Source organism: Ensifer sp. B1-9, assembly GCF_050474445.1.
GTDB lineage: Bacteria > Pseudomonadota > Alphaproteobacteria > Rhizobiales > Rhizobiaceae > Ensifer.
Window position 1 is genome coordinate 57672 of sequence record NZ_JBCHVG010000004.1, and the last position, 55673, is coordinate 113344.

Here is a 55673-nt window from a genome sequence, read left to right on the forward strand (position 1 = left end):
GTTTCAGACTGCTACTGTCTTCCCACGGCCACATGGCGCGATTAAGCGGGCGGCGCGAATAGCCGTCGCATTTCGGGAGCGGATACGTCAGCGATGCACAGCCGCTTAAGGCGGCGACCATGCAGAGCAGCGGAAATGTTCTGATCATTCCTGAAGAGCCTTTTTCTTGTTCGTGCGAAAAGCGTCACGATCCCGAGCCTTTCGGGTTGAAGGTTCGACCAATGGTGCGGACACCGCGTCCGGCAGCCCGGGTAGTATGGGTCGCCGCCCAGGCGAGCGTGCTTTCGTGAGCGTCGCGTGCAGCGCCGTAGCCGTAGGTCAACGACGCGCCGCCGGCGGCAAGCGCTGAAGCGATGTTCGGAAGCTGATAGAAGACATAGAGAGCAGCGAGGCAGATGGCGCAGAGCGCGGTCGGACGCATCAGCACGTCGCTGTACCCTTCGATCGCCGTGAAGGTGGTGTCGATGCACGTGATCAGCAGGGAGCCGACGGCGACGACGAGGACCTGGAGGATCACGAAGTTCGCAAGCTGTCCGATCCAGGCCTCGGTGAAGCGTCGCGTCGCCTGAAACATCGCGAGTGCCACGAAGATCGGTCCGATTGCGAGCACGATGGCGAGCGCCAGCCGGGCATAGAGCGAGACGATATAGCCAATCGCCGCGACGATGAAGCTCGCGCCAATGACCATCATGCCGCCGATGCCCGTCACCACATCGACCGGCCAAGAGGCGCGAGCCCAGATCTCCTTGGCAGACGCGTGTCCCTTGTCGAGCAGGCTGTCGAAGGTCGATGCACTTGGTGCTGTGCCGGCGTTCAACGCCTGAGAAATCTCACGCGGCAATCCCTCGAAGAAGATGTCGGTGACATAGGTCTGATATTCGTCGGCGTCCCTCACCAGCATTACGATGATGGCGAGCTTGATCGCCCGAAATGCGAAGTCGAGGATCGGTTCCTGGACCGAGCCGCGGAGCACGAGATAGCCGTAAAGCACGACATAGAGCGTGATCGCTGCCGTCAGGGGGCCCGAAATCCACTCTGAGATGTTCGAGGTCCCGTCGGAGACGAAGGTCTCCAGCGGAGCCTTGAACTGCTCGTCGACGAAGGCAAAGACCTGATACATGCCTCAACCTCCAAGTACCTTTCACATCCGTTTAAGACGGGCCTTGAAGTCTGCGGCCGCTGCGTTTTGGCAATTCGGGGTATTGCCTAATTCACCAGGGTTGTTGCGACACGTCGCCAAGATTTCGGCTAGCAGGGCCTCGTCGGCGATGAGTTCATCGACAGTGTAGGTTCGCTCGGCTTGCTCGGAGCAACTGACCAATAGGACAGCGAGAAGAACGACATGCCTCTTCATTGCAGTGCCTCCCCCATCGCGTCCAGGCGCCGGCGCCAGTCTTCCGCCTTTCGCTGCTCGTCAACCTGGGCCTGTGCCTGCTGGACCATTCGGAGGGCCTCCATGCGCAGTATATCGGTCTGGAGGAACGCTGTTTCCGCCTGAAGTCGCGCCTGAAGGTCGGCGATGTCCTTGGCGTCACCCGCCGTCGAAATCTTCTCGCGTAGTTGATCAATGCCATCGACGCGCTTGGCCGCGGCATCGTAGATATGCTGCGCTAGGCTCATCTGCCCGGCATTCTTGTTCTGAATGCGCGAAAGCTCCTGCGCGTAAAAGTCATCTGCGCTGGTCCGATAGGTCGAATTCCCCTCAAGGAACTTTGAGGCCGTATCGCCGAACACGCCCGTGCCGCTTCCCTTGAACAGCCCTGCGATGACGTTAAAGTCCCCGGGGAGCGCCTTGCGAACGACGGGATCGTTCAAGACGCCGGCAACATCCGCCATGTCGGTGATCTTGTTGAGCGAGCCGTAGAGCTGCTGCGCCTGCTCGATCTGCTGGTTGAGCGCATCGAGCTGGGCCTTCAGTTGGGCGATACTCTCGAGGTGCTTGGCGATCGCGGTCCGGTCGATCACCGGGATTCCCTGCCCGGCTGCCGTGCCGGCGAAGAGAATGAGCGCGGCGGCAATTGCCGCGCCGTGATTTCGATAGGAAGCCATTAGCTCAAACTCCTTCTTTGCTGAAAAATCGGAAGCCAATCCGCGAGCCGGTCGCCGACTTCTGTGCGGATGGCATCGGCGAGTTCGACATTCGCGGTGCGGCCGGAGAGGATGGCAAGTTCGTCGTCGAAACCGCCGAGGTTCAGTTCGGCGACGACGCTATTGTGCCCTTGCTTCAGTATGAATCGGCGGCTCTCGACGGAGAGCTCACGTGCAATGAGTTCATACTCCCGCTCGGTGAGCTTGAAGCCGTCGACATAGTCGGCGTGGTTACCGCGGGCATTCGGTAGGAATATCTGCGTCGGGCATTGCTCGATGATCGTATGAGCGATCGGCGATACGATCGCATCGCGCGGGCTTTGCGTAGCAAAGAGCATAAGGCCGTTCTGTTTGCGGATCGTCTTGAGCTTGTTCTGTGCGAGATCGCGAAACCCTTCGTCCTGGAGCGCCTTCCAGAACTCATCGATAACGATGATGATGCGCCTGCCATCGATCAGTTGTTCGACCCGGTGGAAGAGGTAGGCCATCAGGGGCGTGCGGATTTCCTCGTTGTCGAGGAAGTCGGTCATGTCATAGCCGACGAACTTGCCGCCGAAACTGATGTCCTCGATGATGTTATCGAAGACCCAACCGAGCGGGCCTCCGCTCTCCCACCGCCGCAGCCGCGCGGCAATGCCTTCGGGATCGGTGTTGTTGAGGAAAGTCCTGAGCGCGCCAATCGTCCGGCGCTCCACCGGCAAGTCGGCAAGGCCATCGACGGCGGAGGCGATGTCTCGGAGTTCGGTCACAGTCAGCTCCCGTGTTGCCGAGCCGACAAGCCTGCCGACCCAGCGCGTGAGAAACACCTTGTTATCCGGCGTCAGTTCAAGTGCCTTCAAGGGAGCGCACCCGGTCGGGACACCATTCTTGAGCGGTAGATAGGTGCCACCGGCAGCGCGCACGTAGAGATCAGCTCCCCTGTCCTTGTCGAAGAACACCACATGCGGGTCATGTTTCTCGAGCTGTGACAGCAAGAAGTTCAACAGCACGGTCTTGCCGGCACCGGACGGTCCGCAGACGAAGGTGTTACCGAGATCGCCGTAATGAAAATTGAAGTAGTACGGTGACCCCGACGCCGTCTTGAAAAGGGCGACGGCAGGTCCCCATTCGTTGCCGTCCTTCCGACCGATCGGGTAGGAATGGAATGGCGCGAGCGCCGCGAAGTTGCGGGACGTGATCGCCCCGGACCGAGCGCGATAGCGGAAATTGCCCGGCAACTGGGCCCACCAGGCAGCCTCAAGGCCGAGATCCTCACGCGCAACAACCGCACCACCACCGGTCAGACCTGCGCGTGCCTTGCCTAGATTGTCGATCAGTTCCTTCACCGACCGCGCAAAGACGGCCAGCGTCAGATGGTGTTCGCCAAGTACGAACCGATTGGACTCCAGATCGTCCAGCGCTTCATCGATCTCCTCGATCTGCGAGAACGCCTTGTCGCCGCTGCTGACCATCTGGTTCTGCTTGCGGCCCATGATGACGCGGGCATCCGCCTTCGATACGAAGGAGAAGGATTGCGCCAGGATAACTTCGAAAGGACTGGTGAGCACACTGTCGAGCATCCCGGTCCGAGTTCTGGCCGGATATTCCTTGAAACTCAGCATGCCGGCATACCGACTTTCGGCCTCGTGGCGAATCTCGATCGTCTCGCGGCCGAAGATGACCCGGTCGGAGTAGATCACGGAGGCGATGCGACCCTCTGTCAGCGGAACCGGTTCCCGCCGGCCGCCGACGAGCTGGTGCAGTACCTCGCTCGGCTCCGAGAAGATCAGGCCCCTGTGCTCGTAAAGCGACAGCACGCGGGGATCGAAACGTTTCAACGCCGCCGTAACGTCGACGACCTTGTTTCTAAGATGCTTGAGATCCTCCTCATCCAATTCGACGCCCGTCCGACGGGACTGCAACAGACGCGACAAGAACGTCGCTGCCTTGTCGGCCGGGTGGCGTGCCGGAGACCAGTGGATCGTCAGATAAAGATCATTGCGGAACAGATCTTCGCCCACCATGCGCTCGCGGTATTTGTCGTTGAGCGCGGCCGAAAATGCGGTCGCGAAAGTACCCACCGGAAAGTCGCCGTCCCGGCGGCGAATGAGATGGGTCCACAACGCGAGCCGCTCGTCGGCGATGTTCCGATAGAGGGTATTGAGGTCGCGATGGAGAGCGTTCAGGTCGAAGGCGTCTGCGGTCTCGAAAGAGACGCCCTCTAATGCGATCATCACCATCAGTGCCCGGGAATCGAGTGCGATTGTCGACTCGTCGACGTGGCGGACGTAGGGGATGAAGGTCTCAGGACCGAGTTCGCGAGATCTGAGTGTGGCGAGCTTAGGCAAATCCGAGATCCCTTTCGTCGTAATTGCGTGCGAGCTTTAGGGGGCTAAGCGTCGCTCCGCCCCAATAGCCGCTGTTGCGGGACCGGCCGCGTGTCTCCACCCAAACCAGCAAGATGCGAAACTTGTTGTGGTCGTGTTTGACGAGTGCGCGGAACAGCAGATGGAAGACGACGCCGACGAGCACGTAGGCAACCGAGCCTGCAATGATGTAGAGGATGGTCGTCAGCATGATATTCATGCCCATGGCTTCCATCGTCACGCCGGCAATCATCGCCGGCCGGGTGCAGGCGATGAACAGCATGTCTTCCTCAAGGATTGGCCGCGAACTCGCCATGGTGTCAGCTTCCGACGATGGTGTTCACGAGCTCGGTAGCGCCGAAGATGCCGCCAATGCCAATGATCCAGAACCCTGCGCGCCTCAGATCCATGTAGCCAAACATCCAGGCTATGCAGATCACGATGACCGCGATGACGGCCAGAAGCTTGGCGATGTTGCCGGTCAGCATATCAACGATGTTCTGCAGCACGGTCTCGATGCCGGCCGCCTGCGCGAAGGCAGGTTCGACCATGGATGCCACGATAGCCGCTGCCATGGCGGCGGATGCGGCGATCGGGCGGATACGGGCACTGAAAGTCATTCACTCTTCTCCATTTGACTGTTCTGGAACACGAGGACGGAGGACCTCCGTCTCGAACTGAAAACATCCCAGGACGGCACCGATACCGTTTGATCAGTCTGGGCCTCGGCCTTGCCGGCATCTCCGATCGCCTCGACAAGAGGCGCTTCGTTGAGCTCCCTCTCTCGGCCACCATCTTCGATCGTGAGAGTCGTGATAGTTCTGGCGAGCCGGCTTTTTTCCTGACGGACCTGCTCATCGTACCTGACCATCGCGCCGACAGAGGGATCGTTCCGTCCGTAGTAGGAGTGCAGCATCACCTGTTCGGCCCGGCTCGGATCCGCGCCGGCTTTCACCGCCAGCCGGTAATATCGGTCGAGAATGGTCGCCGTGGCCCGAAGGTTGAGGCATGGGTCGAAGGCATCTGAAATGGAAAGGTTGAGCTTGCGGAGTTCTTCCATGCCGATGCCGCCGAGACCGAGCTGGATGTCCTGCCGGCCGGCTGCCATTGACGTGGCGATTGCGATCGCCTCCACCTTGGTCGTGGGTTGCTGCGAGAGTGATGCGCCGCTGTTGACCCGGATGGCGAAGGGTTCGAATTGGCTTTCAAGGCTGACGATAGCGGCGAGCGTCTCGGCTGCAATTGTGGGTGCGCACGTTTGCGCCAAATCGAGGAAAGCACCAGGCATGCTCAGTACCACACGCGTTGCTTGCCAACACCGTCGATGGTCACGTCGATGTAGTGGGGTTGCGGGCGGATGTTCGGTCGCGTCGTCACGTAGCGCTGGCACTGCGTACGGCCGTCTCTCCGCCGCCACGCTGACGACGAGGTCATCCGATCATCGTTGGAGTAGCATTCAGCATTTGTGACAGTCTGTGGCGTGGTCGAGATACAACTCGCTTCTATCCCGCGGTCTCCATACCGCGTTATCAGGCGATAACCGTCATTGCAGTAATAGGGGTCGTATCGAGGGCGCGAGGTCTGGAACCCAACGCCGCTGCACGCGGGAAAGGAGTGTCCTTTTGCAAGCGCGCGCCAGAGCTTGTGGATTGGCGGCCGGCACTCTGCATATTGTGTCGGACCGCTCGGATTGGAAAGGCACAGGATAACCTGGCAACCCCATTCAGCCGCTCGCGCTTTACTGTCGAAAACAAGATAGAATGGCGCTAGACTGGCTGCAGCGACAAATGCCCGTGCAAGAGACTTGTTCATGACCACCACCTTCACTGACGCGATTGTGTGCAATCCTAACAAGCGGCGCAATTTCGCGACGCGTTTTACAATCATATATCTGACAGTATAAAAAATGACAAGCGCACTCAATGCCCATTGGCAGAGCCAACTGTTTTCGGCTTACGCTCTGCAAGAAGTTTTCGACAAACCGGTTGAGGGAGAGACGCCGCAATCGCGTTTGAAGCAGGTTGGGATGATGACGGTGCTCTATATGATGCATCAAAACCACGAAAAGCTAACGCTTTCGAATATAAGCCAAATTACCGGTCTGACGCGCAACGCTGTGGCGGAATCGATTGATCCTCTCATTGAGCGGGGCATATTGACCGAAACGATTGTGAAGAACTCGATGGGACGAGGAACTGCGAGGCAATTTGAGTTCTGCCCGGACGTTTTCGAGCGCCTAAGGTTAAGCCCGGAGCAGCAAAAACCTGGAACTTAGTGACTTTTTTACGACACTAACAACGGCACACGACGGCGGCGTTGAGCCAGCCTGCGCGGGACTTGGACTTCTGACCACTCGAAAGGCGCGACAACTTCGAGCAGCTTCGTGACCTTCCAAGAAGGCGTTAGTTTGGGGGCCTAAAACTTCAAATCGGCCATCCAGATCTGCTTTTCGACGGCCGTCGGGCGAATGCCTGCATCGCGATATTCACTTACAGGACAGTTTCCATAGAGGTACGCTTTCACTTGGCCGTGCGCCGCAGCCCTTCCAGTAGCGGTCGCAGCTTGTGCTTGCGCCGGTGCTGCTCGATGAGCCCATCAAGGTGCGCAAGCCACTGGCCAAACCGTCCGCAAACCTTATGCGCGCGTCCGGCAATCCCGAGCCATAGTGCGGCCGTCTCATAGCGGCTTGATCTTCCTTCAGACATAATCGGATCGGCCATGCGGCATGCAAGGACAATCACCCAATCGGGGTGATCCGCCAATGCCCGTTCAGCAAGCCGACCCAGCGCAGGGTCACGTGGACTGAAGAAGCGTGTTTCCTGCAGGTTGATGCAAGCAACGGCTTCGGCGACCAAGTCCTCATCGAGCAGGATTTCGATCCGCTCATGCGCGTAAGGTGCCGCCATCAGCGCCGCAAGCAGCAATTCGCGCAATTTCGGCCAATCCGACGGAGCGACGAGTGTCTTGGCCACGCGGAAATCTTCACGTGCGAGGCTTTCTTCGAAGGCTATCTGCGTTGCCTTGAACATCATATCCCGGTTGCCCGCCTCATGCGCCTTTTCGCGCAGCCAGCGGGCCAGCATTGACCTGCCTGTTCTGTGACGCCAATTTTCTTCATCTTCGCCGCGCCCGTCTCGCGACAACCCCCAGGCGGCAATGTCGATCGCAGTTTCCAGTTGGCCGACAGCAGCGACGGCCTCGGCCAGCCGTAAGAGATCACCATGTGTGGTCAGGCGCGTATGGGCGAGCGCGACCGCCTCATCGACCCGGCCCGTCTGCGCCAGTTTCACAGCATGGTCGCAATGGAACCCCGCCGCACGGGAAAGGTTGAGGAAATGCTCGCTACGCCCCATGGCTTCGAGCGCGGCAAGTCGCGCCCGCGTCAGATCGTCATCGAGCGGATCACTACCTCCCCCAGGCGGCCAGCTCTGCCCAAGCCCTGAGAGCGTCGCCTGAAGGCCCGGCTCGTCCCAGCCCTGCATGCAAGCTGCAATAGCAGTAGCAAAGGCATCGTCGGCGCCAATTTTTGCGAGTTCGCCCTGCCAGTCGGCCAGTTCGCCGGCGAGGTCATCGCGCGCCTCCTGTGAGACACCATCCATGAGGGCGGCTTGAGCGATCAATTGATCAAGCCGCGGAAAGAACTCGTGCAGGGTTTCATCCCAATCGGCGTTTTCGGGCCAATATGCGGCCAGCCCCGAGGCGACGGGTATCAAGATCGTCAATGCATGGGCGCCGCGCCCTGCGGCAAGAAGGGTTTCAGCCTCGTCAATCAGTTGTTCGAGCGCCGCTTCATCGATACCCGCAGACCGTTCGCCCCAACTGAGCCGATGCCGCCCCGAACCGGTCGAAGAGAAAAGCGCTTCGGCGCGACGACGAAACGGCACCGGATCGAGCAGCGCGCTGGCCTCGTCAGCCACCGAAGCCGCGAATCTGGCATCGAGCCAAAGGGCAAAGCCCTCGTCTCTCTCGGCACGTTCGAGCACAAGCGCCTCAAGCCGATCACGCGAAATCGCCCGTAAATGCTCCGCGCGCTTGTTCTCCGCCTGTTTCACCTGTACTCCTCAAACTTCGACTTCAGATGCTTGGTGGCGATGCGCTTGGCTTCAAATCAGCTTTAGCTTCGTCGCCAGAGCCGTCGCCTGCGGAAGCGAGTAGGCATTGAGCTTCCTACGCGCATTATTCATGTGGAAGTTGACGTTCCAGTAGCTCATGTTCTCGATGGCGGCGATTTCTCTCATGGATTTGCCCTCAGACGCCCATTTGAGCATAAGCGCCTGTCTAGCGGTTAGGCCGATGCTCGGTTTTGCTGTGGGTTCAATGTTCGCTTGCTCGATCCGCACATGAAGCTGGGCGACCGCCATGGCGGCCGCTACCGGATCGATATCCCTTTTCAGCGAGAGGGAAGGCTTGTGCGAGGCCATTGTCAGCATCGCCATGCGTCTGAACGCAGTCGCGACCGGAATGGTGATGCCCGACCGAATGCCGAAACCGGCGGCATCCAGATAAAACTGCCGAACGCGCCTCGATCTGACAGTCCTTGAATTTTCGGAAGACGACCAGGTGAACGCTTTCATCGTGGCCCTGGCAATCTGGATTATCGGATCGATCTCGTTGAAGCGCTTGGAGAAATACCAATCCTGCCATTCTGGATGATAATTCGAAACGGCGAATGTTCCGATCGGTTGAAGATTAAGGTAAGCATAATACTCGAAGCCGAGTTCTTCAGCGAGCTCGGTGAGCGCTTCGTTGAACATCTCCTTCGTGCGAGCCACGGTGGAAACATCCGTTAGCTTCTGAAACCAGCTCTTCACCTTCTCCTCCTTTTGCTCTCGTCTTACTGAAGCAATGCTCGGCCCGGCAACATTCTGGACCTTTTGAAGAGCCATCGGCGAGTTATGCTCCTGCCTCGACTCCCGTTCAATATGAACGGCCCAAGGACAGTCATCGCCAACCTCCGACGGCCTACGTTGCCACTTACCTAGCTACTCGCCATGCGCCGGAAGACCGCGCTTGATATTGTTCCTTCCGGAATGGTTGCCCACAGCTTTAAGCGATCTTGATGCCGCTGCCAGCGTGCGGGCAATATCTACGATCTCTTCACGGTTTGCGGTAGGATCCTCCTTGTTCCAGGCAAGCCCCATGCCGATCGTGAAATCCACCCCCTTCACTTCTCGAAGTCGAAACGACTGGTGGGGCAAATCCCTGGTCCATTCCGGCACGAAACCCACCCCCATCCCGGCAGCGACCAGCGAAACCAAGGAGAGCGTGTCATCGCAACTACAGGCGACCTGATCGAGAAGGCCAAATTTTCTGAATTGCTCGAAGAAGTACTTTTCCGTGTAAGACAGATTTGAGCGGGAAAAGGAGATAATCCGCTCGCGTTTCAGATCGCCCATTGTAACGGTTTCCGCCGTCTCGAGCCGGCTGCCAAGTGGCACCGCCAGAAGATATCGTTCGTTGGCGATGCTCTGCCAACGGAGCGATCCGATGTTTTCGACCGGCCGGATGAAGCCAAGGTTGATACGGCCCTTCTCCAAGTCGCGGATGATTGCATCCGTGGAACCGCTGCTCACGTGAATCTGAATATCGGGAAACCGCTTGCCGAGCTTGTTAAGAAAAAGCGGCAAGACACCGAAGGTGGCGGGATATATGGTTCCGATGGTGATCCGATCGACATTCTTGCCCGCAACGGCGCGGACGACAGCGGAACTGTTTTCAATCTCCCGCAGAACATTGATGCACCGCTCGTAAAAAACTTCGCCGGCTTTGGTCAGTTGAACACGACGCGTAGAGCGGATGAGAAGCTGCACGCCGAGCTCCTTTTCCAACGTTTGTATCTGCACGCTAAGGGCGGGCTGAGCCATGGAGAGCGTCGCCGCGGCGCGACCGAAATGCAACTCTTCGGCCAAGGTTGCAAAACATCTCATCTGACGGAATTCCATTCGCCTGTCCTCTGCATCCGCGCAAGCCAATCTACAAGGACATAGATCATCCATTAATCGCCAGATTAGATCAATCTGTTATTTTTTAATAATATGAAACCCATGAATTCCTGCAGTAGACGGCGAATCGTCTTTATCCTATCGGTTGAGTATGAAAACGAGCCTCGAACATCTTCCCGAGAAGAAGCAGCGCGAGCTTGCCCGCGTCGTGGAGATCATCCACGAGGAGTTTGCCGATGCGCTCGAGGGTGGCTCGGCCGACTTCAAGAAGCGCGGGCGGATTTTGAAGATCATCCTCTTCGGCTCCTACGCCCGCGGCACCTTTGTCGACGAACCGCATACGATGAAGGGCTATCGCTCCGATTACGATATCCTCGTCATCGTCAATTCGAAGAAGCTCGCAGAACCGGAATATTGGGACAAGGCGACCGACCGGTTGATGTGGGACAAAGGAGTCTCAACGCCGGTTGGGCTGATCGTCCATGGTGCCCGGGAGGTGAACAACTTCCTTGCGGACGGACAGTATTTCTTCGTCGACATTCTGCGCGAAGGCATCGTGCTCTACGAACTCGACGACCGGCCTCTGGCGGAGCCGAAACGGCTCTTGCCTGCTGACGCGCTCCGGGTGGCTAGGGAGCATTCCGAAAGACAGGATGAAAATGCGAAGCGCTTCCTCGACTTGGCGCGCGTCGCGATATCCAATCGTTGGGCAAATCATGCCGCCTTTTTGCTACACCAGGCAGTCGAGACCGCCTATTCTCGCCTTCTTCTGACGCTCACCAATTACAGCCCTCCTTCGCACAACCTCAAGTTTCTCCGCGGTCTCGCCGAGGATCGGGATCAGCGGCTCGTCGAGGCTTGGCCGCGTGACCAACATCGCTATGCCGCCTGGTACAACATTCTCAACGAAGCCTATGTGAAGGCACGCTATTCGAAGCACTTCGAGATCACCGAGGAAGGACTCGGATGGCTTCTCGAGCGGACAGAGCATCTTTTTCGACTCGTTGAGATGGTCTGTCAGGAGCGACTGGCGGAATTGGAGCGAGGCTCGGGACAGCCCTGAGTTGACGCGAGCCACCACTTGAAGCCAGCCTCGACCATGCTGAGACGTCGTTGACATCGCCGATACCGTCGAGCGTCCCCCGTTGCGCATCGTCCATACTGTCGCGCTTCAGCACTCCGTCAGCGCTGAGCTCCTGATAGACATCCTGTTTGCAGGATGCATCAATTAGCCACCCGCCTGGTGCACTGGGTCTCCCGCTTGATGCAGGCGATCTCGGCCGTCGAGCATTCGGCAACACCGTTGACGACCGCGCAATGCGAGCACTGATCGGTGAATTCCACGCAATCCGGATTGGCCTTGATGAAGGCCTGCAGGCTCCTATCCTGGGCCTGTTGCGGTTGGGCCGTAGCGTCATCGCCGGTTGTATCCGCCGCCTGAGCGGACGCCATCTCCGCGATGGTAAGTGCCAGGCAAAGCGCGACACGAAAGCTGGACTGCCTCATCCCCCTGCTCCTCCCGAGCATAGATCCGAACGCGGCGTGAAACGGCTCTCAATCCGGAACTGCACAATTTCGAAGAGTGCCGTCACAACAGCCGCCGTGCAAGCGACCGCCCGCCCCCTCACCCCAGTTCGTTGCGGATCGCCCGCATGAACACCTTGGCGCCGATGCCGATCAGATCGTCTGGAAAGTCATAGTCCGGATTGTGCAGCCGCGCATGGTTCTCGCCGGCGCCAAGGAAGAACATCGCCGCTGGCGCCGCGCGCCCGAAAAGCCCGAAATCCTCCGACCCCTTCATCGGCAGCACGCCCTCGCCCTTGTCATGGCTGACGCCCTCCTCGTCCATCGCGCGTTCGAGCGCGGTCACAGCCGCTTTCGCGTTGCTGCACTGGTGGAACACGTCCTCGTAGCCGATCGTCACCTTCAGCCCGGCAGCCTCCGCCTCCCTGGCGACCAGCGCCTCGGCGCGGACCACGAGATCGGCCATGCGCGCGTCGGTCAGTGTCCGCAGCGTCGCCCAGATCTCGGCATAGCCGGGGCTGATGCCGAAGGCCGCCTCGCCGAGCCGCGCATGCGTCACCGTGACCAGCGTATAGGTCTCGTCGAGCGGCCCGTTGTTGCCAAGCGCCGTCAGACCGGAAAGCAGCGCGGCAACGGCAAAGGTCGGCGCAATGCCATCCTCCGGCGTCGAGGCATGCGCCGTCTTGCCGGACAGCGAAATCCGCATGCCGCGCGAAGCGCAATTGACCGGCCCTGTACGAAGGGCCGCGTGGCCAAAGCTTAATCCCGGAAAATTGTGCAGCGAGAAGACCAGATCCGGCTTGATGTCAGCAAATTTCGGGTCGGCAAGCACGGCCGCAGCACCCGCGCCGTTTTCCTCCGCCGGCTGGAACATCAGGATCGCGCGGCCTCTCATCGGGCGCTCGCGTCCAAGCCCTTTGGCCAGCGCCATCAGGATCGCCATGTGCCCGTCATGGCCGCAAAGATGCCCCTTGCCCCTGATCTCCGAGCGATGGCCGATCTCCGAGATCTCCTCGATCGGCAACCCGTCGAGCTCGGCCCGCACCATCACCGTCGGCCCCGGCTCTCGGCCCTCATAGATCGCCGCCACCCCGTGCCCGCCAAGACCTGTCATCACCGCATCCGGCTTCGTCTCGGCCAGAGCCTTGACGATCGTATCCGCCGTCTCCCGCTCCTCGCCCGACACCTCCGGCCGGCGGTGCAGCTCGCGCCGAAAGGCGGTGAGTGCCTCAAGTTCACGGTCGATCAGAAACATTCATGCCCCTCAGGTTCTTTATCCGGATAGAAGCTCCAGTTTCCGGGTCCACTGCTCACGCGTCTGGACAACGCATGACCTTCCCCTTCAAAAGTCTCCCAGACACGACCTTAGACCATCTCCGCTATTGAAAGAGAAGAGTGAAAGACTTCCTTGGACACAGCGACAGCGGATCGACTTCAGCACCATCTCGCACTTGCTTTGCCGACTGGAACTTGTTCGCCGCAGTTGCAGTCAGAAAACTGGTTGCTCGAAACCGCGCTCAAAGTCGGTCTTCAAGTGAAGCCTCTAACTTGTTGTGGCGTTGAATGACCTGTTAGGCAGTTTCGAACGCGATATGTCTCCCGCCAAACTGCATAGAACTTGTCGCGGAAGTTGCGTGATATCCGGTTGAATGGCGTACCACACCCAATTGCTGCAACCTCCAACTTCCCCTACATTGACCAAGTGGTAAAAAAGACGCACGCAAAACGCGCAATCAAATCAGAGGGGAACTTAATGCAAAGCGATTCCTTCAATTTTGCCATTTCCAGAAGAACCCTGATCAAAGCTGCCGGCGCCTCTGCCGTGGTGGCAGCGGCAGGTCTGCCGAACCGTCTGCTTGCTGCGGACCCGATAAAGGTCGCGGCCATCTACACCGTTCCCGTCGAGCAGCAGTGGGTCAGCCGTATCCACAAGGCGGCGAATGCAGCGAAGGAGCGCGGTGACATCGAATATGTCTATTCGGAAAACACCGCGAATAACGATTACGAGCGCGTCATGCGTGAGTATTGCGAGGCGGGTCACAAGTTGATCCTGGGCGAGGTCTTCGGCGTCGAGGATGCTGCCCGCGCGGTTGCCAAAGACTATCAGGATGTCGCCTTCCTGATGGGCTCGAGCTTCAAGCCCGATGCCGCCGTTCCGAACTTCTCGGTTTTCGACAACTATATCCAGGACGCATCCTATCTGTCCGGCCTCGTCGCCGGCGCAATGACGAAGTCCAAGAACATCGGCATGGTGGGAGGCTATCCGATCCCAGAGGTCAACCGGCTGATGAACGCATTCATGGCCGGCGTGAAGGAGGTAGCCCCGGACACCAAATTCCAGGTCGCCTTCATCGGCTCATGGTTCGATCCGCCGAAGGCCAAGGAGACCGCATTCGCCCAGATCGATGGGGGTGCGGACTTGCTCTATGCCGAACGTTTCGGTGTGTCCGACGCCGCCAAGGAGAAGAAGGTTTTGGCCATCGGCAATGTTATCGATACCCAAACGGACTACCCGGACACCGTTGTCGCCTCCGCACTGTGGCATTTCGAGCCGACGCTCGACAAAGCGATCAGTGAAGTGAAGGCAGGCGCGTTCAAGGCTGACGACTACGGCATCTATTCCTTCATGAAGAACGGCGGCTGTTCGCTGGCGCCTCTCGGCACCTTCGACACCAAGGTTCCGGATGCCATCAAGGCCAAGGTCGCGGAGAAGCAAAAAATGATCAAGGACGGTTCGTTCGCCGTCGAAATCAACGACGCCGAGCCGAAGTCGACCTAACCACTTCCTCGCGTTCATCGGAGATGATGGTCGGCAGTGCCGGACGAGGAATTACCACTCGCCGACAGCGACCATTCTCTCCCTGGACGGGAAAGGAAGCCCCCAACAATTCGTCTTCCGGTCGCCGACGTGTCTAGCAAACCCGCCCTTCGTCTTTCCCGCATTAGCAAGCGTTTCGGCCCGCTCCGGGCGAACGACGCGATTTCCTTCGACCTCAAGCAGAGCGAAGTCATCGCACTTCTCGGGGAGAACGGTGCTGGGAAGACGACTCTGATGAACATTCTCTTTGGCCACTATGTCGCCGATGAGGGAGCCGTCGAGGCCTTTGGCAAGTCGCTTCCGCCGGGAGATCCGCGCGCTGCCATTGATGCCGGCATCGGCATGGTCCACCAGCACTTCACCCTAGCAGACAACATGACGGTGCAGGAAAACATCACGCTTGGCACGCAGAGCCTTTGGCGCCTGCGGCTTGACCGGGCCGCAGCGCGACGGCGCATTGAGCAATTGTCCGCTGATTTCGGCCTCTACGTCGATCCCGCGGCTACCATCTCCAGCCTCTCGGTCGGCGAGCGTCAGCGCGTCGAGATCCTAAAAGCCCTTTATCGCGAGGCCCGCATCCTGATCCTGGACGAACCGACGGCCGTTTTAACCCCCGCCGAGACCGAGGCGCTGTTCCGGACGCTGAAGCTGCTCGTCGCGAAAGGCCTGTCGATCATCTTTATCTCTCATAAATTACACGAAGTGATGGCTGTTAGCGATCGTGTGCTGGTTCTGCGTTCCGGCCAGCTCGTCGGCGAGCGCGAAACAAGGTCGACCGATCGCAAAGAATTGGCAGCACTCATGGTTGGCCGGGAGCTCAAGCCAACGACGGTCAGCCCGCTAAGACTGGGAGGGCCGCTGCTGGCACTCGAACAGGTCTCCGCAACGCCTTACAATGGGGCGGGCCTCGACCAAGTATCGCTAACGCTTACAGCTGGAGAAATCACCGGCGTTGCCGGTGTTGCCGGTAATGGTCAGGCTGTCCTTGCTGCCCTCATCGCCGGCATACGGCGTCCAACCAGCGGCAGCATTTCCATCGCGGGGCAGGAAGTCTCCGACTGGTCGCCACGCGCGGCGCTCGCCCATGGCGTGGCCCGCATTCCGGAAGATCGCCACGCTGTCGGCAGCATCGGCGACATGAGCGTGACGGAGAACGTCATCGCCGAACGCTACCGAAGCCCTCGGTTCAGCCACATGGGCTTCCTGAACTGGAAGGCCGCCGGGCGCTTTGCCGAGAAACTCATTGCCGACTACGACGTCAAATGCCCTTCGCCCGAAGCACGCATACGCCTACTCTCAGGCGGCAACATGCAGAAGCTCATCCTCGGACGGGCCCTTGATGGCGACCCGGCGGTCATCCTGGCAAGCCAGCCAACACGCGGCCTCGATGTCGGCGCCGTCGCCTATGTTCACCGCATGCTGCTCTCAGCGCGAGATCGGGGCGCCGCGATCTTGCTCATTTCGGAAGACCTCGAGGAAGTCCTGGCATTGTCCGACCGCATCTTCGTTATGTTCAAGGGGCGCCTTTCCACGCCCTCTGCAAGGGGCGAACGCAGCATTCGGGAACTGGGGGAACTGATGGCAGGCCACAGCGGGGAGCGCGGTGATCATGCGGCTTGAACCGAAACCCGCGCCGTCCTTGGCGATCACCTTGCTGTTTCCGCTGGCGGCCATAGGCACCACGCTGGTGCTGACGTCGATACTGGTTCTCGCCGCCGGCGCTTCCCCACTGTCCGTCTTCTATCTTGTGGCGAAGGGGGCGGCCGGCTCACAGTTCGCCTTCTTGGAGACCTTGACCCGGGCGACGCCACTCATCTTCACGGGTTTGGCGATCGCCGTCGCCTTTCGGGCAAAGCTCTGGAACATCGGCGCCGAAGCCCAACTCTACATCGGTGGCGTCGTCACCGTAGCGCTGGGAACCGGCGCACTACCCCTGCCTTCGGTCGTTCTCATCCCGGTAATCATGGTCGCCGTCATGGCCGCAGGCGCGTTGCTTCTGCTCGGCCCAGCCGTGCTGAAGACGCGTTTCGGCGTCGACGAGGTGGTCACTACGTTGCTCCTCAACTTCATCGTCCTGCTGTTCGTATCCATGCTACTCGAAGGTATACTCAAGGATCCGATGGGGCTCGGCTGGCCGCAATCGCAGAAGGTCATAGCCGAAGCACAACTGCCCCGCCTTATCCAGGGCAAGCGCCTGCACTATGGCTTCGTCATCGCCCTTGCTTCGGCCGTCCTCATCTGGGTCGTTATGAAAAAGACGGTTCTCGGCTACGAGATGCGCGCCGTCGGCCTCAATCCCGAGGGCGCTCGTTTTGTTGGCATTCTGGTCGACCGCACTCTGATGAAGACGGCGTTGCTTTCGGGGGGATTGGCCGCTCTTGCGGGTTTTTCCGAAGTCTCTGGGCTCAAGGGCAACCTGACGCTCGACCTGTCGCCGGGCTACGGCTACACCGGCATCGTCGTCGCCATGCTGGCCATGCTGAATCCGCTCGGTGTCATCGCCTCGGCCATCTTCGTCGCCGGCATCTTCGTCGGCGCCGATGCCATGAGCCGAGCGGCCAAGGTGCCGAGTTACATAGCCGACGTCATGGTCGCCACCTCGCTACTGACCATGGTTGTCGCGATCCTTCTGACGCGATTCCGGATCAGGTGGAGGTGACATGGACGCGCTCGAAATCCTCTTCACCGCCTCTTTTTGGGTTGCCGCAATCCGCATAGCATCCCCGCTGATCTTCGCGACCATGGGCGAGTTGATCTGCGAGCGCGCCGGCGTCCTTAACCTCGGCATCGAGGGGATCATGACGGCAGGCGCTTTCGCCGGCTGGTTTACCGTATATTCTGGCGGCGATCTTTGGGCCGGCTTGCTGGTCGCTGCCCTTTTCGGCGCCATGTTCGGCCTGCTGCATGCCACGCTCACGGTACCACTCGGCCTGTCGCAACACGTCGTCGGCATCGGTGTTACGCTGCTTGCCACGAGTCTTACTTACTTCATCTATCGTCTTGCGCTGCCCGAGGTGACGTCGCCGCCCAAAATCGAGCCGTTCCAGCCCCTGCCGATCCCGGGCTTGTCCAGCATTCCGGTCGTTGGCGAGGCACTGTTTACTCAGACACCACTGACCTATCTCGCATTCATGTCGGTCGCCGCCGTTGCCTGGATCCTCTATCGCACGCCCATCGGTCTCGCCGTTCGTGCCGCAGGCGAAAATCCGTCAGCGGTCGAAGCGCAGGGCATTTCGGTCACTGGCATTCGCATGGGCGCCGTCGTCATTGGTAGCGCGCTGATGGCGGTCGGCGGCGCCTTTCTCACCACCTCGGCTTTCAACTCGTTCTTCTTCCAGATGATCAATGGACGCGGTTGGATTTGTATCGCACTGGTCGTCTTCGGCTCCTGGCGGCCAGGTAAGGCGCTGATCGGCGCCATCCTCTTCGCAGCCTTCGATGCCTATCAGGTTCGTCTGCAGCAGATATCGGGCGGCATCGTGCCCTATCAGGTTTTCCTGATGATGCCCTATGCGCTGTCGATCCTGGCGCTGATCCTGGTCGCACGTCGTGCTGCATATCCCAGAGCTTTGATGATCCCGTACCAGAAAGGCGAAAGATGAGCTTCGACCTGATCATAAAAGGGGGCACGCTGCCCGATGGAAACGTCGCCGACATCGGCATCAAGGGCGATAGGATCGCGGCGATCGAGCCACGCATCGACGCGCAGGCTGGTCGTGTCGTCGATGCCTCGGGCGACCTCGTCAGTCAGCCCTTTGTCGATCCGCATTTCCATATGGATGCAACGCTGTCCTACGGCCTGCCACGTATCAATGCCTCGGGTACGCTGCTCGAAGGCATCGCGCTGTGGGGCGAACTCAAGCCGCTCCTGACCCACGAAGCGGTCAAGGAGCGGGCGTTGGCTTATTGCGACTGGGCGGTCTCGATGGGCCTCCTCGCCATCCGCACGCATGTCGATACCTGCGACGACCGCCTTCTTGCGGTGGAAGCGCTGCTAGAGGTCAAGAAGGAGATCGCGCCCTACATCGACCTCCAGCTTGTCGCCTTCCCGCAGGACGGGTTCTATCGCTCGCCGAATGCGCGCGAAAACACCATCCGCGCCCTCGACATGGGCGTCGATATCGTTGGTGGTATTCCGCATTTCGAGCGGACCATGTCCGACGGCACGCGTTCCGTTACCGAACTTTGCGAGATCGCGGTCAAGCGCGGCTTGATGGTCGACTTGCACTGTGACGAGACCGACGACCCGTTGTCGCGCCATATCGAGCAGCTTGCCTATGAGACCCAGAGGCTCGGCCTGCAAGGCCGGGTGGCTGCCTCGCACCTTACCTCGATGCATTCGATGGACAACTACTACGTCTCGAAGCTGCTGCCGCTGATTGCGGAAGCCGACATCTCAGTGATCCCCAATCCACTCATAAACATCATGCTGCAGGGACGCCACGACACCTACCCTAAGCGCCGTGGCCTCACGCGAGTGCCGGAGATGCTAAAGGCCGGCATCCGCACCGGCTGGGGTCAGGATTGCGTGCTCGATCCCTGGTATTCCCTCGGTACAGCCGATATGCTCGACGTCGCCTTCATGGGATTGCACGTCGCCCAGATGTCCTCGCCCGCAGACATGCGCACCTGCTTCGACATGGTCACCAAGATCAATGCCGAGATCATGGGCCTCGATCATCTCGGTCTAGCCGTGGGCAAATCCGCAAGCCTCGTCGTGCTCGATGCGGGCACCCCCATCGAGGCGGTGCGCCTGCGCGCCGATCGGGTTTGTGTCGTCGCGAAGGGCAAGGTCGTGGCCGAACGCGAAAAGCGCGATACAGCCCTGTCCATCAAGGGCCGCCCCGCGACCATCAACCGCCGCCACATCGTGCCACGGCAATCGTGAGTTACGAATAGTTCGTCAGGCGAGCGGTCAAAGTAGCTCCGCCAGGATTCCTTCCGTGTTGGCCCCACAAGGCGTCCAAGAAGTCGAACAACGATGTCGGAGAAGAATTGGCTTCATCTAAAGCGGGAAATGAGTTAAGATTCAACCTGCTCGATATGAGTGGCACCCATGTGTTTCCGGACGACGCGATCTTCGCTGTGAGACCGTCCGGCCACATTTCCCCGCCGGACTCTCAAAGGAGAGTCGCCATGTCGAAGCCATTGAAGAATGTACTGGAACCGTCAAACGAGGCGGATGCGCAACATGACGTCGCGGTCGCGGCGGCTGTGGAACTTGCAATGGAGTTTTACGGCTGCGACGCCGTGACCGCTGCGGCCAAGCGCGCATTCGAGGCCAGGGACCTCAATCGCGAAAGCCATTACCGGTTCTGGCTTCATATCTTCAAATCGCTGAAATCCGATCCACACCTGATCAACGAAATCTGCCAGCCGGGGTGACGAAGCGGCTGCCTGAGGCAGCGCGCATAAACCCGAGCGCGGATTCATAGAGCTTGAGGCCCTCAAGACCGAATCCGATGCAAGCCGTCCGCCAGTTCAGCGAATGCAACACGATTGATATGGTTTCCGTATCAATACCGGGAATTCAATATTGGAGATCGCAAGACTGGCGGGCGCAATGTCACCGAACCGACAACACCAACAAAGGGGATCGTCATGAGGTACACTGCGCTGTGCGCACCTGCGATCGTATCAATGGTTTTGGCCGCGAACGGCCACGCCGAAACGCTCATCGTCAACAGCTATGGCGGGCCGTACGAAACCATCATCCGGGAGCGGATCATTGAGCCTTTCGAGGCCAAATTCGGGATCGAGGTTATCTATGACGCCGTCGGTTCGGCCTCCCAGGATTATGCCAAGATCAAGGCCACCAACGGCCGCCCCGGCTTCGATGTCGTCGTAATGACCGCTTCTCAATCGCTCGAAGGATGCAAGGAGGGCCTGCTTGAGGAATTCTCGCCAGAGGAGGTTCCCAATCTTCAGCATCTGTCATCGGTGATCGCCGGGGTTGCTGGCCCCTGCGGCGCGGTTCACGAAGTGCAATATCTCTCGCTTCTTTACCGGACGGACAAGCTGGCAGAGCGTCCGAATTCCTGGAACGCGCTTTTGGATGGTAGCCTCAAGGGCAAGATCATCCTGCCGACATTCCAAAACGTGATGGCGGCCTACCTGATGGAGATCTTCTCGGTCGCCCATGGTGGCGATCTGCTCGAGAACGTCGATCCTGGCTTTGCCGCCATGGCCAAGCTCGCGGGGCAGTCGATCGGCTTTGAGCAATCATCCTCGGTCATGGAAACGTACCTCAAAGGAGGCGACGTCTGGGCGATGCCCTTCTGGAACGGGCGCGCGCAACTTCTCGTCGATAGTGGCTTGCCGGTCGACTATGTCCTGCCGAAGGAAGGCTCGATCCCCTTGGTCGCAACCCTGAACGTGCCGAAGCACGCGGCGAACCGAGACGCAGCTCTCAAGTTCGTCAACTTCTTTCTTGAGAAGACCAGCCAGGAGGCATGGGTCACCGGCTACAAAGTCGGCAGCGGTCGGATCGACATCGAGGTGCCCGCCGATATCCGTGCCAAACAAATCACCACCGAGGCCGATCTGAAGGCCCTTCTGTTGCCCGATCTCGCTGCGGTCGCGACACGGCTCCCCGCCTGGGGAGAACGATGGGAACGTGATGTCGTCGCGGCGGCCAAGTGAGGTAGATCATGGCCGTCATTATTTGCTCCACTCCCACAAAGCCTCCGCGCGCCCTAGCCCCTGTCAAGGGACTTCTGCCGCTGATCGCGCCGTCGCTCGTCCTGGTGCTCTTCTTCGCGATACCGATGGGCATGATGATCGGGATTAGCTTTCAAAGCCCAACGGAGGGCAGCCCGACACTTGCGAGCTATAGCCGCTTCTTCAGCAACGATCTGGTCCTTGCGGGCCTGGCCCGCACCGTCGTGATGTCGGGCCTCGTTGCGCTCTGTGTGACCGTCCTGGCCTATCCCCTCGCCTACTATCTGGCACGCGCCACATCGCGCTGGCGAACGGTCATCTTCGCGCTTGCCATTGCGCCGGAATTGGCGGGGGTCGTGCTTCGCACCTATGGCTGGCTCATCATTCTCGAAGATCGCGGCTTCATCAACACCGCGCTGATATGGACCGGATTGATCACGGAACCCTTGCCTTTGTCGAAGAACCTTTTCGGCGTCGTGGTTGGGCTTACTCACGTCATCCTGCCATTTGGCGTGCTGTCGCTTCTGACGAGCCTCCAGGGTATCAACCCCAATCTGGAAAAATCTGCGCAAATTCTTGGCGCGTCACGTCTCGCTGTTATCCGGCACATCATCCTGCCGCTCTCCGTGCCGGGAATCGTAAGCTCTTTCTTGATTGGCTTCACCATGGCCGCAAGCGCTTATGCGACCCCGGCCCTCCTTGGCGGCGCAGGCTTCAAAGTCATGGCCACAATGGTCTACGAGCAGGTGCTGTTCTATCTCGATTGGCCCTTCGCGGCGGTCATGGCGAACGTTCTTCTCATCCTGATGCTGGCCGCCTGCTTCGTCGGATCCAGGCTGGAGTCGCGCCTCCACCAAAAACTTCACCTTTAGTCTCGGGAGGCTCCAATGAACCGACTGCTCACATATCTGTTCAGGATGGCGCTTGCCGCCATCCTTGCTTTCATCACCCTTCCGCTGGTGGTCGTCGTCGCGGCCTCTTTCAGTCCAACCTCGGCCGTGACGTTCCTCCCAAGCGAATGGACCTTGCAATGGTACGCGGCGCTATGGACCAGCCGCTGGCTCGATCCGTTTCTACTCAGCGTCGAACTTGCCGTCATCGTGTCGCTCGCTAGCGGACTGCTCGGCGTCCTTGGAGCCTACAGCGTCGCCTACGCAAAATGTCCGGGACACACCGCCATCATGGCGTTCCTCTTGTCACCCATGTCGGTCCCGCAAATCGTCAAGGGCGTGGCGGTCGTCCTGTTCCTGTCCTCGATTGGACTTTACGACCTGCTGGGGACGCCCGGCCTTGTCATGGCTCACATCATCCTGACGTTGCCCTACGTCGTGCGCATGGCGGCCACCGCGATGTTCGGTTTCGACAAGCGGCTGGACCGCGCGGCACGCATACTGGGCGCCAGTATCACGCAGAGGATCCGATACGTGCTGTTGCCGCTGATCCGCTCCGGCCTCTTCTCGGGGATGACCTTCGCCTTCATCATTTCCTTCAACAACATCCCGCTCTCCGTCTTCCTGGTCAGACCCGGTCAGACGACACTTCCGATTACCGTCATCAACCATCTCGAATACAGCCTCGATCCGGTGCTTGCGGCAGTGAATGTCGCGTCACTCCTCTTCATCCTTGGCGTAATCATCCTTTTCGAAAAGATCGGCGGCTTCTCCGCCCAGTTCCACGGGGGTAGCAAATGACCACCATCGATATTGAACTCCTTTCCGTCAGCAAGCAGTTCGGTGCAAACCGCATCGTCGACGATATCAGCCTTGCCATCCCGAAGGGAAAATTCGTCAGCATTCTTGGCCCGTCCGGATGTGGCAAGACGACGACCCTGAACATGATCGCCGGATTTGAAGCGCCCTCGAGCGGGCAGATCCGAATTCGCGGCCACGATCAGGAAGGCGTCCCGCCGGAAGCCCGGAAAATCGGATTGGTCTTCCAGAACTACGCACTCTTCCCGCATATGACGGTCGCCCAGAATGTCGGCTTTGGCCTAAAGATGCAGGGCCGGCCCCGCGAGGAAGTCGCCGACGGTGTCTTACGGGCCTTGAAAAGTGTCCATCTCGAGGGCTTTGAGGATCGGTATCCGAAAGAACTTTCGGGAGGCCAACAGCAACGGGTCGCGGTCGCTCGGGCGATTGCACCCTCACCGTCGGTGCTGCTTCTCGATGAACCGCTCTCAAACCTTGACCTTAAGCTCCGGGAAGCGATGCGCGTCGAACTGAAAGAGATCCAGGAAGATCTCGGCATGACCTTCATCTATGTCACCCATGACCAGGAAGAGGCGATGGCCATGTCCGACCGGATCATCGTCATGCAGGGCGGAGTGGTCGCGCAGGAAGGAGCGCCCGCGGACATCTACGCCCGCCCGAGGACCTCCTTCGTGGCGGACTTCATCGGCAAGTCCAATATCCTCCCGGCATCCGCAGAGAACGGGAGCGATCGGAACCTGAAGGTATCCCTCGGCGCAGGAAAGGCGGTGCTCACAGCCACGCGGGGAGACGACGTCGCTCCTGACAATGTGCGCTTCTGCTGTATCAGACCGGAGGCCGTCAGGCTCGCAGATGCGGCAGGGGCCCTCGACGAACCTGTAAACCGCCTGACAGGCACCGTCCAAAAGGTCGTCAATCTGGGCGCCTATCTCGAGGCCTGGATGCTCGTCGATAGCGGGATCACCTTGAAGTCCATGATCCGCTCGACCCGCATCGAGAAGCTCTCGGCCGGCTGCCGCGTAGAGCTCGCCATCGCCCATTCCGCTGTCCAACTGCTGGAGCAATAGTGATATTCATTGTCTTCCATTATCAATGCGAAAGAATTGATATTGGAATACCGATTTATCACTCCGCTAAGCTCTATGTGATCCCGAGCCCGGGATCTTCCCACACGGAGGCGAAAGACACACATGAAAACAAGAGTTTCGGCAATCCAGAATGACAGCAACGTCTGCGCAGATATCGTCGGGTTCGATTTCTCCGACTACAACGACGCGGACATTGCGGCGGTTCGATCCTACTGGCTGCAATATGGCGTCATTCGCTTTCGGGCGACCGATATCACAGACCAGCAGCAGGTCGACTTTTCCCGTCACTTCGGGGATTTCGTCATCCATCCTAAGCAATGGCAGGAAGGCGGACACCCGGTCCATCGCGAAATCCTGGTGATCAGCAATGTGATGAAGGACGGCAAGCCGAGCGGCGCGCTCGGCAACAGCGAGGCGACGTGGCACACGGACACATGGTTCTACGAGCGCCCGCCCGCCGGCGCCATCCTCAGGGCGATCGAGGTCCCCCCTTCCGGCGGAGACACGTATTTTCTGTCGACCTACCAGGCTTTCGAAACGCTCCCCGAGGAGCTGCGCAGGGCTGTTGAGGGGCGGCAGATCTTCTTCCAAAACGTCTACGACAAGACGGGCAAGTTGCGCCTCGGGAAAGGCGAACCGACGAGCACGGATTTTCGCGAATGGAGCGGCGTCGTTCATCCGCTGGTCAGAACCCACGGCGAGACGGGCCGCAAAGCGCTTTATCTTGGTGGGACGTCGGAGGGGGCGTGGATCGTCGGCATGCCGCTCGATGAAAGCAACGACCTGATCTCAAGGCTTTGGGAGCACACCACCAACACGCCTGAAGTCTTCGCCCAGAAATGGAGCGTGGGCGACATCGTGATGTGGGACAACCGTTGCACGATGCACCGACGCGATTCATTCGACCCAAATACCATCCGGATTATGCATCGGACGACGACATCCGGCGAGCGCCCGGTCTGATTTGTGAACCACAGGGCAGATCGGAGTCTCATCGATGTCCCAGCCTTACAAGATCGAAAAACAGCCGGAAGCGATCCCGGACGCACTGCGAACCCTGCTCGAGGGAGTCGAAACCGCAACCATCGGCCACTTCGAATATCTTGGATTTGTTGGGGCAGGAATTGCGCCGGTCTTTCCGGCCAAGGCAATTGGAACGGCAGTCACGGTCGCCGCGCCCGGCCGCGATGGAGCCGTCATCTATACGGCAATCGATCTGCTCCGCCCGGGAGATGTTCTCGTCATCTCCCGGGTCGACCGGGACGACGTGGCCTGCGTCGGCGGCGGTGTCGTTGCTGCTGCCCGAGCGCGTGGCGCCGTCGCCATTATCGTCGATGGTCCTTGCACCGACATCGAGGAGATCCGCGCCAGCCGGTTCCCGGTCTGGTGTCGCGGAGTCTCGTCCAAGACGACCAGCCGCCGGCACCAGATCGGTGGCGCGATCAATGTCCCGATCGCCTGCGGCGGGGCGGCCGTGCTGCCTGGGCATGCGGTCCTGGCAGATACGGAGGGTGTCTTCGTTGCCGATCCCTCCGATATGCGTCGCATCGCCGACGTCGCCCTCGAGCGCCAACAGCGCTCCCTTAAGCTCCGGCCCTACCTTGAGGCCGGCCATTCCATCTTCGAACTGGATCGGATCGTATAATGAAGATTTCCCTCGTCCAGATGAACTCCCAGCCCGACCGCGACAGCAATTTGCGCGCGGCCGAGAGCCTGATGCTGCAGGCAATCGCACGCGATACACCGGATCTCATCGTTCTCCCGGAACATTTCGACTGGTCCGGCGGCACGGTGGCGGAGAAACTGGCGGCGGCTGATCATATGCCGGGCGGCGACGCCTATCGCATGTTGCAGGCGTTCGCCGCCCGGCAAAAGGTCTGGATCCACGGCGGCAGCTTGCTCGAAAGGGTCGATGGAAGTTCGAAGATCTACAACACAACGGTCGTCTTTGACCCAGAAGGTAACGAGGTCGGCCGCTACCGCAAAGTTCACCTGTTCGACATCGAGGCGCCAGATGGCAAGATGTATCGAGAATCCGCCACCGTTGCGCCTGGAGAAAGCCTGTTCGTCTACGAATCCGGCGGTTTCAGGATCGGCTGTGCGATCTGCTACGACCTTCGCTTCCCCCGGCTCTTTGATGCGCTTGCAGACGCCGGCGTCGATGTGGTCATTCTGCCCGCGGCCTTCACGTTACAGACGGGAAAGGACCACTGGGAAGTGCTCTGCCGTGCACGCGCGATCGAGCACCAGGTCTATTTCGTCGCCTGTGGTCAGTGGGGAGGCTACACTGCAGCGGACGGAGATCGCCGTTTCACCTACGGCAACTCTCTCGTCTGCGACCCCTGGGGACAGGTCATAGCCCGCGCCGTCGATCAGGTCGGCGTGGTTTCCGCACACCTCGATCTCGACCGTGTGGCAGCAGTTCGCAAGCTCATTCCCGCCGCGTCGCACAAGGTTTCGTTTGTCGATCAGGCACGCGTCAACCGAGGTTGCAGCCGCAGTGAGCGTTGCAATTCCTCCTGCAGCTCGCCGGTGCAGACCTTCGGGGCACCAATTTCTTCTAGTAGCACGTAGACAACGCTCCCCTGAAAATGGACCGCCAATCGCCATCATCGGGTAATCGGACACCAGATATGACCGCTTTCATCACGCAAACGCTCGGCAGCTATATCGCCGAGGAAGCACTCGCTCGTGTTCCAGGCGACGTCATCGACAAGGGCAAGCTCTGCCTCCTGGACTCCCTTGGCTGCCTGTTCGGCGGGCATAAGCTGCCGATGGCTGGCATGCTGGAGGTACTGCGGACGGACAGCCAGGTCGCACCCGCCTTCGTCAAGGCAACTTTGATCAATGCGCTCGACTTCGACGACATCTACGAGAAGGGCCATCCCGGAGCCACGGTGATTGCGGCAGCCTTATCGGTCGCTGAGCACATGAAGTCTTCAGGCACAGAATTCCTCGAGGCCGTGATCATCGGCTATGAGGTGAGTTGCCGCGTTGGCATCTCACTTGCTCACGTCCAGCCCAGAAAGGCCATTCACGGCCATGGGACTTGGCAGACATTCGGTGCAGCAGCCGCGGCCGCGAGACTCATGCGTCTCGACGCCGGACGAGCGGCGCATGCGATCGCGATCGCTGCTGCGAATGCGCCAGTGGCGTCCGTCATGAAGACCGTCTACGGAGACACGCCTTCGATGGCGAAGAACAACTTCGGCATGGCCGCGCAAATGGGCGTCTTGGCCGCGCGCCTTGCCGCTGCCGGCTACGAGGGGCCTTTGGATGTCTTCGAGGGTGAGATGGGTTTCTGGCGGATGGCGGGCGCCGACGAGTGCCGTTTCGATAAATTGACCAAAGGTTTGGGGGCCTCCTACGAAATTCTCCGGGTTGGTTTCAAGCCATTCAGTTGCTGCCGGCTCATCCAAAGCAGTGTCCAGGCCAGCCGCGACGTCGTCCGGATGGCCGGCATTGATCCCGCCGACGGCTTGCATGCCAAGCTGGTCGTGACCGCACCTCCGATCGTGTGCGAACCGCCATTTAGCAAAGTGCGTCCACGGGACATGTGGGCAGCACAGTTCAGCGCACCGCACGCCATAGCCATGGCCGTATTCGGCGTCGAGTCCGGTCCCGACTGGTTCGTGGATGATTGGCTTCATGACGAGATCGCCGGGCGGTTTCAAGACAGTATCGAGCTCAGGCCACATACCAGCCACGCCTCGCCTCGAGGCGCTCACGCTGCAAGCGCTTGGTTACAGTTGCGCGACGGGCAGAGCTTCGAAAGGCACGTGGACGTTGCGGAGGGAGAGGCAAGTAACCCCATGCCGAAATCAGCTCTCGAGGGTAAGTTCTTGCGACTTGCGAGCCCGGTCTTGGGAGATAGCGGTGCTTGCGAAGCCATGGATAACGTGTACGCGCTGGATAAAGCGGGATCGCTCCGGACGCTCCTTCGCTTATTGGTCAGCTGATACCGGCATATACCGACATGACGCATTTTGTTCGCAAGCTAAGCCTGCAACCGCAAATCGACATTGTGGAGACGGAGTCCTCCACGGCCCCCCTGCATGGCGACTTCAGCGAAGACGTGCCGGCAGCCAAATTCTCCAGTCATTCGCTGCGCGCCGGCTTGCCCTCCTCGGCCGAAGTCGACGAGCGCAAAAGCAGCTTGGCCATGCGAGTGCGGAAATGAACCGCAGGTACCGCCGCCGACGCGACCGATTTAGGGTCAATCTGACGAAGGCTTCGGGGCTGTGGGAATCTTACCCCGCCAGCATGCGCGCGAGCATATTTCTGATGTGGTCCTGCGCACCATAGAAAATTGCCGCGACAACGATTGCGCGGCTATGCTCCAACGGAAGAAACCAAATAGCCGCCTTGTCCCGCCGAAGAAACCGGATTCCGGGATGAATATCGGGGCGCAGAGCCAGATCAGCGAGCGCCGAAGGCAGCATACGAAGCTGCGGCACGCTTAGAAGCCTTCCTTGGTCAGCTGTGCGGCTTTGGCCTCCAGCGCCGCATCTATCTCAGCATCGGACACTTCACCGCCCTCGGCAATCGACTTGTTAAGGAGGCTGCTCAGCGCCCTCAGCTTCTGTTCGCGTTCCTCGACCAGACGCAGGCCTTCGCGCACCACTTCGCTGGCGGAGCCGTAACGGCCGTCCTTCACGATATTAGATACAAAGGCTTCCCAGCGGTCACCAATGGAAACGTTCATGCCACACCTCCGGATTGCACCACAATAGCAATCCTTGCGCAATTATTGACACAGTCGCGACACCGCCGCGCCGAAGAACTCGCCCTTCGATCCGCGCGACCAGCTCGCTGCGCTCCTCACCGACGACGACGTCGCCACACTCAAACATCTCGCTGGCGAAGGCATAGGCGACAATACGCTGTGCGCACTCGCCTCCAATCTCGGCTACGCTCGAGGCCTGGTGTCAGCTTGCCACCGGCAGCCCCCTCCCCAGACCGGCGCCGGAAAGCTTGGGGTCCCATCAAGCGTGCAGAGGCGAGTCCGGCTTGCGGGATACCGCCTGCTTCGCGCGAAATGCCCCCATGCCCCTGATACGGTACGTCGACGTCTGACCAGTTGGTCAAATCCTCACCCGCTGGCGCGGGCTCACCGGTGCCTTCAACGGCCCCTCGCTCAAATCCTCCTTGCGCCTTGCGCGCGCGCCAGCGCTCGACCGCGAAAGCGCAAAAGCAAGAAGGCCGTCACGGCCGACATTCTCGCAATACTGCTGCAGGCCTGCGCCGGCGAGCGCCTGGTGGATCTGCGCGACCGGGCGCTGCTTCTGACCGCGTTTGCCTCCGGCGGGCGGCGGCGATCGGAAATAGCGAGACTGCAAGTTGCGGATCTTGTCGACGAAGAATCCATTCGTGACGATCCGAACGACGCGAATTCCCCCTCCCTTCCCGCAGCGCGAAATCGCCAAATCCGGTTCGGTTCTCGGCTCAGCGGCAAAAGTCGTTCATTTAAAGACGACAAAAATGTATCCGAACCTTTCCTTTAATCCCTCCGTTCCAGATGTGAAATTGCTCCCGGTCGCATGGCGTCGACAATTCCACGGAGAACGGTGATGGAGAGCACACCCAGATACATTTCACTTGCGGAAATGAAGCGCCTCGGCGTCCGTCTCGAGGCATCCGCGCTCCTCGATGCCGCCAGGGCAGCTTGGTCCGACATCCGCCTGGGCCAGGCCCATGGCCTGAAATCTGTTTTGTCCTTTCCCGAAGCCACCTTGTGGAACCAACCCCAGTTTGAAGCTTACCGGGATACGTTGCAAGGCGAGCGGTTGGGCTGGAAGCTCTCTGCGCTCTCCAGCGTCGGAGCGAGATACGCCGCCGTGAAGGTGGTTGGTGCCAATGCGATAAATCGGCGACTCGGTCAGCCGCGTTCGACGTCGACGATCCTGCTGCTCGACAACTTCACGCTGCGCCCGCTTTGCGTGATGGACGGAACCGATATCTCTGCCGCAAGAACGGCAACCTATGCCTCAATGGCGCTTGAACTTTTCTTTCCCAAAACAGAAGAACTGTCTGTTTTCCTCTTTGGAGCGGGCCCCATTGCCGAGCAGATCATCAGAGTGCTCGGTCATTTCGGACCCGGCATCATCTCGAAAATATACGTGCGCAGCCGCTCAGGCACTTCCGCGCACCAACTCGTAAAAAGGCAGAGACAGTCATTTGGCATTCGGCTCGAAGCTGTCGTGGATAATCAGAGGCTGCGTGATTGCCGGTTCGTCATCACCGCTTCCAATGCCAGCGCACCGGTGTTTGAGAGCGCAGAAATCTGCCCAAATGCCGTTGTCCTGCATCTCGGTGGAGACGAGACGCCGTCCGGCCATATCCAAAAAGTTCTTCGGTCGGGACTGGCGCTCTGTGATGACATTTCCATGGTGTCGCGGCGAAACTCGCAAAGCCTGGCGCTCTACTTCTCACGCAAGGGATCGACATTGGAGCAGCTTGGCCCAGTGCTCGGTGTCTTGAACTTAAAAGATTTCTGCGACACGGGCGGCGGATCGGAATTCCCGATCCTCATTACGTGCGTTGGCCTGCCTATGCTGGACCTCTACGTCGCCGCTCATGTTTATGAAACCTGGTTCTCGCCAGATGGGGGCATGGCGTCATCCGTCCAGTCATCTAGCACGAACTGACGCGCGGCGTCCTAAGCTTTACGGAGGGACCGGATGTATGTGACCGAAATCCTCGCAGAGTATCTCGCGAACTATCCTTCCGATGCTCTGCCGCCCGACCTGAAGTTAAGTGCCACCTGCTGTATTGTAGATGCGGTCACCGCCTACGTCGTCGGCTGTGATGTCCCGAGTGCGCGTGCAGCCCGCGCGGTCGCCCGGCAGGATTTTGGAAGCGGCCGGGCTTCGGTCTGGTTTACGGGTGAATGTCTCGGGGTCACTGCTGCGGCAGTCTGTAACGCTGCGTCAGCATCCGCGCTCGATTTCGACGACGGCCATCGCGCCGCGCGCGGTCATCCCGGTGCGGCTGTGATACCCGTAGCACTCTCCGTGGCATCTGCGATTGGTTCATCCGCCGATGATCTCCTGACCGCAATCGCTCTCGGATACGAGATCGGAATTCGCATCGCCGTGGCGCAGAACCCGCAAGCGATCAAAAGCCGACAATCGGGACGTTGGACGGGCTATGCTGCCGCGGCGACGGCCGGCCGCCTCTACAGAACCGATCCCCCGGCACTCGCACACGCACTCGCTGTAGCCGGAGTGCTCGCGCCAAATCAGGAGGCGAACGGCAGCTCTGGCTATGCCAACCTCACCGGGAACGACGTCAAGGAAGGTATTCCCTGGAGTGTCGTGACGGGCCTGACCGCATTGCGCCTCGCAGAGCGGGGATTTACCGGGCCGCAGGATTTGCTCGATCATGCGTCGCACTTCGACCGGCCGAGCATCATCGCGAACTTGGTTGATCCGGCTGAGATCTCGAGGGTCTATTTCAAACCCTATTCCTGCTGCCGCTACATCCATCCCGCTCTTGATGCCTTCGCGGCGCTTTCGGCAGGTGCTGACATCAGGACCGAACAAATCGCATCAATCGAAGTGCAGACCTTTCAATGGGCTCTCCGACTTTCAAACACCGTGTCTCCCAATACATTGACGGAGATCCAATACAGTCTGCCTTATTGCATGGCGGTTGCTGTTGTCGATGGACCTGCGGCGCTGGCGCCGGTCGGTAGTGCGCAGTTGGGCAGGCCGGACCTCATCGAATTCGCCAGCAAGGTTCGTCTCTCGGTCAATCCCGAGATCGACGCCCGTTTTCCAACTGAGACCCTTGCGCAGGTATGCCTGCAAATGATCGACGGCAGATTGATCACCTCCGAGGTGACCTCGCCCCGCGGCGACAAGGCGCGCCCCTTAGCATGGGACGATCTCATCGATAAGTTCTCCATAGCGACGCGGGGCAAGTTTTCTCCCAAGGCACAAAATACCGTCCTGCAGGCTTTTGAAGCACTTAAAAAAGGAGATGCTGTTCCCCTCCTCCAGCGCCTGAGCATGCGATTGATCGACTGAAGCCTCAACCACTGCCCTCTGTGTCAATCGGATCGTATCCGTCGCCGATATCTCGCAACCGCCGCCGCAGACAAACACTGTCGGAGTCGCCGTGAGAGCCATCTCCGGCTGGCGCCGTCAGATAAGCCGGCCATTCCTGACGACTATACGGCCTCCGATCACGACATGCCTAACCCGGCTCAGATTAACGTGGTCGACAACGATCAGGTCTGCGCGCTTGCCTTTTTCAATCAGCCCGCGGTCACCGGCCATTTGAGTGAAGACGCGCGCGACATTCCCGGTCGCAAGGGCCACCGCCTCCGCCACAGGCAATTGCTTCTTTCTGACCATTCGCTGGATCGCTTCAAGAATTCCATCCCAATGCCCGCCGGCAAAATCGGTCGAAATCGTGTCGACACAGCCCGCATCGATCAGTGCGTCGAGGTTGGAGGGATCGTTGCGCCAGCGCGTCCCTATACAATCCAGTGTCGAAACATCGATGATGGCCCCTTTTCCTCTCAGGTTCTGGGCAATCGAGACGGCCTCCTCCGGGAGAAAGCTCGGGTGATTGCTATGACCGGCGACGAGACGTGCTTTCGGGTGCTTCTCGACCGCGGCAATCAGACGCTTCGCCGATGGTGCCGCATTGTGGAAGATCGCGGGATATCCTAACCGCTCGGCTTCGCGTGCGATTTCATCGAATCCGGCCAGCGAGAGGGCAACCGAAGGCATCACCGATCGCGTGATGATATCGCGAACGCGGTCCGCATCGGCGAGCCCGGAAAGACCGCAGCACTCCAACTCGTTGGTCAATTTTAAATTCGACAGGCCGTCTGCCGGATCGAGATAGCGGCCAAGAACGGCGTTCTTCAAGCGCCTCGCGGCTGCGGGTGTCACTTCGACCCCGAACTCGTGCAGGAAGGCTCGCGGGATGAACTTGTACTCTTGCGCGCCGCCACCCAGTGTCTGCCCACCACCTGCCTCGCCAAGGGCGACCGCGCCGCAGGCCAACAGGTCATCTGTCGTCGCGCTCAGGTGTCGTGCTGAAAGTCCCTTTCCGTCGACCACAAGCGCCGCCTCGATGTTTTTCGGAGTGTGAGCCGTGGAAACGCGGATATCCATGGCATGAGGTTCTACGTCGTCGACATCTATTTCGTCGGCCATGGCCAGGCCGCAGACGTTGAGAAGGGTCGTTGTTCCCTGAAGAAGATGTCGGTTCCGGAAATAGGCAACATCCTCGCCTTCAAATGGCTTCGAGCCGCTCGGCATGGAAGGCCCCCGAATACATCCATGCGCATGTGCATTTATCAAACCTGGCATAACGATGCCGCCGGTTGCATCGATGGTTTCTCGCGCCGCGATTTCGGCGCCTGCGGCGTCGACACCGGCTATCCTTCCCTTCCGGACATACACGGCAGCCCGCTTGTGAAACGTCTTGCCGTCGCCGGTGATGAGACCTCCATTTCGGATTACCAGATCCATGACAGCTGCTCCTTTTCGACAACCGGAATGCTGTCCTAGTCGCCGGTCCCTTCGCCCGGCCGATGCGGCCTGTGCGATTGCTCCTGACTGGAACCATCGAGCATGTAGCCGGACGATCGAACCGTTCGGATGAGATCAGCGCCACCGGCCGCGCTCAGCGCCTTGCGCAGTCGGCCGATATGGACATTGACCGTCTTGGCGTCGACGAAACGACGCTCGGGCCAACCAGCTTCGATGAGTTGTGCGCGACTGCACGCCTGCTCGCGGTTCTCCATCAGGAACTGAAGCAACCGGAATTCGATCGGTCCCAAGTGGATGTTGATGCCGAAACACCTGACACTGTGCCTGTTGGTATTCAGTTCAATTCCTGCATAGGCGAGGATATGACCGTCGCCCGCCATTGAACCCGACGCGGGCGGCAGGAGGATACGGTCGCGAAGGAAGCTGAGCAGCTTGGAGGGAGTGATCGGTCTTACGAAATTCTCGTCAATCCCGGCCTTCAGCAGATCGATAAACCGACTTTCCGCGCCAGGTCCAATCAACCCGACCGTCGTAATCCCGAATGTCCGCGGCTCCTGCTTTAGCTTTACACAGGCCGCGGGAGCCCAATCTTCTCCCGATCGACAGTCAAGAAGGATGGCTCCGACATCGTACTCGCCTGCAAAATGGACGATCTCCTCGACCCCGGAACCAAGAATGACCTGATATCCCTCGGATTCCAGGATATGGACGAGTAGCAGATAGTAATCCGCATCGGTCGAACCGATCAGGATCTGCGGTCGCGCGGAATTCAAAGACCTCTCCTCTCTCGCGCAGCGTCAGTTGTGATCTGATCCCTCGTGAGGACCTGGATCGTTCTCTGTGGGCGGTGTGACCGATTGCGCGCAATCGGCTGAAGAGCCCGTTCCACGCCGTGCCGCCTCAAGCAGCGGAGTTGTGGTGCACGTGTGTTCCTGGCGACAGGCAGCAGCGCGAATCCGGTTAAGGCTCGCGGTGTCGGCAGGAAGCATTCCAGCTACGGCCATCGTGCTGCCAATGGGACACGGCCGACCAAGGCGTTGCATCGGCCAGCCGGCGCGTTTCAAAATGCGCTCGAAACGCAGGTCCGTTGCCGTGACGATCTCGTAATAGCCGTTCGCCATCGACCACTCGATGATGCCGGCGAACATCTCAAGCGTCGTCCTGTGGAGAACTCTCCCCGTCCTGCCCTCGTCGAGCGCCGTGTCGACGCAGAAGCGCGAGCTTTCGACCATGCCTGCATGGGCGTCGAGCCGTCGCGATGAGAGGAGCTGCGGAAATGTATTCGCAAGCATCGTCGGCCCGGTAGCCGGGAGGAGCCTCGCGCAGCCCGCCACTGCACCTGTGGTAGAAACAGCCAGGATATAGGTCGGATTGAATTGATCGTAAGCATCGGTCTCACGATCGTCCCTTATGTCTACATCCCAGTTCAGTCTGTCGCCAAACACTCGCGCACGCAGCCGATGCATCGAGTCGATCAAGTCAGCAAATTCTCCGCGCGCTGCGGCCGGCACAGCTAGTATCTCCATCTCCATTCTCCGAAGAAATCCTGCTTCAGGCCACTGGACACGAGTTTCCGCGCTCAGGCGACTAATAGAATTAGTAGTCGAGCGCTCGACCAAAGCGTGCATGAATATCGCACGTATGAGTTGTTCGATGCCGAGCGAACTGTATCGCAAACACCGGAATGGATGCTGTGCCACGAATGTGCAGGACTAAGGCGGCGGAGCCACCAAGGGGAAAAGGGAAGCACCAATGGCGCGGATTGGCAGCAAGGAGTTTCGATGTACAAGCATACCGCCGAGGCGTTCGTGCCGGTCCAACATGCAGTAAAGGTTACCCAAAAGGTCTGCGCCCGTTATGGCGACTATTGCCGCTCGATCGCCGCCACGGGCGTCGATCGATTGCTCGACTTCGGTGACGCACGCGCTATCCTGAGGCCGACAGATGAGGGCCTGCATTTCCGGATCGACGCGCAGGACACCATCACCTTCTATGGTATCCGGACACTTCTGCTGGGAAGCCTGTGCGGCGTCGCGACGTTTTCAGGTGAGCACGTTGAATGGCACCCGGCCGGCAGCGTGCCTTTCGGCGCGATGTAAGGATGCCTCGGAAGCAGTGGCCGCCCTGGACCTTCGTGGGTACCCTTCAGTCGCTCAGCGTGGTTGTTCAGCTGTTTTTCCCGCACAGGTTCGCAGTTCTCGCAAAGCGCCCTTTTCCGCATAGCCCCATTTTCGGCCCCCCGACGGCAGACGATATCCTCGCCATCATCAGACGTTTCCGCGGCATCGTCGAAATCGGGAAATGCTCCAAAATCATGGCGTTAGTGCCTCATGCTGATGTAACGCGAACACGGCAATTGGTGAGAAGGGCTTACTAGTCAGCCTTGCCCTTCTCCTTGTGCTTTCTTCAATGCTCTCCGGTAATACCGCGGACGAATTCGGCGACGCGCCGCTGACGCTCCGAAACGGTCTCCTGGCTGCGTTGCAGTCGCACAGTCTGCTGCAAGACCTGCAGCCGATCTCGCATCCCCTCGAAGGCGCGGCGCTGCGCCGGCGACACACGGTTGATCACGTCCTCCTCCCCGCGCAGGACGGCGTCGCGACCGAAGCGCTCGTCGAGCGCCCGGCTAACGGCGATGAATTCTTGGGCGACGCGCGGATCGATCAAACCCGCAGCAACGTCGAGCCCCCCACTCCTCTTCTTCATTCTTGCTGTCAACTGCCGCAGCGTATCCTCGGCCTTCTGCGATAGACCGGGAATGGCGACCGCCATACGCCGCCGCTCTCCGACGATAACCTGGGTCTCGGCCTCCAACGCGGCGGCAAAAGACGCTCCGAGAGAACGGACACAGCTTGCTGCTTCCGACACGGCCTGAAGCGCGGCCTTGCGCTCCCGTCCGGCAGCAAGCAACTTGTCCATGATGCGACCGGAGCCACGTAACGCGCCATAGGCGGCCGGATCGTTGCTGACGGCTGCGGCAATCCGCTCGCCGGCAAAACCCTTTGCGACAAGCTCCTCGATCTTGGCGACCGCGCCGGCCGGATCGCGCCAGATGCGTGTCGCCGCATCCATGAGGGCGGCGCGATGATGATTGTAATGGGGAACGGCAAGCGCCCTTTCCCGCGCTTCATCGGCGACGGGTGTCTTGAACTCCGTGACGGCGGGAAGCAAGGGCAACACGCGCATTGCCTCCTTTCCGAACTCGATGCTTGCGCCGGCTACGATTTTCGAGCGATCCTGCTTTTCTGCGAGATGCTGCTCGTCGCTGAAACGCCTGATCACCTCGAACAGGCGCACCAGCTTTTCGCGGTGGTCAGGGGCGAGATTTTCCGGCATGCGCTCGGCAACATTTCGCTCGGCGGTCGGATCGGCCTTTGCGGTGAAGGCACTCCAGCCGAAGCGCGCGGTCAGCGCCTCGTTGACGGCCTTGATCTCCTGGACCAGCAAGCGGTCCTCTACGACATAGGCGAAGGCCGTCTTGTAGGCATCGACCCCGCCGCGCTCCCGGACCGCCTCGACCTCGACGAGACGCGCCATCGCCTGTTTCGAAAGCGCGGGAATGGACAATGACATATGAGTGCGCCGCTGCTGCTCTCGGCTGGCGAAGCGCTCCGCCTGCCTGCGGAACTCGGTTGCATGCGCGCGCGCCAACGGCAGCAGCTCCGATAAGGTGGCCATGGCAGCGTTGCGCTCGGCGCGGGCAGCGCGACCATCGACCATGAGGTCAGAGCCACGCAATCGGCCAAGGCGTTCGGGCGCAAGGCCAAGATCTTCGGCAATCTTGCGCGGTTCGACGCCTGCGCCTGACGCCAGAGCGTTGAGCGCCGACAGCGCGCCATCCGGGTCGTGATAGATCTTTTGCAACAACGGCCGGAGTATTTCCTCCCGCTCCTTCCACGGTTGCGAGGCGACTTGCGCGAGACGCGCATCCTCTTCAACGCTACGGGGGAATTCGGTGGCGGGTGGGATCAAATAGTTTCCGCCCAACGGGATGCCGGAAACCAAGGATACCCTGCGCTCCTCGCTGTACGAGACGCTCCATTCCCGTTCGATCGCAAAATCGAGCGCAATGCTCGCCCGCTCCCAAAGCTCCGCCAACCGCGACCGCTTCTCCGCAAGCCACGTCAACCGTCGCGCCGCGCCCTCCTCGAATTCCGCAGCGGCCCGGGCGAGCGTGTCGATGCCACGCCGATGGGCAAAATCAAGGACATGCTCCCGATAGCCTTCCTCGCTTTCGAAATCGAGCGTCGTCGTCTTGGCGCCGGATCGCCCAAGGCGCTCAACAAGCTGTTTGAACACATGCGGCCGATGGCTTTCCTGCTCGATCCTAACTTTGCGCGCATCGGCAGTTTCGACTTGGGTTCCAGTCCAGACGTTACGCTCGACCTGACGTTCCTCGAGGCGCTTCTTGCCGGTCTTTTCATCAGTAATGGGCACCCTCACCGTGACCGTTTCGACGCCATCCTTGCGGAGCATCACAGTATCGCCTGCCGCGATTCCACCCTCCTCAAGTGCCTTCGGAAGGCTCACGCCCCAAAGTCGATGAACGGTTCCGTCGTCTGTCCTGACATCGGCGTAGGGGCTTTCCTTGGCATCTTCATCTTGCGGCCGGAACTTCGCCAACCCAGTATCCACCAATTCACCGGTGACGCCGACTGCATGGTCGACACGTGCGCTACTTCCCCACTGCGGCTTCGGTTCAAAGTTCTCGCGCGCTACGTAGAGATCGGCGCGGCTACGATGCCTTGTCATCGCCACGTAGGTCAGATGCTGGTCCATCATTCCGGTGGTGAGCACGAAGGTCCGGTCGATCGTCGAGCCTTGAGATTTGTGGATGGTCGCGGCATAGCCGTGATCGACATTGCTGTAGCTATCCTCGCTGATCACGACGTCCCGGCCATTGTCGAGATGCACCGTCAACAGCGCATCTGCGCGTTTGTCGCCGGATGAAACGACCGTGCCAAGCATGCCGTTCTTTACATATTGGGGACCAAGCCGCTTTGCCCGTGGTTCAAGGAAGCGGGCGTTTTCGAGGAAGATGACCCGGTCGCCCGCAGCAAACTCACGAACCCCACGTGCCGTCCGGAATTGGCGCGCACCTGTCAGCGCGCCCTCGTCGATCATGACCTTGCGCAGGGCCTCGTTCAGCTTTCTGACGTCATCGTTGGTGTGAGCAAGCACAAGCAGTTCGTCGCCGCGAAGACGCCCAGGATGCTCGCCTACGGCAGATTTCTGAAGCAGGTCACGGCGGGAACCGGCCCAATCGGCAACGATGCGATCGATGATCTCGGCCTGGGTTTCGGTCTCGACAATGCGGCCCTTCTGCGCATAAGCATCGAGCCCCTCTTCGACCTTGCCGCGCGCGAAGAGACGGGATGCATCGCGCGCCCAGACATCACGCTGCCGCCGCACGCCGGCAAGTTCCGCAAAGCCGATCCGTTCGGTAATTGCTCGGAACGCCGCACCCGCCTGGATCGGCTGCAGTTGCATAGCGTCGCCGACCAGCACGGCTTTTGCGCCGGAGTCCTCCACGGCTTTGAGGATACGCGCCATCTGCTGCGATGACACCATGCCGGCCTCGTCGATGACGAGCACATCGCCGCGTTGCAGTCTTTCGCGCCCGCCGGCCCAGGCAAGCTCCCAGGAGGCCAGCGTGCGCGACCGGATCCCGGAACTATCCTCCAGCCCTTCCGCGGCCTTGCCGGCAAGGGCCGCGCCGATTACCCGTCGGCCGTCGCTTTCCCATGCGACGCGGGCCGCCGAAAGCAGTGTCGACTTACCGGCGCCGGCAAGCCCCACGACCGCCGCGATGGCATTATCGCGCGTGACATGACGTACCGCATCGACCTGTTCCGCATCGAGCCTGAAGGATTTTTCCGGATCGGCCGTTTCGACGCTTCGGACGGCGGCGGCGGCCTTGGCACCGGAGACGCCGAAACCCTTTCGCATCGACAGAACCTCGGCTGACTGCGCCATGTCATATTCGATGCGCAGGATCCCCCGCGTTGTGAACACCGCCGGCTCTGTCACCTTGCCCGTTTGGGTGTCGATCTGCTGCGCCTTCAGCAGCACCAGCTCATCCGAAGCCATGAGCCGCATGCGGATATTGGCGAAGTCCACTGGATCATCGACATAGCGGTGCAGCGCCCTGGCGATATCGCGCTCGTCAAAGGTGGAACGTTCGTTGCCGAGCTGCGTGAGAAGAAGCGCAGGATCCGCAAGCAGCCGGTCGGCCATCGCCTGCCGCCGCGCCAGATCGGCGGGCGCGAAATACATCTCCACACCCTTGCGCGCGAGCGCCGCCTTCTCCGGGCCGAGGTGTTTCTGCGCGATCCCATCGAGGCCTTGCTCAGCATAGGAGCGGCCGTCGAGACGTATCTCATGGCCGGCCAGCGCCAGGTGGTGGTTGACCGTTTCCGCCCACGCGATCTTCCACGCCTTCATGGTTTCCTTGTCGCCGGCCCAGACCTTATAGACAATTTTGCCGTTCGGCCTGTTCGGTGTGACGACACGCAATGGCTCTCCATCATCGCCCAGGACTGGCACCTTCTTCGGCCCAAACCCCTCCTCCGTCAGGGGTCTCAGCGTCGTCATCAGGTGGATATGCGGATTGCCGTCCTTGTCGTGATAGACCCAGTCAGCGACCAAGCCCTTCGACGTGAAATTGTCCCGGACGAATTCGCGAACCAGGGCGATATTCTCCGCCCGCGTCAGCTCTTCCGGCAGCGCGATGATGAGCTCGCGGGCAAGCTGTGCGTCCACCCGCGTCTCGAAGGCGTCGAGGGCATTCCAGAGCGCCTCGCTCGCCTTGGCGACGGGTTGTCCGTCGATCGCGAACTTTAGCCAGGCGGGGATCTGGTCCGGCAGCGCCAGCTCCTCATGCACCAGTTCACGCGATCCGCCGCGATAGCTGAAGGATGTCCTAGCCTGTTCGTCCATCATCCGGGCGCGATGGCGGTAGGCAGCGGCCGAGACGATGCTGCGTCCTGCTCCCCTGCTGATCACCTGTGCTCTGACGAACATGATCGCCACGGCTGTCTCCGAACCTCTCAAGCACGTCGCGCCAGCGACGTATATTGCGCCCTCAAACCGATCGGACCGCAGGGCAGATGCCGCTTCTCCGGAAGACGGCCATCGGCCGGAATTCCGGCTGCGACGTTCTCGGGGTAATGCAACTTAACTTATTTTACTATCATAAAACAGATAGTATAATTGGCGTCGCAGAGATTTGCTCCAACAAGGGAAGGACGCTGGAATGGCCGCCAAATCATCGATCAGCGACATCGACGCCCAGATCGAGAAGCTGCGCGAGCGTAGACGCTCAATGATCGCAAAGTCCGCCGAGCGCTTTGCGCGCGCCGCCACGAAATCCGGGCTGGCGGAAATGGAGATCGCCGACGAGGAGGTCGATCGAATCTTCGAAGAGATCGCCGCGCGATTTCGCAAAGGCGAGAGGACGGGGACTGCTGGCCCAACTACTACGCCGCGTCGACCAGCAGATGACGGGACTGGAACGGCGGCGGAGGTTTCTCATGACTGCTGATCGCAAGCGCGAAGCGCGCGAGAAATTCCTGCTCGGCGGCATCGTCGTTCGTGCCGGTCTCTCCAAGGCCGATCGGGCGTTTCTGCTCGGCGGTCTCCTCGAACTGGCTAGAGTTGCTCCGGACTCACCAGAACATCGGCGCTTGCGCGACATGGGCGAAGAGGCGTTCAAGGGGCCTTCGTCGGCTGCAACTGAGACGCGAACCTGGGAGACGGCGGAATGGCATTGAAGGCAAAACCGCATCCGAGCCTGTTGCTCATTCTGGTACCGATCGCCGTCACCGCCTTTGCCGTCTACGTCGTTGGCTGGCGCTGGCCGGCGTTCGCCGGCGGCCTGTCCGGGAAAGCTGAATATTGGTTCCTGCGGGCCTCGCCCTTACCGGCGCTCTTGTTCGGACCGCTGGCAGGACTATTGAGCGTCTGGGCGCTGCCATTGCACCGGCGAAGGCCGGTAGTCATGGCGAGCCTCGCCTGTTTTCTGACGGTCGCCGGGTTCTACACGCTGCGTGAATACCGCCGGCTGTTGCCCTCAGTGGAAAGCGGCGCGCTATCATGGGACCGGGCACTGTCCTATCTCGACATGGTCGCCGTCATCAGCGCGATCGCCGGCTTCATAGCGGTGGCGGTGGCCGCGCGCATCTCCACCGTCGTGCCCGAGCAGGTCAAACGCGCCAAGCGCGGGACCTTCGGGGATGCGGACTGGCTGCCGATGGCGGCGGCGGGAAAGTTGTTTCCGCCGGATGGCGAAATCGTCGTCGGCGAGCGCTACCGGGTCGACAAGGACGTCGTCCATGAGCTGCCCTTCGATCCGAACGATCCGGCCACATGGGGGCAAGGCGGCAAGGCGCCGTTGCTGACCTACAGCCAAGATTTCGACTCCACCCACATGCTATTCTTCGCCGGCTCGGGTGGATACAAGACCACAAGCAACGTTGTGCCGACGGCGTTGCGTTATACCGGGCCGCTGATCTGCCTCGATCCTTCCACCGAGGTCGCGCCGATGGTGGTCGAGCACCGCACCCGCGTCCTCGGCCGCGAGGTGATGGTGCTCGATCCAACGAACCCGATCATGGGCTTCAACGTGCTCGACGGCATCCAGACATCCAAGCAAAAGGAAGAGGACATCGTGGGCATTGCCCATATGCTTCTATCCGAGAGCGTGCGGTTCGAAAGTCAGACGGGATCCTACTTCCAGAACCAGGCGCACAATCTCCTGACCGGCCTGCTGGCGCATGTCATGCTCTCTCCCGAATACGAGGGACGGCGAACCTTGCGCAGCCTCCGGCAGATCGTATCCGAGCCGGAGCCCTCTGTTCTGGCGATGCTGCGTGACATTCAGGAGCATTCCGCGTCCGCCTTCATCCGCGAGACGCTCGGCGTCTTCACCAACATGACGGAGCAGACTTTTTCGGGCGTCTACTCGACGGCGTCGAAGGATGCGCAGTGGCTGTCGCTCGACAGCTACGCCGCGCTCGTCTGCGGCAATGCCTTCAGATCGAACGACATCATCTCGGGCAAGAAGGACATCTTCCTGAACATTCCGGCATCGATCCTGCGCTCCTATCCGGGCATTGGCCGGGTTATCATTGGCTCGCTGATCAATGCCATGATCCAGGCCGATGGTAGCTTCAAGCGCCGGGCGCTGTTCATGCTCGATGAGGTGGATCTGCTCGGCTACATGCGCGTGCTGGAGGAGGCGCGCGACCGCGGCCGTAAGTACGGCATCAGCATGATGCTGATGTACCAGTCCGTCGGGCAACTGGAACGGCATTTCGGGAAGGACGGCGCGGCATCGTGGATCGATGGCTGCGCCCTCGCAAGCTATGCCGCGATCAAGGCGCTCGACACAGCGCGCAATGTCTCGGCCCAATGCGGCGAGATGACGGTCGAGGTGAAGGCAAGCTCCCGCAGCATTGGCTGGGACACGAAGAACAGCGCATCGCGCAAATCGGAGAGCGTCAACTTCCAGCGCCGGCCACTGATCATGCCGCACGAAATCACCCAGTCGATGAGAAAGGACGAACAGATCATCATCGTTCAGGGGCATAGTCCGATCCGCTGCGGGCGCGCGATCTACTTCCGGCGGAAGGAGATGGATGCAAAGACCAAGGCGAACCGCTTCGTCAAACCGGTGCAGTGACGACCGCAGCTGCACGGCAATGAGGCTTTCGCAAACGGAAGGTCAGCGGAATCGGCTGACCTCCATGGCTGACTTGCGGCGACTGATGAATTCGCGCAGCAGCGGAAGGAAGAAGGCCTTGCTGAAGCGGCCAGTTGGCGGCTCGGGCTCAAGATAGAATGAATTTCCGATAATGTCGGTATTAAACTCATCAAAAATGATCCAAAGCCTGCGATCGGCATCAAGGCCGGCGCGGCATTTTTCGATCGCCGGCACTTCCACGGCAAACCGCGACGCCTCCGGCTGCTTGGTGGTGATGGGAAAGAAGAGGACCAAATCGCCCTCCGGCCGCGGCATTCTCACGCCGACGGCGACCGGCCGCTCCTTGCGTCGTTTCTGTCTCTCCACGCCCAGCTTCTCGCGCCCATAGGTAAGGGTAGCGTATGACGCTTGCGGTCTGGATCAGTTCGTAGTTCATGACCGACCTGCCTCATCCTCGTCGGCATAGGCTTCGACGGCGTTTTCAAGGCGATCTCCCTGATCCACGACTGTGATCATCGTGCGAAGCGAGGCTCCAAGCCTGGCCTGCCGGTCGATCCGGCCGGCCAGGCTTGACGACACGGCAAACGCCGCCCTCAGAAGGGCGGCGCGGCGTCGATGGTGCCCTCCTGTTCGGCGATCGCCGCCGCCAGTTCGGCCTCAGCCATTTCCAGCTCCGCTTCGATCTGGCGGCGTTCGGCCGGATCGGCATTCTTGAGTTCCCGGCGCAGCTGTTCGACGTGGATTTCAAGGGTAATCGTCATCGTCTCCATCTCCTTGGATAGTGTGAAAGATGACGCCCGGGGGTCGTGAGGATCGGGCCGGGTCAAGGATCGCGTCAGCGACCGGCGGAGCCGGCGAGCGGAGGAACCGATTTTCTGACGGTGCCCCTTCGGGGCAGCGGCTGAAAATTGGAGGGGCCGCGAAGTCCTTGAGGCGGCGCGAGCCCTCATGGCAGACTTGGGTATCTGAGCAGACAGGCTTCCGTCCCGTGTGGCACGGCAGGAGGAGCAAATGCGGGCTCGATGCCCGTTTTTGCTCCCAATGCTGCGCGAAACAATCAAACCGAGAAGCGGCAAAGGCGGCCCCGATTGCTCGGGGCCGCTCGCTTGGCTCGTCAGTTCGGATTGTTCCAGAGGATCACCTTCTTGCTCGGATCGCCGCCGGGTGCCGGTGCGAGGTTGCCGAAGATCACGCCGATCTCGGGGGCCTCCAGCTTCACCGAGAGGTATTCCTCTCCGGTCTGGCGGGCGATGCGGTTCCAGGCTGCGCCAATCTCAAAGCCGGTCTTGCGGTGGATGACGCGGTAGTCGGGGGCTTCTTCGCTCGACTTGCTTGCGTTCGGGACGATGGCGATCGGGGCGTTGACCCGGATAGTGGCGAAGACGCCTTCGAGGATGCCGTCGGTCTTCTGCGTCAGGGTTGCGATCGTGGTGGCCATGGTTCTGTCTCCTTCGGTTGCTCGGGACCATTCCCGATGGCGCACGAAGAGACGGCCGACCTGCTGCGGTCAGCTCGGCCGAAATTCTTGCAAAATTCTATTTTCCGCCAGGACAAAAGAACCGAAATCGAATTTTGCAAGAATTTCGGGCGAGTCTTACCCCTTGGGGGTTGGCCGCAAAAGCAGGCGGTCGTCTATACGAGCGACATAAAACGGGAATGGTTCGGGGCAACTGAAGGACGCGACAAACCATCATGGCTGTCCGGTCCGACGCCACGGGATATCGGCCACGCATCCCTTGAACGTTTTGCCTCCAAGCCAGTCAATGCGTACTCTCGCCCGATCTCAACTACAGCAGACGGATGAGCACATCCCCTGCCAATATCATCCCTTTGTCGATCCGAGAGGTCAACCGCGGCGACGGCGTGCCGCCTGCAGACCGTGCGGCAACGACGGGTGAAGCTGTTCGCGTGGGCATCAGATGAGTGATCTTTCCCCCACTCGTCCGTCCGCGCCCGGCCATCTGAGCCGTCGGTGTTCGCCAGGCACATCGCCACTGGCAAGCACGCCATCTGAGCGATCGGAGCCGGCTTGGTCAGCGGAACCAAGCCCCTCGGAGATCACGAGACAACAGGATCCGAGCAAGTCACGAACGGAATGCCATAGAGCCCAGATGCGTCAAGCCGTCATTCACGCCACGGATAGCGTCCACGACGCAGGTCGCGTCGGGTCTTGCGGCCCTCGGTTTTCCGCACTCGTGTTGCCACGCCCAGAGATATAGGGATAGGCAATCACCTGGCCCGGCAGGAACTCACGACTCATCATCATACCCCTCGCCGCGCGCCATCCGGCCGATCTCCGCGGCAAAGAGTTCCTTATGTTCCTCCGGCATATCCGAAGCGCGGTGGGCGCTGCGCGGATCGCCGCCGGTGCGCATCCGCTCGTAATACTCATAGCTCATCAGCACGAAGCGGGGTTTCCGGTGCTTGGTGAGAACCACGGGTTCGCGGCTCGCAGCGTCGGTGACATCGCCCACCTGCTTGTTAAGATCGCCTGTCGTGAACTGACGCAAGATCATACTCCTTGCCGTTCTCCATAATATCCATCCAGATTTGCAAGAAAACGGCGCTTTGCGCCATCTGCTGCAGCCTGCGAGACATGGGATTTGAGCGACGTTGTGCCCGGTCCGGCGAAGTCGCCGGCTGCACCATTCGAATCTTGAAATGGCTCGCGACACATGGCACATACTGAACGACAGATGACATAGGAGAAAGATCATGGCCATCGCTGCAAAAGTACCTTCTTCAGCAAGCGGTGGCGAACTGCAAAAAATTGAAGCGTTGCTCGGCGGATCGCGCGTTCTGGCGCGCCACCTGACCAATGCGCTCGACGCGCATGAACTGCTTTTAAACGGCTTGCCCGCGTTGGCGCTCGAACATCTTATCGGTAGCCTCGTCGTCATCGGCAAGAACGAGTCTCTTGAAAAGGCGGTCGGTATGAGCCTGCGCACCTGGCAGCGTCGCAAGGACACGCCTTCCAAGCCCCTCAGCCAGGAACAGAGTGGCCGTGCCTGGAAGTTCGCCGAGATCCTCGCAAAAGCAACGGATATCTTCGGATCGCAGGCGGAAGCCGAGCAATGGCTGGAGCGTCCAGCCGTCGGCCTCGATCAGCGCCGCCCGATTGATCTTCTCGGAACGCCCGCCGGAGTCGAGTTGGTAGAAGATCACCTCGACCGCCTCGAATATGGCGTCTATGCATGAGCCTTTTGCCGATCGCGCTCGGCGGGACCGAGTTGATTGCATGGCGGCTTGATCAGGCCGTCCATGCGCCAACCTGGGATAGCGGCGAAGGAGCCTATCGGGTTGGAGGCCGCTGGAACAACAAGGGGGCGCGTGCCGTCTATTGCTCGCTCGATCCAGCAACCGCAATCCTTGAGGTTGCGGTTCACAAGGGGTTTCGGGCGCTCGACACAGTGGCGCACATGATGACGGCAGCAATCATTGCCGATCCCGGCGACGTCCATATCGTCGATCCAGCGAGCTTGCCAAACCCCAACTGGCTGCGCCCCGGGATTCCCGGCGCCGGCCAGCAAGCCTTCGGGGACGATCTGCTTCGCCGCTACCGTTTCGTCGCGATCCCGAGCGCGGTCTCGCCGCATAGCTGGAATCTGATTTTTCTCGCCGGCGGCGCCACCGGCGCCTATGCCCTGAAATTCCAGGAAGCGTTTGCCCTCGACACAAGGCTGCATCCTCCCACGGCATGAACGAGCTGTGGTTGCGCCGCAACCTGGGACGCGATCTCGTAACCATCCGGCTCTTCCCGTGCGAAGAAAACGGCGCTTACGCGCCATCTCCTGCAGCCTGCCAGACCGGGATGCCGACTCGGCGAGCCTTATCGGCGAGATTGCCGGTGATGCCGGAGCCGGGAAAGATGACGACGCCGGCAGGCATGACCGAGAGCATGTCGTCGTTACGCCGGAAAGGTGCCGCCTTGGCGTGCTTCGTCCAGTTCGGCTTGAAGACGATCTGCGTCACCTTGCGCGCCTCGGCCCAGCAGGCCGCGATACGTTCGGCTCCCTTCGGCGAACCGCCATGCAGCAGCACCATGTCGGGATATTTGGCGAGAGCCTGATCGAGTTTCGCCCAGATCCGTTCGTGATCGTTGTAGTCGATGCCGCCGCCGAAGGCGATCTTCGTGCCGGCCGGGATCATCACTTCGGTCTCGGCGCGGCGGCGGGCGGAAAGAAAGTCGCGGCTGTCGATCATCGCCGAGGTCATGTTGGCATGGCTGACCTTGGAGCCGGTGCGCGGCCGCCAGGCGGATCCGGTCTGGGCTTCGAAGAGATCGGCTGCATAGTCGCGCATGAACTCGAAGGCGTTGCGGCGCTCGAGGAGCGTGATGCCCTCGGCGATCAGACGCTCAAGCTCGACGCTTTTCACCTCCGAGCCATCCTGCTCGCTCTGTCCGGCGCGCTGGGCGTCCTCATTGCGCTGGAGTTCGCGCTGGATGCGCTCGCCGGCGCGGTGGAAGAGGTTGACCGTCGACCAGAGCAGATCTTCGAGATCGGGCTCCAGCCGCGTGTCGCCGAGCATCTCGAATAGGGCATCGAAGACCGCGGTCAGCGCCGACTGAACGACCGGCTCCTCGGGCAGTGGGCGCGGGTCCGGTTCGTCCTGGAAGGGGCGATGGCCGTAGATCTGCATCTCGTAGATGAATCGGTCGGTCGGGGAAGAGACGTGGTGGGGCTCGAAGGTGTCGTCGAGGGACAAGGTTAGGTTCATGATGATCTCCGTCGGTTGCGGCCGCGCCTCTCGCGGCCTGACGGCGATCTCTTCCATGCGGCAGATGGGCCGGAACCGCGGCGTGGCCTCACGCCGCGGCCCAGCGAAGCGCCGGGCGACGGAAGACGGGTTTCTTGGCCCGCGAGGAGCGCCGGCTTCCGCATCGGCCCGAAAAGTGGGAACCGGTTTTCGGAACAGCCGATGCGGCAGGCAAGTGCCCGCGCGGGGAAGAAATCCGACTGACCCGCTGAAGGCCCGACAGCCGTATGGTAAGGGTCGCCTCTCGGCAGGCCCGAGGGCGCGCCTACCCGAACGGCGACCGGCAGGGATCGGCCTTTCCTGCCGCGCCACACCCGCTCCCGCCTCCCGTCCAGCCGCATCAGGTGGGCGGCAAGGCCTGAACGTCTTCCGGCGCGAGCTGCGCTCTCAGATGCACAGTGAGCCGGTCGGGTCCGAGCCGGCGAAGGTCCTCGTTGAAGTCGCCGAGTTCCGGGGCGAGCACAAGCGGCAGGACCCCCAGCGCCTGCGCGCGGCGGCTCAGTCCCTCGATGGCGTGTCGACCTGCGGCATCGGCGTCGGCAGCGATGTAAAGGCGCAGGCATCCATCGGGCAAGCGGAAGGCGGCGAGGTGATTTGCCGTCAGCGCCGAGACCATCGGCATGCCCGGCATCACATGCGAGAGGGACAGAATGCTCTCGAGCCCCTCGCCGGCGACTATCACCGGAACGGGGCCATGGACCGGGAAACGGAAGCGCACGGCGTTGCCGAGCAGATTGCCAAGAGCGCGGCGGGGATCTTCGACCTTCGCCTTGCCGACGCCGCCCGGATCGAGCCCAGAGGACTCGAGATAAGTGCGATGGACGCCGGTGATCGCGCCGGAGGGATCGGTCACCGCGGCGATCAAGGCCGGATAGCTCAACGTGCTGCCGGTGACGAGGTCCCGGTAGTAGCAGGACGGATGGAACCGCAGGGCCGGATGCACGGAGGCCCGCGGGATGGCGCGCTGACACAGATATCGGTCGGCAAGCGTGCCGGCGAGCGGCTGCGTCATGCGGAATAGGCGTTTTGCTCGTTCGCCTGCCGGTCTATCGACCGGCGGCTCGGTGTGGGCGTCGCCCCTGCGGGACGACGCCGGATGGGGAAGGCTTAGGAAACGGAGCGCCTCCTCTGCGACATCACGGAAGTCTACCAACCCGCAGGTTTCTCGAACGAGGTCGAGGAGATCGCCATATTGACAGGTTGCTGCATCTGTCCACCGCCCAGCGCGCGGGCCGGAGAGATGGACATAGAGCGACTTGCCCTTGCTGTTGGCGACATCGCCGACGATCCAGTAGTTTCCGGCCTGATGGCCGGCAGAGAGGTAGTAACGGCAGACCGCCTCGGCGTTGCGCGCGAGACGATCGGCCAATTGAGAAGCGGACAGCATGGCGATCACTCCCGTGCAGTGACATCGACGATGGGATGCCGATCGATGAGGCGAGAGAGGATCGGCGCTCCTTCCTCGGATGCCGAAATGAAGAACCTGAGCTTCGGCCGGTCGGCGCAGAGACGATCGTGAAGCGGAGGAACTCCTTGCCGTCCGGCGCCACCTGGTCGTTCGGACTTCAACTCCGATGACGATCCCAGAGACTCCGGACCGGACGAGCTTTTCTCCCTCGCTCGCTTTGGCGCCCCCAATGCGGCCCTCCTCCCCCCCGGCGGCGCGTTCGACCGCAATGGATCACGGCATCGCGCAGCCGAATGGCTCTTGCGTCGCCACCGAAAGCAGGATAATCGGCGTTTCGTAATGTTATTACATACCAATCACCAGACACGACCCGAACCGGATAACCGAAAAGGCTCCAAAGAATGCAGAAGATGATCAAAAAACTCGGCTACGCACTCAGTGTTTCCTCAGCGCTTCTTTTCGCGGGCCAGGCTCTCTCCGAGGGAAAATCGGGCGCCCAAAAATCATCCGGGCATGATCACGCCCATACCCATTCCCATAATGCCAAAGGGTCCGTGTACGAAGGGTATTTCAAGGACGATCAGGTAAAGCCGCGCGCGCTTTCGGATTGGGAAGGCGATTGGCAGTCCGTCTATCCCTATCTGGTCGATGGGACGTTGGACCCGGTCATGGCGGACAAGGCAAAACACGGCGACAAGAGCGCCGAGGAATATCGCGCCTATTACGACACTGGATATAAGACCGATGTCGATCGGATCGTCATCGAGGGCAGCAACGTCACGTTCTTCCGCGGAAAACAGTCTGTCGGCGGAAACTATGAAACGGATGGCCATGAAATCCTCACCTACAAGAAGGGCAATCGGGGTGTCCGCTACGTCTTCAAGAAGACCGGTGGTGATGATGCCGCGCCGCAGTTTATCCAGTTCAGCGACCACATCATCGCGCCGGAGAAGGCGGGCCATTACCACCTCTATTGGGGCAATGACCGCGCCGCCCTGCTGAAGGAAGTCACCAACTGGCCGACCTACTATCCGTCACGTCTGAACGGCAATCAGATCGTCGACGAAATGCTAACTCATTGAGCCTGCCGAACGTCGGCTGACGGGCTGGAGTGCCCAGATGCCTGCGTTCTGCGGCGCGGGCGAGGGACCGATCCTGATCGGCCTCGCTACGCCGAACGCGGAACGCGGAAGACGTCGACGGCACAGATCACCCCCGCCCAGTGGTTCCAGCCGAGCTGCGTTCCCGCGGCGCGCGCCGTCGGCCATCTCCGCGACCAGGCCCGAAGGGCGCAAATCTGCACGCCATTGGATTTTACTATCTGTTTTTTGATAGTAAAATGGACGCTGCCCGTGTACCTTCGGCCGAAGCAAGGGGAGAACCAAAGTGCGAAACTTCACGATCGGCGATCAGACGCTGGACGAATGCTCGCCGGAGTTTCGGGCGCTGCTTCCGCATGCCTATGAGCAGAGGCTTCGCCCGATGTGCATGTGCAAGGAGCCCCCAGTTGCGATGTATATCGCGCGCCTGGAGGATCAGTATCTCATCAAGCGCATGCCGCTTTCGGGGCGAGACCACGATCCTGCGTGCCCCTCCTATGAGCCGCCCTACGAGCTTTCCGGTCTCGGTCCCCTGATCGGCAATGCGATCCAGATTGATGCCAGCGGCAAGGCCGACCTGAAGCTGGATTTTTCCCTGACAAAACGCGGGCCCCGATCGGCGCGGGACGCACCGACGGACGCAGCGGAGCCGGGCATCCGCAGCGAGCCCAGGAAACTGTCGCTCAGGGCAATGCTGCACTATCTCTGGGAGGCCGGCGAACTGACGGAATGGCGCTCAACATGGGCGGGCCGGCGCGGCTGGGGCCGGGTGCGCACAAGTCTCATCAATGCCGCCTCGCAGATGACCGCAAGGGGCGGGCCGTTGAGCGAAATGCTCTTTGTTCCCGAGGTGTTTCATGCCGACGACAAGGACGCGATCGCTGCCCGCCGCGCCGCGGCGCTCAAGAGCATACAGGCGACAGGTTCGGGACCGCGAAAACTCATGATGATCGTGGCCGAGGTGAAGGAGTTTCCCCCGGCGCGCGAGGGGCACAAGATTGTCGTACGACACCTGCCCTTCCCGCTGATGGTCGAGGATGGCGCGTGGCGGCGGCTCGCAGCGCGCTATGAGACCGAATTGGAACTCTGGCGCTCGAGCGAGGCACTGCATCTGATTGTCATCGCCACCTTCGGCATCTCGACCGCCGGCATCGCGTCGGTGGAAGAGATCGCCCTGATGGTGGTCAACGAACATTGGCTGCCATTCGAGGACATCCACGAGCTACGGCTCTTAGAGAAACTGAGCCACCTCAAGCGAAAGAGCGTCAAGGGCCTGCGTTTCAACCTGCCGCGCGATGCGCCGATCGTGTCGGTGACATTGCCGGAACAGAAGCCCGCCCCCGTCGCGATGTTCATCGTGCCGGCGAGCGCCGGAGATGAATACGAGCAGGCACTCACCGATATGATCGACGCGAGGCCGGAGATCGCACCTTGGGTCTGGAGGGTGGCCGAGGGCGAGATGCCGCGACTTCCTTGATACGGGAACATGGAGTTGCGGGCGCGTTGACAGGGTGCGGAGAATAAGAGCACCTGCGCCATTATCTGCCTTTTCCAACCGGACCATCATGAAGCCTGAAAAGAAACCGTTCGTCGTCGAGATCAAAAATCGGCGTCGCCTGTCCCGGAGAGAGCATTCGATCTGGGGAAAAATCGACCTGAAAGCTGCTGGCGATCAGGTCGGCGCCGAAGAGAAATCCGGCGAGCACCGTGCACCGATTCCTGTGCAAAATTCCGATGCTGCGGCCGAGCAAAACGCCGAGATCAACGTCTGATCGCGTCATAGACCAGCTTCGGAACCGCCCATCCGTTGATGTAGAAATATCGCTTCGCCTTGAGACGCGCGATATAGGCGTCCTGGGCCTTATAGGAGGCGAGCCGATTGAAGTGCGTCCGGGAATAGTCGATCATTCCGTCCCCTTCGGTCAGCTCCAGCGGACCTGCCGCCGCCAGTTCCTCAATAAGGGAGCGGAGCGATTTAACAACGCCTTCAAATCGGTATTGCCTGTCCAGGGCAGCGTTCAGGCGGCCGCTCTGCATGGAAGAGAGTGCTTCGGTCTTGAACATGGGATTGCCTTTCCGTGAACGCGAAAACCCGGCGCGATGGCCGGGCTTTCGTCGGAACAAAGGAGAGATTCCGTGCGAAGACCGTAGTCAGGCCGCGCGTTCAAGCAGCTTTCGGGCCTTGCCTTCCAGTTCGAGCCGCGTGTCCTGATGGGCTTTCCGGCGGGCAAGCGCCGTGATGCCCTGAACAAAATCGAAAATGCTTTCGGGTGGCCTCCCTTCTTCGCAAAGCACCGTCTCGATGATCTTGCCGGTTTCGGCCTTGGAGAAGCCGCGCTTGCGCAGGAAATCCGAGCGATCCTCGTCATTTCGCGCAACGACCCGTGCGCGTGCGGCGCGAATGCCGGCGATGAAGGGCGCGGGCGAGGAATTAGCGAAGTTCGTCAACGCTGGGGCGGCTTCATAGGCAAAACGTTGCGCCGCGAACTTCGAGTGCCGGATGGTAATTTCCTCGAAATTTTCGGTGCCCCACAGATGGCGATTGGCACAAACCGCTCTGAGATAGAACGACGCGATCCCGAGTGTCTTCGACCCGACCTCGGAGTTCCAGGCATAGAACCCGCGGAAGTAGAGATCCGGCTCGCCGTTCGCCAAGTGGCCAGCCTCGATCGGGTGCGTGTCGTCGACGAGGAAGAGAAACACATCGCGGTCGCTGGCATAAAGCGTCGTGGTGTCCTTGGTGATATCGACGAACGGATTGTGGGTCATGGTTGACCAGTCGAGCACGCCCGGCACCTTCCAGATCGTATCGCCAGTTCCGTTGCCGGCGATGCTCATCACGGCGGCAACCAGATCTTTATCCCAAATGCGCCCATATTCGGGTCCAGTCACTGCCCTGAGCTCGACGCGGCCGTCATCCATCTCCGGTGTTTTGACCAGTTCGGCATTGTGGTTCAGCAGCCCGTGCTGCAGATTGATCGCGGCCAGAGGTGCCGGCAGTTGCCGCATATAGCTCGCAGGCGCACCGACCAGGCTGCAAAGCTGGCCATAACTCCAATGCGTCGGTGCAATCGGCTCACGCCCGCCGGGAACGAGCAAGGCAAGGCGCTCCGCATTGTCACGGGCGGCCTCCACACGGATTTCCGCGCTTTCGACCGTTCGAACACGCGCGGCATCGGTTCTGGCGCTCATCGCGCGGTGAAGATCGGTGAGCGACAGGTAGCGCTCATCGTCGGGGCGCGAGAACCATTCGGACGAGACGCGGCCGATGCGTTCACCGCGGGAAATATCGACCTTGAAGCCGGTCGAGACCGGCCGCGGGCTGGAAATCATGGTGTTCATGCTCAAATCTCCTGAAACGAAGAAGCCCGACTGATCGCTTGCGCGACAATCGGGCTGGTGGGGAGGAAGATGGCACGCCGCCGAAGCCTCCGTCCGACGCGGGCAGGCAAGCGGGACGCTCAAGGCGCCACCAGCGGGTGGCGCGTATTGGATCTCAATCGATCGCCTGGAAGATCTCGGCAGCTTCTGGATGGTCGGCCGAATAGGCGTAGAGACGGCCGTAGCCTTCAGTGAGACGTTCGGACTGATGCTGGAACGAGAGGTGGGAGAAAGCGAACAGCGTGGCGATGATGCCGGCGGCCTCGGCGGACACCTCACCCTGAAATCCGGTGATCTCGCCGGTGATCCGAAACCGTGATTTAGCTTGCGGAGCCAGGAACAGCGGCTTGCCCTCATGTTCGTAGAAATCCCAGAAGCCGCCGCCATAGTCGAGAGGGCTCAGCCGCTCCATCAAGCTATAGACCGCGTTCTCGGCGACGATCAGGAGCGAGCGACCGAACAAAGTGGGAAGGAATTCCTGGCGACGCTCTTCGGGGACGATGGTGGCGCCTTGGGGCCCAATCAGGGATGTCGACATCGATTTTATCTCCAGAGAAGTGACCGTGTTCAGGCCGGACAACCCTCTCTCCATTGCCCGGCTTCAATCCTCCCCGGCCCCTCTCTTCCTCCACCCCGAGCAGCCGCCCGTTTTCCGGCAAGACATGCCTTGTTTCCAACGCTCAGAATCAGGCAGGCCCGGCACGATGGCCGGGCCTGCGATAGACCGATGGAGCTGGGAGCGATTATTCCACCGCTTCGAGATGCGCGCCGTCGTCCTCCGCGAAATCGACGGATGCCTCTTCGGCATCGGCGCCTTCCGTCAGCAAGGCCGGCAGTTCGACGCGCGCACTTTCCACGGCATTGTCATCGATGATCTCGTCCGCATTTGCCGCGGGCGCAGCAGTGGCCTCCGCGGGGGACTCGTCGACCGGGAGCCGCAACACTTCAGGGAGCCATCCGCTGCCTTCCAGCAGCCGGGCAGCCTCACGCGCCATGTCGGGCTTCTTAAGATGATCAATGAGCTGCGCCGACTGTTCGCCTTTCGCCTCCCGAACGGCTTGCAGGATATGTGCCTTCGTGACGCGGCCGAGATAGTTGTCTACCGTCGGAGCCCAGCCTGCCTCGACCATGCTGAACCCGATCGACTGGGCAAGCTGCTTTGCATGAGCGATTTCCCGCGAGCGTCGGTTCCAGGCCTGGCTCGTGGCGTTCAGCGACAGCGAGACGCAATGGGCAAACAGCGCCATGCGGCTCGCCTCGTCGAGGGCGATCAGATAGTCCCAGACCTCGTCGGCATTGCCGGGAAGATCATGGCCCCAGGCGTGCTGCCGCTCAGCGATCTGCTTCGCCCAGACCGTATCGCCGAGCCCCTGTGTCTGGCTGAAGGTGGTGTGCTGCACCGTGATCTCCAGGCACGAGTCCGCTCCGTATCTGTAGAAGGTTTTCAGGACGAAGACGTGCAGGGCGGCGATAAAGGCCATCGCCGGATCATTGGCCAGCGCATTGCGGAGCGCGATAGTGCGGGCGGCCGTCAGATCCTCGATGACGCGGTCGGAGAGCGAGCGAATTTTCCCGTCATCTTCCTCCGGTTCCTCGATACCGATAGGCTTGCCATTGATCGGGACCCCGCGGGTCGC

56 protein-coding genes and 5 pseudogenes (2 of these 61 cut by a window edge) are annotated in these 55673 nt (G+C 60.5%); 30 read left to right on the top strand and 31 right to left on the bottom strand.

The features are described 5' to 3' along the window. The 9 genes in view from ACQ5BM_RS08145 to ACQ5BM_RS08185 are tightly spaced (at most 36 nt apart) and all read right to left on the bottom strand, a layout consistent with a single transcriptional unit that may run on beyond the window. On the bottom strand, positions 1-148 hold the 5' portion of the coding sequence (locus ACQ5BM_RS08145; RefSeq protein ID WP_429809929.1) for a hypothetical protein. The gene continues 125 nt to the left of window position 1, outside the view; 148 of the gene's 273 nt are visible here — the first part of the coding sequence; the start codon lies at positions 146-148; its stop codon lies beyond the left edge, outside the window. 36 nt (positions 149-184) lie between these two features. Beyond that, complete coding sequence (locus tag ACQ5BM_RS08150) at positions 185-1120, bottom strand: type IV secretion system protein (RefSeq protein WP_429809931.1); 936 nt, start codon at positions 1118-1120, stop codon at positions 185-187. 21 nt (positions 1121-1141) lie between these two features. Then, the gene (locus tag ACQ5BM_RS08155) at positions 1142-1354 is read right to left on the bottom strand and encodes an EexN family lipoprotein (protein WP_429809933.1); all 213 of its coding nucleotides are present in this window, start codon (positions 1352-1354) and stop codon (positions 1142-1144) included. Continuing rightward, complete coding sequence (gene virB5 / locus ACQ5BM_RS08160) at positions 1351-2049, bottom strand: P-type DNA transfer protein VirB5 (protein WP_429809935.1); 699 nt, start codon at positions 2047-2049, stop codon at positions 1351-1353. Before virB5 ends, ACQ5BM_RS08155 begins: the two co-directional genes overlap by 4 nt. Further along, positions 2049-4415: a VirB4 family type IV secretion/conjugal transfer ATPase gene (locus tag ACQ5BM_RS08165; RefSeq protein ID WP_429809937.1), complete on the bottom strand. Its 2367-nt coding sequence runs from the start codon at positions 4413-4415 to the stop codon at positions 2049-2051. The genes virB5 and ACQ5BM_RS08165 overlap by 1 nt, the downstream gene beginning before the upstream one ends. Next, the gene (locus ACQ5BM_RS08170; RefSeq protein WP_429809938.1) at positions 4408-4749 is read right to left on the bottom strand and encodes a type IV secretion system protein VirB3; all 342 of its coding nucleotides are present in this window, start codon (positions 4747-4749) and stop codon (positions 4408-4410) included. Before ACQ5BM_RS08170 ends, ACQ5BM_RS08165 begins: the two co-directional genes overlap by 8 nt. A 4-nt stretch (positions 4750-4753) precedes the next feature. After that, positions 4754-5053, bottom strand: a complete 300-nt coding sequence (locus ACQ5BM_RS08175) for a TrbC/VirB2 family protein (RefSeq protein WP_429809940.1) — start codon at positions 5051-5053, stop codon at positions 4754-4756. Continuing rightward, positions 5050-5721 carry a lytic transglycosylase domain-containing protein gene (locus ACQ5BM_RS08180; protein WP_429809941.1) on the bottom strand — a complete coding sequence of 224 codons (672 nt, stop codon included), beginning with the start codon at positions 5719-5721 and terminating at the stop codon, positions 5050-5052. Before ACQ5BM_RS08180 ends, ACQ5BM_RS08175 begins: the two co-directional genes overlap by 4 nt. Before the next feature lie 2 nt (positions 5722-5723). Continuing rightward, on the bottom strand, positions 5724-6245 hold the full coding sequence (locus ACQ5BM_RS08185; protein ID WP_429809943.1) for a hypothetical protein: 522 nt from the start codon (positions 6243-6245) through the stop codon (positions 5724-5726). Between the two features lie 94 nt (positions 6246-6339). Here ACQ5BM_RS08185 and ACQ5BM_RS08190 point away from each other — a divergent pair, with 94 nt between their 5' ends. Continuing rightward, positions 6340-6708: a MarR family transcriptional regulator gene (locus tag ACQ5BM_RS08190; RefSeq protein ID WP_429809944.1), complete on the top strand. Its 369-nt coding sequence runs from the start codon at positions 6340-6342 to the stop codon at positions 6706-6708. 244 nt (positions 6709-6952) lie between these two features. Here the strand turns inward: ACQ5BM_RS08190 and ACQ5BM_RS08195 are convergent, their stop codons facing one another. From ACQ5BM_RS08195 to ACQ5BM_RS08205, 3 genes are all read right to left on the bottom strand, one after another. After that, a complete protein-coding gene (locus ACQ5BM_RS08195) occupies positions 6953-8485 on the bottom strand; it encodes a hypothetical protein (RefSeq protein ID WP_429809946.1) in 1533 nt (510 codons plus the stop codon). 51 nt (positions 8486-8536) lie between these two features. Next, positions 8537-9244 (bottom strand): autoinducer-binding transcriptional regulator TraR, encoded by a 708-nt coding sequence (traR, locus tag ACQ5BM_RS08200; protein WP_429810510.1) that lies wholly within the window; start codon positions 9242-9244, stop codon positions 8537-8539. A gap of 171 nt (positions 9245-9415) precedes the next feature. Further along, positions 9416-10375, bottom strand: coding sequence for a LysR family transcriptional regulator (locus ACQ5BM_RS08205; RefSeq protein ID WP_429809948.1), 960 nt, complete (start codon positions 10373-10375; stop codon positions 9416-9418). A gap of 151 nt (positions 10376-10526) precedes the next feature. On the opposite strand from ACQ5BM_RS08205, the gene ACQ5BM_RS08210 reads away from it, so the two are divergent. Continuing rightward, on the top strand, positions 10527-11438 hold the full coding sequence (locus ACQ5BM_RS08210) for a nucleotidyltransferase and HEPN domain-containing protein (RefSeq protein ID WP_429809950.1): 912 nt from the start codon (positions 10527-10529) through the stop codon (positions 11436-11438). 161 nt (positions 11439-11599) lie between these two features. Here the strand turns inward: ACQ5BM_RS08210 and ACQ5BM_RS08215 are convergent, their stop codons facing one another. Both ACQ5BM_RS08215 and ACQ5BM_RS08220 read right to left on the bottom strand, forming a co-directional pair. Further along, positions 11600-11881, bottom strand: a complete 282-nt coding sequence (locus ACQ5BM_RS08215; protein WP_429809951.1) for a hypothetical protein — start codon at positions 11879-11881, stop codon at positions 11600-11602. Positions 11882-11999: 118 nt separating this feature from the next. Continuing rightward, entirely contained in the window at positions 12000-13154 is a 1155-nt protein-coding gene (locus ACQ5BM_RS08220; RefSeq protein WP_429809953.1) for an amidohydrolase, read from the bottom strand. A gap of 498 nt (positions 13155-13652) precedes the next feature. On the opposite strand from ACQ5BM_RS08220, the gene ACQ5BM_RS08225 reads away from it, so the two are divergent. The 15 genes and pseudogenes from ACQ5BM_RS08225 to ACQ5BM_RS08295 all read left to right on the top strand — a co-directional run. Continuing rightward, positions 13653-14678, top strand: a complete 1026-nt coding sequence (locus ACQ5BM_RS08225; protein WP_429809955.1) for a BMP family protein — start codon at positions 13653-13655, stop codon at positions 14676-14678. A 129-nt stretch (positions 14679-14807) separates the two neighbouring features. After that, positions 14808-16337: an ABC transporter ATP-binding protein gene (locus tag ACQ5BM_RS08230; RefSeq protein WP_429809956.1), complete on the top strand. Its 1530-nt coding sequence runs from the start codon at positions 14808-14810 to the stop codon at positions 16335-16337. Beyond that, positions 16327-17376, top strand: a complete 1050-nt coding sequence (locus tag ACQ5BM_RS08235; RefSeq protein WP_429809958.1) for an ABC transporter permease — start codon at positions 16327-16329, stop codon at positions 17374-17376. The genes ACQ5BM_RS08230 and ACQ5BM_RS08235 overlap by 11 nt, the downstream gene beginning before the upstream one ends. 1 nt (position 17377) lies before the next feature. After that, complete coding sequence (locus ACQ5BM_RS08240; RefSeq protein ID WP_429809960.1) at positions 17378-18319, top strand: ABC transporter permease; 942 nt, start codon at positions 17378-17380, stop codon at positions 18317-18319. Continuing rightward, positions 18316-19605, top strand: coding sequence for an amidohydrolase family protein (locus tag ACQ5BM_RS08245; protein ID WP_429809962.1), 1290 nt, complete (start codon positions 18316-18318; stop codon positions 19603-19605). The genes ACQ5BM_RS08240 and ACQ5BM_RS08245 overlap by 4 nt, the downstream gene beginning before the upstream one ends. Before the next feature lie 107 nt (positions 19606-19712). Next, the gene (locus tag ACQ5BM_RS08250) at positions 19713-20102 is read left to right on the top strand and encodes a hypothetical protein (protein WP_429809964.1); all 390 of its coding nucleotides are present in this window, start codon (positions 19713-19715) and stop codon (positions 20100-20102) included. 255 nt (positions 20103-20357) lie between these two features. Continuing rightward, positions 20358-21359: an ABC transporter substrate-binding protein gene (locus ACQ5BM_RS08255; protein ID WP_429809966.1), complete on the top strand. Its 1002-nt coding sequence runs from the start codon at positions 20358-20360 to the stop codon at positions 21357-21359. 8 nt (positions 21360-21367) lie between these two features. Further along, entirely contained in the window at positions 21368-22249 is an 882-nt protein-coding gene (locus tag ACQ5BM_RS08260) for an ABC transporter permease (RefSeq protein WP_429809968.1), read from the top strand. Positions 22250-22264: 15 nt separating this feature from the next. Further along, positions 22265-23068, top strand: a complete 804-nt coding sequence (locus ACQ5BM_RS08265) for an ABC transporter permease (RefSeq protein WP_429809970.1) — start codon at positions 22265-22267, stop codon at positions 23066-23068. Then, positions 23065-24153: an ABC transporter ATP-binding protein gene (locus tag ACQ5BM_RS08270; protein WP_429809972.1), complete on the top strand. Its 1089-nt coding sequence runs from the start codon at positions 23065-23067 to the stop codon at positions 24151-24153. The genes ACQ5BM_RS08265 and ACQ5BM_RS08270 overlap by 4 nt, the downstream gene beginning before the upstream one ends. Positions 24154-24276: 123 nt before the next feature. After that, entirely contained in the window at positions 24277-25137 is an 861-nt protein-coding gene (locus ACQ5BM_RS08275; RefSeq protein WP_429809973.1) for a TauD/TfdA dioxygenase family protein, read from the top strand. A 34-nt stretch (positions 25138-25171) separates the two neighbouring features. Then, positions 25172-25819 (top strand): RraA family protein, encoded by a 648-nt coding sequence (locus ACQ5BM_RS08280; protein WP_429809975.1) that lies wholly within the window; start codon positions 25172-25174, stop codon positions 25817-25819. Beyond that, a complete protein-coding gene (locus ACQ5BM_RS08285) occupies positions 25819-26748 on the top strand; it encodes a carbon-nitrogen hydrolase family protein (RefSeq protein ID WP_429809976.1) in 930 nt (309 codons plus the stop codon). The genes ACQ5BM_RS08280 and ACQ5BM_RS08285 overlap by 1 nt, the downstream gene beginning before the upstream one ends. Positions 26749-26807: 59 nt before the next feature. Next, complete coding sequence (locus ACQ5BM_RS08290) at positions 26808-28133, top strand: MmgE/PrpD family protein (RefSeq protein WP_429809978.1); 1326 nt, start codon at positions 26808-26810, stop codon at positions 28131-28133. Positions 28134-28225: 92 nt separating this feature from the next. Then, positions 28226-28416: pseudogene (locus ACQ5BM_RS08295) on the top strand (integrase); the annotation flags it as partial. An 8-nt stretch (positions 28417-28424) separates the two neighbouring features. Here ACQ5BM_RS08295 and ACQ5BM_RS08300 read toward each other — a convergent pair. Both ACQ5BM_RS08300 and ACQ5BM_RS08305 read right to left on the bottom strand, forming a co-directional pair. Then, a pseudogene (locus tag ACQ5BM_RS08300) lies at positions 28425-28661 on the bottom strand (type II toxin-antitoxin system RelE/ParE family toxin); the annotation flags it as partial. Continuing rightward, positions 28634-28879 (bottom strand): type II toxin-antitoxin system ParD family antitoxin, encoded by a 246-nt coding sequence (locus ACQ5BM_RS08305; RefSeq protein ID WP_429809980.1) that lies wholly within the window; start codon positions 28877-28879, stop codon positions 28634-28636. The pseudogene ACQ5BM_RS08300 and the gene ACQ5BM_RS08305, both read right to left, overlap by 28 nt. 82 nt (positions 28880-28961) lie before the next feature. Here ACQ5BM_RS08305 and ACQ5BM_RS08310 point away from each other — a divergent pair. The 3 genes and pseudogenes from ACQ5BM_RS08310 to ACQ5BM_RS08320 form a co-directional block, all read left to right on the top strand. Beyond that, positions 28962-29582, top strand: a pseudogene (locus ACQ5BM_RS08310) (integrase); the annotation flags it as partial. Positions 29583-29744: 162 nt separating this feature from the next. Continuing rightward, positions 29745-30821 (top strand): ornithine cyclodeaminase, encoded by a 1077-nt coding sequence (locus ACQ5BM_RS08315; protein WP_429809982.1) that lies wholly within the window; start codon positions 29745-29747, stop codon positions 30819-30821. A gap of 33 nt (positions 30822-30854) precedes the next feature. Then, on the top strand, positions 30855-32204 hold the full coding sequence (locus tag ACQ5BM_RS08320; RefSeq protein ID WP_429809984.1) for an MmgE/PrpD family protein: 1350 nt from the start codon (positions 30855-30857) through the stop codon (positions 32202-32204). A gap of 117 nt (positions 32205-32321) precedes the next feature. On the opposite strand, the gene ACQ5BM_RS08325 is transcribed toward ACQ5BM_RS08320, so the two are convergent. The 3 genes and pseudogenes from ACQ5BM_RS08325 to traI form a co-directional block, all read right to left on the bottom strand. Then, entirely contained in the window at positions 32322-33665 is a 1344-nt protein-coding gene (locus tag ACQ5BM_RS08325) for an amidohydrolase family protein (protein WP_429809986.1), read from the bottom strand. Positions 33666-33700: 35 nt separating this feature from the next. After that, entirely contained in the window at positions 33701-34459 is a 759-nt protein-coding gene (locus ACQ5BM_RS08330) for a winged helix-turn-helix transcriptional regulator (protein WP_429809988.1), read from the bottom strand. Positions 34460-34621: 162 nt separating this feature from the next. After that, a pseudogene (traI, locus tag ACQ5BM_RS08335) lies at positions 34622-35212 on the bottom strand (acyl-homoserine-lactone synthase TraI); the annotation flags it as partial. 255 nt (positions 35213-35467) lie between these two features. Here traI and rctB point away from each other — a divergent pair. Next, positions 35468-35785 carry an SMa0974 family conjugal transfer regulator gene (gene rctB, locus ACQ5BM_RS08340; RefSeq protein ID WP_429809990.1) on the top strand — a complete coding sequence of 106 codons (318 nt, stop codon included), beginning with the start codon at positions 35468-35470 and terminating at the stop codon, positions 35783-35785. A gap of 307 nt (positions 35786-36092) precedes the next feature. Here rctB and traA read toward each other — a convergent pair whose 3' ends face one another. After that, positions 36093-40718, bottom strand: a complete 4626-nt coding sequence (gene traA / locus ACQ5BM_RS08345) for a Ti-type conjugative transfer relaxase TraA (RefSeq protein WP_429809991.1) — start codon at positions 40716-40718, stop codon at positions 36093-36095. Between the two features lie 223 nt (positions 40719-40941). Here traA and ACQ5BM_RS08350 point away from each other — a divergent pair, with 223 nt between their 5' ends. From ACQ5BM_RS08350 to traG, 3 genes are read left to right on the top strand one after another with little or no spacing between them, the layout of a single operon-like run. Further along, on the top strand, positions 40942-41229 hold the full coding sequence (locus ACQ5BM_RS08350; protein WP_429809993.1) for a TraC family protein: 288 nt from the start codon (positions 40942-40944) through the stop codon (positions 41227-41229). Next, positions 41219-41458, top strand: a complete 240-nt coding sequence (locus tag ACQ5BM_RS08355) for a conjugal transfer protein TraD (protein WP_429809994.1) — start codon at positions 41219-41221, stop codon at positions 41456-41458. The genes ACQ5BM_RS08350 and ACQ5BM_RS08355 overlap by 11 nt, the downstream gene beginning before the upstream one ends. Next, entirely contained in the window at positions 41449-43368 is a 1920-nt protein-coding gene (gene traG / locus ACQ5BM_RS08360) for a Ti-type conjugative transfer system protein TraG (protein ID WP_429809996.1), read from the top strand. Before ACQ5BM_RS08355 ends, traG begins: the two co-directional genes overlap by 10 nt. A gap of 42 nt (positions 43369-43410) precedes the next feature. On the opposite strand, the pseudogene ACQ5BM_RS08365 reads toward traG, so the two are convergent. The 4 genes and pseudogenes from ACQ5BM_RS08365 to ACQ5BM_RS08380 form a co-directional block, all read right to left on the bottom strand. After that, positions 43411-43825: pseudogene (locus ACQ5BM_RS08365) on the bottom strand (hypothetical protein). Next, positions 43822-43968, bottom strand: coding sequence for a hypothetical protein (locus tag ACQ5BM_RS08370; RefSeq protein ID WP_429809998.1), 147 nt, complete (start codon positions 43966-43968; stop codon positions 43822-43824). The pseudogene ACQ5BM_RS08365 and the gene ACQ5BM_RS08370 overlap by 4 nt, the downstream one beginning before the upstream one ends. 14 nt (positions 43969-43982) lie before the next feature. After that, the gene (locus ACQ5BM_RS08375) at positions 43983-44150 is read right to left on the bottom strand and encodes a hypothetical protein (RefSeq protein ID WP_429810539.1); all 168 of its coding nucleotides are present in this window, start codon (positions 44148-44150) and stop codon (positions 43983-43985) included. Between the two features lie 353 nt (positions 44151-44503). After that, positions 44504-44827, bottom strand: a complete 324-nt coding sequence (locus tag ACQ5BM_RS08380; protein ID WP_334196619.1) for a DUF736 domain-containing protein — start codon at positions 44825-44827, stop codon at positions 44504-44506. Positions 44828-44863: 36 nt separating this feature from the next. Between ACQ5BM_RS08380 and ACQ5BM_RS08385 the strand changes: the two genes are divergently transcribed. Beyond that, positions 44864-45193, top strand: coding sequence for a hypothetical protein (locus ACQ5BM_RS08385; protein WP_429810000.1), 330 nt, complete (start codon positions 44864-44866; stop codon positions 45191-45193). A gap of 445 nt (positions 45194-45638) precedes the next feature. On the opposite strand, the gene ACQ5BM_RS08390 is transcribed toward ACQ5BM_RS08385, so the two are convergent. Continuing rightward, positions 45639-45899, bottom strand: a complete 261-nt coding sequence (locus ACQ5BM_RS08390; RefSeq protein WP_429810002.1) for a type II toxin-antitoxin system Phd/YefM family antitoxin — start codon at positions 45897-45899, stop codon at positions 45639-45641. A gap of 205 nt (positions 45900-46104) precedes the next feature. Between ACQ5BM_RS08390 and parS the strand changes: the two genes are divergently transcribed. Next, positions 46105-46587, top strand: coding sequence for a type II RES/Xre toxin-antitoxin system antitoxin (parS, locus tag ACQ5BM_RS08395; protein WP_429810004.1), 483 nt, complete (start codon positions 46105-46107; stop codon positions 46585-46587). After that, a complete protein-coding gene (locus tag ACQ5BM_RS08400) occupies positions 46584-47090 on the top strand; it encodes an RES family NAD+ phosphorylase (RefSeq protein WP_429810006.1) in 507 nt (168 codons plus the stop codon). The genes parS and ACQ5BM_RS08400 overlap by 4 nt, the downstream gene beginning before the upstream one ends. Positions 47091-47166: 76 nt before the next feature. Here the strand turns inward: ACQ5BM_RS08400 and ACQ5BM_RS08405 are convergent, their stop codons facing one another. Together ACQ5BM_RS08405 and ACQ5BM_RS08410 are read right to left on the bottom strand one after the other, a co-directional pair. Beyond that, on the bottom strand, positions 47167-48108 hold the full coding sequence (locus ACQ5BM_RS08405) for a DUF2493 domain-containing protein (protein WP_429810008.1): 942 nt from the start codon (positions 48106-48108) through the stop codon (positions 47167-47169). A 379-nt stretch (positions 48109-48487) separates the two neighbouring features. Continuing rightward, positions 48488-49534, bottom strand: coding sequence for a DUF7146 domain-containing protein (locus ACQ5BM_RS08410; protein WP_429810009.1), 1047 nt, complete (start codon positions 49532-49534; stop codon positions 48488-48490). A 422-nt stretch (positions 49535-49956) separates the two neighbouring features. Between ACQ5BM_RS08410 and ACQ5BM_RS08415 the strand changes: the two genes are divergently transcribed. From ACQ5BM_RS08415 to ACQ5BM_RS08425, 3 genes are all read left to right on the top strand, one after another. Further along, the gene (locus ACQ5BM_RS08415; protein ID WP_429810011.1) at positions 49957-50637 is read left to right on the top strand and encodes a ZinT family metal-binding protein; all 681 of its coding nucleotides are present in this window, start codon (positions 49957-49959) and stop codon (positions 50635-50637) included. A gap of 304 nt (positions 50638-50941) precedes the next feature. After that, positions 50942-52132: a DUF1173 domain-containing protein gene (locus tag ACQ5BM_RS08420; protein WP_429810013.1), complete on the top strand. Its 1191-nt coding sequence runs from the start codon at positions 50942-50944 to the stop codon at positions 52130-52132. 88 nt (positions 52133-52220) lie between these two features. Further along, positions 52221-52427 carry a hypothetical protein gene (locus ACQ5BM_RS08425; protein ID WP_429810015.1) on the top strand — a complete coding sequence of 69 codons (207 nt, stop codon included), beginning with the start codon at positions 52221-52223 and terminating at the stop codon, positions 52425-52427. On the opposite strand, the gene ACQ5BM_RS08430 is transcribed toward ACQ5BM_RS08425, so the two are convergent. The 4 genes from ACQ5BM_RS08430 to ACQ5BM_RS08445 form a co-directional block, all read right to left on the bottom strand. After that, the gene (locus tag ACQ5BM_RS08430) at positions 52417-52719 is read right to left on the bottom strand and encodes a hypothetical protein (protein ID WP_429810017.1); all 303 of its coding nucleotides are present in this window, start codon (positions 52717-52719) and stop codon (positions 52417-52419) included. The two genes, ACQ5BM_RS08425 and ACQ5BM_RS08430, sit on opposite strands and share 11 nt — an antisense overlap. A gap of 87 nt (positions 52720-52806) precedes the next feature. Further along, entirely contained in the window at positions 52807-53997 is a 1191-nt protein-coding gene (locus tag ACQ5BM_RS08435) for a DUF932 domain-containing protein (RefSeq protein WP_429810019.1), read from the bottom strand. A 154-nt stretch (positions 53998-54151) separates the two neighbouring features. Beyond that, entirely contained in the window at positions 54152-54574 is a 423-nt protein-coding gene (locus ACQ5BM_RS08440; RefSeq protein ID WP_429810021.1) for an antirestriction protein, read from the bottom strand. 205 nt (positions 54575-54779) lie between these two features. Next, positions 54780-55673, bottom strand: the 3' portion of a protein-coding gene (locus ACQ5BM_RS08445) for a ParB/RepB/Spo0J family partition protein (RefSeq protein ID WP_429810023.1). The gene runs 1263 nt beyond the window's last position; 894 of the gene's 2157 nt are visible here — the last part of the coding sequence; its start codon lies beyond the right edge, outside the window; the stop codon is at positions 54780-54782.

Coding starts and splice junctions, on each gene's coding strand:
- ACQ5BM_RS08435 (WP_429810019.1), bottom strand. CDS start 53,997: ATGAACACCATGATTTCCAGCCCGCGGCCGGTCTCGACCGGCTTCAAG.
- ACQ5BM_RS08415 (WP_429810011.1), top strand. CDS start 49,957: ATGCAGAAGATGATCAAAAAACTCGGCTACGCACTCAGTGTTTCCTCA.
- ACQ5BM_RS08185 (WP_429809943.1), bottom strand. CDS start 6,245: ATGAACAAGTCTCTTGCACGGGCATTTGTCGCTGCAGCCAGTCTAGCG.
- ACQ5BM_RS08285 (WP_429809976.1), top strand. CDS start 25,819: ATGAAGATTTCCCTCGTCCAGATGAACTCCCAGCCCGACCGCGACAGC.
- ACQ5BM_RS08400 (WP_429810006.1), top strand. CDS start 46,584: ATGAGCCTTTTGCCGATCGCGCTCGGCGGGACCGAGTTGATTGCATGG.
- ACQ5BM_RS08215 (WP_429809951.1), bottom strand. CDS start 11,881: ATGAGGCAGTCCAGCTTTCGTGTCGCGCTTTGCCTGGCACTTACCATC.
- ACQ5BM_RS08280 (WP_429809975.1), top strand. CDS start 25,172: ATGTCCCAGCCTTACAAGATCGAAAAACAGCCGGAAGCGATCCCGGAC.
- ACQ5BM_RS08205 (WP_429809948.1), bottom strand. CDS start 10,375: ATGGAATTCCGTCAGATGAGATGTTTTGCAACCTTGGCCGAAGAGTTG.
- ACQ5BM_RS08305 (WP_429809980.1), bottom strand. CDS start 28,879: ATGAACGTTTCCATTGGTGACCGCTGGGAAGCCTTTGTATCTAATATC.
- ACQ5BM_RS08150 (WP_429809931.1), bottom strand. CDS start 1,120: ATGTATCAGGTCTTTGCCTTCGTCGACGAGCAGTTCAAGGCTCCGCTG.
- ACQ5BM_RS08240 (WP_429809960.1), top strand. CDS start 17,378: ATGGACGCGCTCGAAATCCTCTTCACCGCCTCTTTTTGGGTTGCCGCA.
- ACQ5BM_RS08350 (WP_429809993.1), top strand. CDS start 40,942: ATGGCCGCCAAATCATCGATCAGCGACATCGACGCCCAGATCGAGAAG.
- ACQ5BM_RS08270 (WP_429809972.1), top strand. CDS start 23,065: ATGACCACCATCGATATTGAACTCCTTTCCGTCAGCAAGCAGTTCGGT.
- ACQ5BM_RS08225 (WP_429809955.1), top strand. CDS start 13,653: ATGCAAAGCGATTCCTTCAATTTTGCCATTTCCAGAAGAACCCTGATC.
- ACQ5BM_RS08380 (WP_334196619.1), bottom strand. CDS start 44,827: ATGGCCACCACGATCGCAACCCTGACGCAGAAGACCGACGGCATCCTC.
- ACQ5BM_RS08275 (WP_429809973.1), top strand. CDS start 24,277: ATGAAAACAAGAGTTTCGGCAATCCAGAATGACAGCAACGTCTGCGCA.
- parS (WP_429810004.1), top strand. CDS start 46,105: ATGGCCATCGCTGCAAAAGTACCTTCTTCAGCAAGCGGTGGCGAACTG.
- ACQ5BM_RS08355 (WP_429809994.1), top strand. CDS start 41,219: ATGACTGCTGATCGCAAGCGCGAAGCGCGCGAGAAATTCCTGCTCGGC.
- ACQ5BM_RS08430 (WP_429810017.1), bottom strand. CDS start 52,719: ATGTTCAAGACCGAAGCACTCTCTTCCATGCAGAGCGGCCGCCTGAAC.
- ACQ5BM_RS08315 (WP_429809982.1), top strand. CDS start 29,745: ATGGAGAGCACACCCAGATACATTTCACTTGCGGAAATGAAGCGCCTC.
- ACQ5BM_RS08440 (WP_429810021.1), bottom strand. CDS start 54,574: ATGTCGACATCCCTGATTGGGCCCCAAGGCGCCACCATCGTCCCCGAA.
- ACQ5BM_RS08260 (WP_429809968.1), top strand. CDS start 21,368: ATGGCCGTCATTATTTGCTCCACTCCCACAAAGCCTCCGCGCGCCCTA.
- ACQ5BM_RS08220 (WP_429809953.1), bottom strand. CDS start 13,154: ATGTTTCTGATCGACCGTGAACTTGAGGCACTCACCGCCTTTCGGCGC.
- ACQ5BM_RS08155 (WP_429809933.1), bottom strand. CDS start 1,354: ATGAAGAGGCATGTCGTTCTTCTCGCTGTCCTATTGGTCAGTTGCTCC.
- virB5 (WP_429809935.1), bottom strand. CDS start 2,049: ATGGCTTCCTATCGAAATCACGGCGCGGCAATTGCCGCCGCGCTCATT.
- ACQ5BM_RS08210 (WP_429809950.1), top strand. CDS start 10,527: ATGAAAACGAGCCTCGAACATCTTCCCGAGAAGAAGCAGCGCGAGCTT.
- ACQ5BM_RS08255 (WP_429809966.1), top strand. CDS start 20,358: ATGGTTTTGGCCGCGAACGGCCACGCCGAAACGCTCATCGTCAACAGC.
- ACQ5BM_RS08180 (WP_429809941.1), bottom strand. CDS start 5,721: ATGCCTGGTGCTTTCCTCGATTTGGCGCAAACGTGCGCACCCACAATT.
- rctB (WP_429809990.1), top strand. CDS start 35,468: ATGTACAAGCATACCGCCGAGGCGTTCGTGCCGGTCCAACATGCAGTA.
- ACQ5BM_RS08425 (WP_429810015.1), top strand. CDS start 52,221: ATGAAGCCTGAAAAGAAACCGTTCGTCGTCGAGATCAAAAATCGGCGT.
- traG (WP_429809996.1), top strand. CDS start 41,449: ATGGCATTGAAGGCAAAACCGCATCCGAGCCTGTTGCTCATTCTGGTA.
- ACQ5BM_RS08405 (WP_429810008.1), bottom strand. CDS start 48,108: ATGAACCTAACCTTGTCCCTCGACGACACCTTCGAGCCCCACCACGTC.
- ACQ5BM_RS08175 (WP_429809940.1), bottom strand. CDS start 5,053: ATGACTTTCAGTGCCCGTATCCGCCCGATCGCCGCATCCGCCGCCATG.
- ACQ5BM_RS08385 (WP_429810000.1), top strand. CDS start 44,864: ATGGCGCACGAAGAGACGGCCGACCTGCTGCGGTCAGCTCGGCCGAAA.
- ACQ5BM_RS08170 (WP_429809938.1), bottom strand. CDS start 4,749: ATGGCGAGTTCGCGGCCAATCCTTGAGGAAGACATGCTGTTCATCGCC.
- ACQ5BM_RS08265 (WP_429809970.1), top strand. CDS start 22,265: ATGAACCGACTGCTCACATATCTGTTCAGGATGGCGCTTGCCGCCATC.
- ACQ5BM_RS08245 (WP_429809962.1), top strand. CDS start 18,316: ATGAGCTTCGACCTGATCATAAAAGGGGGCACGCTGCCCGATGGAAAC.
- ACQ5BM_RS08190 (WP_429809944.1), top strand. CDS start 6,340: ATGACAAGCGCACTCAATGCCCATTGGCAGAGCCAACTGTTTTCGGCT.
- ACQ5BM_RS08375 (WP_429810539.1), bottom strand. CDS start 44,150: ATGACGATTACCCTTGAAATCCACGTCGAACAGCTGCGCCGGGAACTC.
- ACQ5BM_RS08410 (WP_429810009.1), bottom strand. CDS start 49,534: ATGCTGTCCGCTTCTCAATTGGCCGATCGTCTCGCGCGCAACGCCGAG.
- ACQ5BM_RS08325 (WP_429809986.1), bottom strand. CDS start 33,665: ATGGATCTGGTAATCCGAAATGGAGGTCTCATCACCGGCGACGGCAAG.
- ACQ5BM_RS08235 (WP_429809958.1), top strand. CDS start 16,327: ATGCGGCTTGAACCGAAACCCGCGCCGTCCTTGGCGATCACCTTGCTG.
- ACQ5BM_RS08290 (WP_429809978.1), top strand. CDS start 26,808: ATGACCGCTTTCATCACGCAAACGCTCGGCAGCTATATCGCCGAGGAA.
- ACQ5BM_RS08320 (WP_429809984.1), top strand. CDS start 30,855: ATGTATGTGACCGAAATCCTCGCAGAGTATCTCGCGAACTATCCTTCC.